We start from the raw sequence: 57,671 nt of genomic DNA, 5'->3' as shown, positions 1-57,671 counted from the left end.
AGGTACGGTATTGAGGTGTCCCCCCCTCTAGTTAAAAAAGACGATCGGGGTTGGTATCTAGAATTAATGCTGCATTATTACCTAAGCGTTGGTAAACAGTTTTTAGCCGAACGAGATTTACGCCGTGCTAAGGCTCAATTAGAGTCAGGTAAAGGAGCTATTTTTCAACCCAGCTTTAATGATTCTCAACTAACGGCTAAGGTCAGGATCTTAGAAATCTTGGGGATCGAGAAGCTGTTTGACCCCGAAGCTAAATTTTGCGCTAGTTCTGAATTATTGGTTCAAATGGCAGAGCTAGCTAAACGAAATGCTTGGGAGATAAAAACTGTACTGGGTGTAACTATTAGCCAGAAAGATACGCCGATAGCCATTGCTCAGAAATTATTGAGGTTGTTGGGATTGAAAATGACGTATCTGGGTAGGTTTGGCAGTCGTCAAGCTAGGGAAAGGTATTACGGTAATGTCGCGATCGATGATGAGAGAATAAAGGTATTTGAGGGTTGGTTATCTAAAGACAGCAGTAGAAACGAGATGGTTTAAATCAATGGTGTCCACCTGTTTTAATAATAATAATTAATCTTCGCAGACTGGCATTTCCTGTCTCGCGTCACTACCCTTGTTAAGGTGAGCGTTTGTACTAATAAAATACTTTGGTATTCAACGAAATAATAGGGTTTTACCCACTTGGGGTTTGATATTTTCTGGAAGAAAATATCAAATGTTTCAAAAAGTAATTTGTATTTTTTAAATCGAATTTGGCAGGGAAGATTATGGTCGTTGGTATTAATAAGTGAAGCGATTCCTGCGGAAAGCTTCGCTAACGCGCCTGTGATAATGGGTTGGTTACTCAATCTCCAAAATCTTGTTTTAATTTATCTAAAACTTCTAATGCCTTTTCGGATGAACCTCTGCTTGCTCTAATTCTAAATCTTGTTTCAAGATCGTATTCAGTTAAAGCCATTGTGGCTAATTCTTCCAGTAACTTATTAACACTAATATTTCTAGACTTAGCCAACTCTTTAAGTCTTTGATGCTTCTCGTCTGGAATTCTCAAATGTAATGAACCCATAATCAAATAATCTCCTTTGGCTGTTTAATTTGTAATTGTGGAAATTTTAACTGCGATCTAGAGAAATCTTTAATATTATGTGTGACGAGTATTTTTGCATTACCTGCAATGGCTAGTTCTATTAGATAGTTATCATCTTCATCAACTAGATTAGGTCTCCATAAATAATAAATTTTTACTAACTCACAAGTACTTAAAAATCCATCAAATAATATATTTATTTCTTCATTAGAACGTTTACATAATCCAAGAATGGATGGTCTATTAATAATATCTTCATACTCAGTAAACAGAGTGTAATTAATTAAAGGCTGAAATTCTCTTGAAAAACATAATTCTAGTAATTTCCGATTAGCACTGTACTCTTTACCGATTAATGCGCCAATCACAACATTGGTATCTACAACTATTCTAATACTCACTTTGTATTTAAAAAATACCCATAATGGTACTGTATATAATACCATTTATTTAACCTATCCCTTGGTTATATGAGTTAAGAGTGCCAAGCTGAAACAGGGGTACCCGCGCCACTTATCTAGGCATAATACCCCCGATAGTAAGACTTGACAGGCAATTTCTTTCCTCGTTAGATTTTCTTTGAATTGAGGAAACAAAAAAGATTGATATCTACCAAACTTTTTAAACATGGGAAACCCAAACTTAAGAGCTTTGAATCGTTCCTAGGTATTATGCAGACGCTTAACGCAGCTGAGATCTAGCGTTCGACAACAGAACTCGGCTGAGTCTTCGATTGAGCCATCAAACTATCCTTACTGGCTAAACCAGCAAATAAGCTTCGATCTGTTTTTATTGGTTTAATCGTCTCGGAGGAAATCTGCTCTCGATTTCTCGCAGTAACCATCACTAAAGCTGCTCTGAGAAAATCAAGATCCTCTCTTCTCATTCCTCCCAAACACTTAGGATCGCTTTGCCATTTCTGACCGTCATAAACCGCCTGCATCTTCAGTTGAGAGCTAGCAATATCTACTACCGACAAGGATTTAGTCTCGCCTTGGTAAGCGATGACGATTTCTCCGTCGGTAAATTTTCTTTTGCCTGGAGAATTATTTAAAATCTCACGTAAGATTGGCACTGCCTCTAGGGTTAAAGCATCCTGAATTCTCGAACTCGAAGTAATCTTAGGCGCAATAGACTCGACCAGAGATTGCTGCAATATAGGAGGCTTTAAAAGCCAGGGAACGGCTGACTTAATTCCTCCTCCGTCTCCACCGAGATGATTAGACTGCGATTCTCCCCTCGATTGGTCAGGTCGATCGCGATCCCCTCGTCTACTAATTGCTGAATTTGGCGGCGCAAAATCTCCGATGGTTTGAGCATATTCTCGCTCTCGGATGAAGACTGATTGTCCTTGGGTGATGGTGAGTTTGGATTCATAATGTTTTGCTAAGTTAGATGCGACAGAGAGTTTTTCACAGGCGCGATCGCTAATAATTACTTTATTAAATTTGGGTGTGGGTATTATGGAAAATTGAGTAATCTCAAGTTCGCTCAGTTTAGCTCTTAAGGCATATTCATCAACGTGATTTGGAACATTGACCGAATACAAAGCATCCGAACCGTTAATATCCTCACGAAAGGCAACTACGGCGAGTTGCGATGTACTTTGACCGACTAAAGCAGCCCGATACTTAAGAGTATCTAGATCTGGAGAATCAGCAAAATTAGCAATCAAAGAATTTACGTTATTGATTTCTCCTAGCTGGTTACGCCAAACCTTAATCGTATCAAGCAATTTGGCTGAGGTATTGGAATTAATCAAAGTCTCGCTAACCTGAGATTTGAGTTGGGCTGAATTGACTCCATCCAAGTTGGGAACGTTAATCATCGCCACAATATTACTCTTCGCTACAGGTGCAGGTTTAACTACAGGCACCGCTTGAGAAAACGCTTGAGACTGCATACCAACAATCGGCGGCGAACTAAGTTTTGCTCTAGATTCGGCGGTAAGATTAATTGCCTCTGGCAAAGGAATAACAGTTTTATCCTTACCTAAGTCAGAACTACCACCATCAATACCATGAGTTGCCAGATGAGCCGCATAAGCCTCTTTCTGCTTGGCAGCAACCGACCAAAGATTGATACTCCAACGGCCAACACCAGGAATCGCTGCATGAGGATTTTTACAGTTAAATGCCATCATCGACCCAGAAGGAATCGAAAAATTAACCAGTTCTGCCTGAGCATCCTGCTCTTTAACCCAGCCCATACCAGGATAGGCTTGCTTCATCTGCCACTGAGTTTCTTGACCCTCTACAGTCTCAAGAGAAATAGTTCGAGCTTCAAAATCAGCGTAAGAATCATCGCGATGCAAATTGATTCCCGCACTCTGCTCGTCCCCAGAATAAGTAATTAAAGCCATATCTGCATCAGGGTAAATACGCTTACAAAACTCCCAAAGTCGAGCATTCCAAGTACCAGAGGATTCAAACTGCTTGTCTTTGAGATTCCACTGAGTACCCAGCCAGAAATTTTGACGGCATGCGGCGTATTGAGAAACATCAGTATTTAATTCTTGCTTCATCCCTTCTAAATGCTCTAATAAAGCAGTCTGAGTTGGCTTATCTAAAACACCAATCTGCTGAATTGATTTAGCAATCGTGGCTTGAGAAGATAGAAGATTTGCCTGGGGCGGTCTGTTATCAACAATTTCAGTTAAAGATGCATTAAGAACGATCTCTTTTCCGTCTTCAAAATCATAAATTTTGCCATTAACAAAATCCCCCAAAGGTTCATAGGTCATACCCCATACTTCATTATTCGCTGCTACTTTGGAGGCAAACAGCTTAGGCAAAACTTCAGGTGCATGTTTCTCAACCTCAGCCCATTGAGCCTGATAATTAGGGTCGGCAATCATCTGGTTCGTAATTCTTTGCTGCTTACCAACGCGAAAAAGAATTTCTCGGTTAGTTTTATTGTCATAAGCGATCGCCAAATCTCCCTCTTTAAACCCCCAGGCTTTGTAAGGTTCAAAATTTCTGGTAGTATGTACCCTGCCATGCCCACGCATAGCGTCAAAGCAAGTATTTACGGATAAAGGATTAGATCTACCTTCGAGCATTAAAGGATAAGACATCGAAACCTTTTTACCGACTATGTTTAATGCAGGAGATTGAATAGAAGCAGCGCGAGGAAGCGTTGCGCGGGTTCCCCGCGTTGAGCTTACCGAGTAAGAAGCGCGAGAACGCTCAACGCTTGTCGCCTCAACATAGTTGCGACCCGAATCAGCAAGTTTGTAACCCTGAGACTCTAGATACCGTTGAACCAATAAATCCGTACCTTTGGCAGAACCTACCACAATTTTTGCCTTGGCTGCGATCGCCTTATCGATTAAAGGTCGATATTGATTGTCAAATACCTCAGCCAAGCGTTCTGGAGTTGTACGCCAAGGACCATTGCCCGAAATCATCACTACATCATTAGCAGTATAGCTGCCAGTATTGGCGCGATCGCCCCAAGCTTGTAAATATTTTTCCGTAGAGGATTTGCCGTCAAAATTTACAGGCATTCCGATAAACTGAGTTGCAACGTCAGCCATAGCTAGATCTTTAACCATATGAGTAGCTAAAGCAGCATTTTTAGGTTGGATATTTGCTAGAGGATTAGATTTAGCCTCTTTATTATTAACTAAGCGATCTGTTGGTTGAACTTCTATCGCAGGAGTAGAAATCTGCTTTTTATGACCAGATTTTAGAGTAATAATTTTTTTCGGGAAACTCTCCTGAGATTTGGTTTCCATTAATTGAGTCTGCTTCATTCCAGCAGCAATAATGCCCACTAGAGGCGTATCTTTACCCTGCCCCGTCCAAAATTCATTGCCCTCAAGCTGATGAGAACAGGTATAAAGCCACTTATAGCCACCGCGCGAGCGAATACCATCAACAATTTGCGGATGCTGAGATAATTTAGCAAACATTAGCTCTTTGACTAATCCATAAGTTTTGGACTGAGGAATATTATCTCGATTCACAATCTCACTATAGGCATGTTGTACCGAAGGATATTTAATACCTTCATAGCTAACTGGATGCTCAAGATCTGGGTTTTGATAATCGTACGGATTATTTAAGCTCAAACCAAATTTATCCGCACCACCTATTACTATTGGTGGTGCAATATTTTTATCCAACTTCTCAGGCAATGGTATCGTTACCTCTGGTCGATTGACCAGTAATTTACTGGCTATAGATGCATTACTATCAGCATAAACTACTACAGGCGTAATGCCCGAATCAATCAAGCGTTTGGCATTCTCACGATGAAATTCATAGTTCGGTTGTCCTAGAACAGACTTAAGTTCTTCGCCAAACCTAGCATCAGTAGCCGCCTGGACGTGCTGATAAACCAGTTCTCCTTCTGCTGTAATTATGCCAGAGGTTAACTGCTTGAGTTGAATATGATTCTCACTCCTAAAAGCAGCTTGAAGAATTTGTTGGTCTGATAAACCAGGATCGAGTTTTAAATTTTGCTGTAGCCATAGATAATCAAAGCGATCTAGCTTAATTTGATTAATCTGTGACTCAGTTGGTGTAAAATTAATCACCTCAAGTAATTTGCTCGATACTGTAGTCATTAAACCTTTTCCACCAGCTTGGCTATAGATCGAAGGTAAAAATAGTCTTTCACTACCAGAAGGTTGAGCCTCAAATTCAACTACATCTGGATAGTTATTTTTCAGTTGAGTTTGATAGGCAACTGCTGCATTAAGATCTGACGGTGCAGAAAGATCGTAAATCTCTTGGAGATTAAACTCCTGCTTAAGTTGAGCTATTTCGACCATCTTCATCGCCTTAATCGGCTTAGAATACACGGTAAAGCCTTTAACAGTCTCCAATTCAATTGAAGGAGCGCCATCGCTAATTTGAGAAATATCCCTAAAGCGAGGAGCATCATCAGCAATGGATTGAGCAGAACTCTCATCCACCACCAGATCCAAGCTCAAAGCCGATTCAATTTCTCCTGCATCATTTAAATAGTCCCTCGAACGAATTACCCCAAAGTTTTGATACTGCTGCTGGCGAGCTAGAAAATAGTCAGTAGTAGGGTTGACTTCCTTTACCTCGATTTTAGCCGTCTCTAATTTAGCTACAGCAGGATCGTCTTGATAACTAATTGATTCAGGCTCGATCTTCAAGGTAAGCACCGACAGGCGGGAATTGACCTTGGCTTTGAAAATCTGACGATCTAAACCCATTGCCTTAAGTTGGTCAAGTGATTTACGATGAGAACCTTGGTTGCCGTAGTTAAATTCGCCAATAGCGACCCGTTTACCCTGACGATAAGCATAAAGCTGCATCTGAGGTCGATTAGTTTTAAAACTAACCTGGGCAGATACCTGCTTATCTAAAACAGGTTGCTGGAAACTCTTACTCAAGTTTGTCAGTTCGAGAGTTTTCCCGTTAGTCGCCACTGCCTTGATTTTTTGATAATATCCCTTACCCACCGTAGTCAAAGTCAGATCTAATGCCTGCCCCTCAACAAGAAGCTGGTTATCCTCAAGATAAGCCACACTTTCTTGCTTAAGATTGCCCACAATTTCCCCATCAATTTTGATTACAGGAGTTTTTGAAGGCGATCCCATCGCTGTTTCTAACTCTAATTCTTCATCGCGAAACACCGTACCAGCAGTCTCAAACTTGGACATGCCCCCTACCGTAAGCTGTTCCCCATCAGGTAAAGTTATATCAGCCACTGATGGTGCTAGATATTCAGCCTGTACCATCGCCCTCGCTCCCGGTCTTAGTTGAAAAGAATCAGGGGAGATTATCCCAAGCTCAATCAATTCCCCAACTTCATTAACCCGCATCACTACAGGTTGCCCAGCCTCATTAACAGCAATTTGAATCTGCATGGAGTTAGCAATCTCACTGCCATTCAAGTTGCCAACTTTAATCTCTTGAAACTGCATAGACTCAATCTGAGTGGCAAGCTCTGAACCAAAAATTTGAAACATCAGTCCCAAACGATTGGACTGGCTAGTAGAATTGGTTAAATAGTTATAGGTAGCCGCTGCATAATTATTTACCTGTTCATCAGGAATCCGAGCGCGAAACTCCCAGGCTAATCGATAAGCTCGTTGAGAATAAGAATCAGCCAAATGAACTGCCGAGCTTGAAGTAAAATCAAGATCAGATATATTATCAAGCTCTAGTTCAGCTAAGAGATCGAGGTCTAGTCTTTTAACACAGGCGTTACAAACAGTTCCAAGTGACTGCCAATCCTGCCCTATGCTATAAAGAGCTACAAGCTGATGAGGACTATCGGCTTTAGTGTTTGGCTCAAATTTAATTTTGACATTTCCTTGAGTAAACTCTTTACTCAAAGAAGCAACGCTATGATCGCAAGCCATGATATTTGTGATTTCAAAACTTCTGCCCGAACCATCGTTAAAAATCATTGATGGACCTTGATCGATACGTGATTTTTGCCGAATAGTTGAAGATAGAGAAGTTAGTTTGTCGTATTCATTGCTAAGTGAGGCAACTTCTTGATTAATAAATTCATCCTCAACGTTAGGAAATAACCCCTGTATTTGTTTATAGGAAGTGAATGGTGCCTGATAAGCCACCAAGTTTTGATTGACGTTTTGCACCAATAAAGATCTATTAGTCACAGAATCTTTAACCTGGGGAATCTGAGATAGATAAGTCTCGTTATCTGAAAGAGCTTTTTTCAGACCATCATCGAGAATGCGAAAGCGCCCTGCGATACCCTCTACCAAATCCCGATCGATCGGACGTTGGCTTTTGAACGTATCAACGGCAATTTGGTTCTGTTGAGCTACCGCATCAGTAAGGTTTAATAAAAGTCCTTTCCAGGTATCAAATAGACGTTGCGCTACTATAGGTTCTACTTCACCACCGCCATAGACCTGAAGCAGTGCCCTATCTAAACCATAAGCATCAAACTGCCGCACCAAAGCTTCATCAATTAATCTTTCCCCCGTACTAGAAATATTGTAATAGCGAAAAGTTGAAGGCAGATTAGCAGCTTCTGCCGCTTTAATCTCCGCTGCGGTGGGATTTGCCATCATATAGTAAAAGCTAGGAGCAAGCTGCTTGATGTGAGCAAGCTGCTGTTCGCTCGTGCCAGAGCGCTGTACTCGATCTGCCGCTACAGCTAAACTCTGTAAATTTTCAGCTAGATTCGCTGTTTTCCCTAAGATATAGGGATCTGCCTTATCTGCTAAAAGCCAGGATAATTCCTGTCCCGTTACCTCGATCTTGTCTAGTTTGGCGGTATAGCTGTCAGAACCATTAATCCGCGCCTCAATTCCCGCATAAATTGCTGGATACTGCTGCTGGGAGAGAATAGCAATATTATCCCCATCAAAATCTCCTTTGATAATGGCGGTAAAGCTATTCTGGCGAATTTGTTCTAGATGAGGTAGCTCACTCTGATTATTATTAATCAAAGCGTTATAGCCTTCACGCCAAAAATTTAATCGAAGAGCCAATTCTTCTCGCTGCTCCCCTACAACTTCAGCCAGAACAACATCTTTGTAGTCATTGCTATTAAAAGGATTAAGTCTATTAATGGCCTGAGTATCAATTCCCGCAGTAGCAAGCTTATCTGTATTTTGAGAAATAAACGAACGAGTTTGATATAGTAACTGTTCATAAGCTTGAGGAGAACAAATAATCGCCCCTTTTAACGGCATCCCAGCATCATTATTGATATCGTCAATCAGCTTATTTTCAACTAAGGCAATATCCTGTAACTTAATAATCGGCGATCTTATTGCTGCTACTTTAGCCCCATCAGGCAAACCAGGCACACAAATCTGATTGTTGGTCAGTTGACTGGAACAAAAAATCATCCCACCATTGGCTTTAACAAAAGATAGCTGGGCTGCTTTTCTCGCCCGTGATGCATAAAATTTTTCTTTATCTTGAGCAAAAATAGGACTATTAATTAACTGCTGATGTCCCGATTCATAGTCTTTTCTAAAGGTAATATATTTCCAATCACCGCACTGCTCCCAGCGATCGGGGTCAAAATCAATTCGCTCATCGGGGTTGTCAGGATTAGGCATGAAAACAGGCTCAAGAGACTTCATGAACTCTTGGTTGAGACTATCAGAATTGGCAAAAATCTCGTTTAGTTCCTCTATTGCTACCGCTTGCTGTTTCAAAACAGAGGTAAAGCTATCTCCATCTAGCTTTTCTAAGACCGAACGCAGAGTTATCTTAGTTTCTCTTGACTTATTGTGATGGGACAAATGAACTTTTGATGTATGAATTCCTGGCGGCAAATTCTGACTTGACACCCCCTTTAATGAAGAAGTTGGCACAATTAGGTCAAGACCTTCAAATTCACGGCGATCGCTCAAAGCAAATTTTTCTAAAGTGTTGTTGAGTGACGGAGCTAAAGTTCCTTTGGCAAACCAGCCATTAGCAGGATCGGCCGAAATCATCCGATACTGCATTAAGTTTAGGGGCGAACCAATCGCCGTTGCCAGTTCCAGGCTCATCTTGCCGTGAGAATCGCCTAAAATCTGAGCAGCAATTTCACCCGATATGCCCTCAACTCCTGAAATTCCCCGCTTGTCATCAACTACCCAAATCTTTAAATCCTTGGTATGAGCTGAAACGTTCTCATTGGTTAAATATCGCTGATATGGATAATCCTTGACTAAATCTAAATAAGGCTGGAGCAGTTCCTTATATTCTGCTGGACCATAAACACCTCGACTACCTTTGGCTAAAAGCAGCACATTTTTATCTGGTTCTGGATGATTGTTGGCGACCATCCCTCCATCCATACCCATCTCAATCGTCGCCATCGACAGTCGCTCCTTGGCTGATTCTGGCAAAATAAATTCCAGCAAAGAATTCTCAACATCCTCTGTCAATACAGATTGAGGATCTTGAGGGTCAGTCAAAATATATTTTTGAGTGTAAAGATCGAAGAGTTTATATCGATAAGGTTGCCCAGGCATAAGCTTAAAAGTAAATCTAGTTAACGTGGACTCTTCTGGTGTAACCTACTCGTATTATATTTTTTTGTGACTTAGATCTTACTTCATGAAAAATATAAAAAGAAAATTAGCTACGTTTAATTCTTAATATTTGATTCATATAAGGTTTTTGATTATTTCCTGATATTGATCGAGCAAGAAAATCTCTATTCAAAGAGACTTTCTTTTTGTTTTCTTTACTAAAATCGCTGCCAATTTGATTGAATCTTTGTAATTTATCCGTAATAATAATTAAGTAATTATCCAGAGATCTATGCAAAAATTTAAACAACTTTTTACTAGTGAACCCATTGAACAGATCCTAAACTGGAGCTTTTCAATTCTCTGCGCAATCTTTTCAATAATATTTTTCATTCTGACGATTACTAACGTTTATATCGCAATATCTCAGGCGATTATCTTTGCAATTTCTGGAGTTCTTTTTTGTCCCAAGGTTAAAACTCCTTTAGCGGTAAAAGTAGTACTAGGAATACTTTTAGTATTTGCCACATAGTTAACTTTTTTTCTAGGATTTAAATCTGCGTTTTTTTCTCGCCTTCTCTGCTTGAGCAACTTTTAAATTTCTCTTTTCGCGAGCAGCATCATAGGTAAATAGTCCTGCTTTAGCCAAATAGCTCTCACGGTATTTACGAGCCACCATTCCTTGAACCGAACTTGAAGTCCAGGCTCGATCTGTTGGCAAATTAGCAAAATTTTTCAGAGGTTCGAGATAGCGATGCGACCCCGCGTTATGCGTAGCGGTATCCTTTAGGACGCCGTCAGGCGCAAGGGAACGCGCATCAAGATAGCGATCGCAACCAAGCTTACTCAACACCAAAGCAATTAAGCGACAGCAGCTTTCAGGATGCCGTACCACCTGATATTCGCTAAAGCGAATCACAATCCAACCGAGCTTACACAAATAGTTATTGCGATTGCGGTCTTTATCATCATCCTGACAGTGATGAGGTGCTTTGGACTTACCCTCATAGGGTTCATCAATCTCAATGTCGATCGCATAACCCCCAGGAACGATCAAGCTAAAATCTGTCGTATAGCCAATTGCATCGTTAAGAGCAAAATAATCGCTATTCAGTTCGCAATCAGCAAAATATCGCTGGAGATAGGTAAAAAAATAAGCCTCACTAACTCCTTTTTGAGCCTCGGTCTTGGCAATACCGCGATTTACCTTTAACTTAGGAGTGGAAGTTTTGGATTTATTTCTCTCTCTTGATGAAAGTTTTAGTCGAGGATTTACTTTTAGATGATTATCGCGAAGTAAGTCAGGAAGCTGCTGATAATAATCTTGATTAGCTGCTAAGTTATCCTGCCAGTATTTTCGAGCTAGTTCTTGTCGATCGTCTTGCTGGGCTTGTTCTAAATAGTTCGCTCCGTAATTTAGAGCCAAAATTAAGCCAGTTTTTAAACACAGCAAAATTATCCCTGGCATCAAATCAATTACCTCTGCCCCTGCCAACAGTTCTCCAATCAACAATACGCTAACTGTCCCCGTGAAAAACCAGCCCAAATAGCGAATAACGCTAACCGCTTCTTTGAGCTTAACTAGCTTGATTTTGCTTCTAACAGGAGGATTAAACTTAGGTTGAGTCGCTAATTTTTGAGGAAACCTCGGCAGCGAACTACGTCCGTGCTGAAGTTTATTGACAGCAGGCTTATTCGGTGTAGCCTTAGCCTCTAAATTCGCTTTAACCCCATCAGGTAAAAAAATCAGTGGATAAGTAGGCAAAAAAGACATTTATACAAGCCAAATACAGTACCCTTTAAATATCTAATAGGTAGCTCAAATCAACTGTGATATCGTCCAATCAATTAGTCCGTACCAAAGCCATATCGATCTAAAATTTCAAAAAACTTCTGGCGGTCATAACTAAGCAAATTTCCCAAATTATTCTCCCTCAAACGATAACTTCCACGATCGAATAAGCCACAGCAAAGCTGTGTGTTATCATGGCGGGACAGATAATAAATCCCGTCAACCTGCTGAGGATGAGAATAAATCGCTTCACACCAAAGACGAGGCAAGCGGTACTCCCGACCTGAAGATAATTCCGAATCAACTCCCAATTTAGCTAGTCCTGCACCATAAAGCTGTAGCAGTTTCAAAGGGCGATCGCTTTCGATGGCAAATAAAGAACGAGTTTTAATCATATCGCGAGAAACAAACCTCTGACCTAAATTGCGACCAAAAGTTTCAATAAAGGCAGCTTCTATAGTTTTACCCAAATATAAAACCCCTAACTGACCTTTAATATCAAATCGCCCGCATCCGCTAGCATCATAGTAAATTGCTGAAGCATAACCCGCTGGATTAAGCCGATAAAATAAACCACTTTCTAAAGTAACAGGTAACACCTGTCGCTCGAAATCAAGTGGCGGCTCTGGATGAGAATTAGCCAATCTGAACTCCGTAAACTTTTGCCATCACTAACACTGCTTCTAATTGATTGGACTGCAACAGTTCCACAGGACTTTTTTCTGCCAAACGAGGATCGGGAGTTACTAAAAATCGTAGCTTATCCCAATCAGGAACTAAACCCTGATTTAATACCAAAAGAACTCGATCGAGTCCTGGTAAAATCCCATCTCGGTCAAACTGCCAAGCAGGATATATATATTCTTTGTTACCAAAGCTCAAGCCTAGTAGCTTCTTACCTCTACGTTTTTTCGATACCATCTGAGGAGTAATCTTAAGGTACTCTGCTACCACATCACTAGTCCAAGGCAGTCCCTGATACTTCAACATTTGCTCTCTCGCTTTTAAACCTCTAAGCTTGGCTTTTAATTCCAGATCGGGTTCAATAGTTGCGGCAAACATATCTGATGTCAACAGTTCATCTACCAAGGCAGATATAGAATCGTTTCCACCTTTAATTAACTTAGTTTTACTGCCTTTACTAGCTCCTACTACGGGACGAAAACCTTTAGCTCTCACATCTCGAAGATATCGGACAAAAATCGCCACATCCCTAGACTCCTCTGGCGATAAGCTATCAAGCAATTCTGATTCTGTCATGGCTAATAATTTAAATTATTAGCCATATTCTAACAAGTTTTTTATATGGATCAACTAGAGAAACCTTGACTAAAAACGCTGTTCTGGAGGATCGACAAACAAAACGCAAAAACCCTTGGTAGCTTTACGATTGCCAAAGTTAAGCGACACCTTCAACGCCTGAGCATCCTCTTTACAAGCTTTGCCAAGATAACCACTGTTATATTCACCAATACGTCGAAGCTGTTTGCCCTCGTTGCTTTGGGCCCAATCTAGTGCTTCAAGCTGCTCGACAGTTAATTTCCCAGATCCCACTAAAGCACGGGTAGATAGCTTGTTAAAATGCAGCGTACCAAACACTCCCAAACCAAAAGATAAAACCAGCATTCCAAAGGCTGGACCAATAGTTTTGGCGATCGCATTGACGTTGCCGTAAAACTTACGCTCAGATACATTATTTATAATCTTCTCAGCACCAGCCGCAACCAAAGCCAAGTATTCGGCATTAGCCAGATCGAATCGCTGTTGAGTATCCGCATCCTCACCAAAATATTCCTTAAATAAAGACTCCAATTCATCCAAAAACTCTTCCCCAAAAGAAATAAGCGAAAGAGGGAGATTGACCATCAGTTGCTCAAGCTCGGAAATGCACAATAGCAGCAAAAAAATCGGGTCATCTGCCTTAATCTTGTATTGCAGCATGATGGTTAGAATTTTGCTGGTATAAATCGTCGATTTATCTTTGAGCAAATGCTCTAGCATATTTAACCCGTCTTTATAGGAAGCTGGAATATTTAGTTGCTGCTGCTCAATTGCTTCTGGTACATCACCTGGAATATCATCTACCTCTTGATGTCTACTCATTGTGTCGCCTCTTGCTGAGAAATATTGAGCGCAATAAATGCCCGATCAAATCTTTCAAAAGAGAGATCTAAAAGCTTTTTGACGGCTTGACGTGCAACGATATTTAATTCTTTGCTGTCTTTAGCAGCAGCAAATGTTAAGTTATGATCGAGAATAATCTTATATCTAGTAGGAGAAAAGGCTGGTAAATCTAGACAAATAATCGAATCTGCTTGTAAGATTTCCCTTAGATTTTTATGCTGCTGAATAATTCTCTCCCAATTTTCTTCTAAGCCATAGTTTTTGACAAAAACATGTTGAAAAGTTTCACAGTTTTTAAATTTATTAACATATTTAATAAATTCATCAATACTAGAGTGTTCGCCATTTGAAACAAACCAATTGATAATTTTTGTATTATTTTCTTTTGCCAGATCGATTAAACCATTATCAGTAATCCAGGGATTAAATAGATGCTTAATATTGCTAGGAAGATTACAAATTACATTTTGCGCCAGTGCTGATTCAAAGATTTCATCAACTTCATCTTGATTGTATTTATTATCAGTGAACTGCAAAAAATATTCATCATTTGTCTTGTCTCCCTTTTTCTTTTTAGCATATATATCAGGAGCATAAACTTTCCCTACATCAAGGCTTCCTGCATCCAAATCATATAGTTTGTATGTCCAAGTTTTGTAGAGATAATATTCAATTAACATTTTAATAAAAAATGTTTTTCCTACTCCACCTTTTTGTCCGTTGCCAAAATGTAAAATCATAATTCTAATAAATAAATAAAAAATTTAAGTAGATAAAACCTCGATTGCGAGACGGCGCGGTCTTGGGGCGGCGGCTTTTGGGACAGAATCTTCTGACCCAAAACGCGCCTTCTTTGCCCAAGTGGAGCGATATCCGAAGGTGTATACCATATGCGAAGCGGTATCCTAAAGGACAAGGGTACAATGTCCTTTAGGACTGTCGAGAGGGATGGTCGGGTTTCCCGACCATCCCTCTCGGTCAAATTCCACCATCGCTAAAGTCATCATCAACAAAATCATCACCCCCACCAGAAAAATTAGCCGTAGCTAACCCAATAGCATCAGCCTCTTGCTTAACTTGAAATAAATTCTGGGGTTCACCGCTTTGATCGTCCAAATCTAGAGCATTAAGAGTGGGTTTTACCTCCAGGAGGAACTGACGATAAAGCTTAAGCTGCTTTTCTAAATCATAAATGGCGTTATAAAGCTCCCATTCCTGCTGGGGAGTTAAGGATTGACCTGATTGTAAATACGCTTCTGGCAGGAAAAAACTCACCAATCCTCGTTCAATTTGCGATCGCTTGCTGTGGGAAGATTTATTGAAGTAATCCAGGATAACCGCAAAAGACGAATCAGCTTCAATCAGCCAATCACAGGTAAATTTCTTAGAACTCATCAATCTACTCCCGCACGGACGTATCGAGCTGCCGAGGTTTCCTTATCCGAAGGTGTATCCTTTAGGACGGCAGTCTCGTCCTCCACAGCCAAAGCTTTTGTATATAGACCATAGCCAGACTGCCGATTACAGATAAATTCCAAAAAACACCAGCAGTCGATAAAGCGAAAATCTAAACCTGACTGTTCTTTTTCAGCCACAGCACTTTTCAACAGTTCAGGTGGCACAACAGCACCAGCATTCCACGAGATTCGCTCTACGCGATCTTTAAAGTATTCTGCTAGAGGTTCTTTGAGATATTCTGTCGTCCCACCGTAGAAAATAAGATCGTCTAGGCAATCTGCTCCTACTAGCTTGAACCAGTTAATAAGCTGACTCCAATACATTGTCTGGCTTTTAGCAATTGATTCACTAAAAGCCTCTTCTCGGCGCTCTTTACCAATTTTAGCCAGATATTTTCTGATTATCCGAGAATTGATCTCATATCCAGCCCTAGCAACAATAGTGGCAAGTTCAACCTCATCGACGGTAGAACCAATAAGCTCTTTTGTTCTTTGAATAAGAGAATGAAAACCCAAATTACTGGTAATGCGATCGCCATCGCTAATGGTGCCATCGGTGCAGATTAATAAATTGGAGTTGCGAAACCCAATACCTAAAATTCCAGCACTTCGTTGAGCAAGATGAGATTTCTCGTCTTGCTTATAGTTCAAAAATACTCCCCCACCTTCAGGCTTAATTACGAGATTGCCAAAAAGTCTAACGCTCATCTTCCCTGTCGGAGTAGAGAAACCTTTTAAAGCTGGAACAAGTAAATCTATCAGTTCCTGTCGATCGAGCGCCGAACATTCTCCTGCTGGTAGAAGAACCCCCAGGCGAACATAGAAACTCGAACCTAAATTTAGCTTTTGCTGAAGAACCCATAAAAGAGCAAGAATTTTCGGCACTGCCAAATCGGTTTTGGATAGAGCAAGATTTATTTGCGAAGAAAAATTATCTCTAGCAAATTTGCCCACAGCATAGGATAATCCATCTTTAACTCCAACCCACACCATTGATTCAGGGTTGGCATCACCCCAAAACCCCGATTGGACATCTTTTAGTATTGCTTGAGGAATCTCACTGACTTCACTAGCCAAAGCTAACAAACAGTATTGACCGTCAGCAGTAGCTGCCGCAACTTTAGTCAGAGATCCGCCAAGATCGACACTTATAACTAAATCTGGTACTTCAGGTTTACCCATCGCCACAAATATAAATAGATTATGTACTCAATTTAATTTGTGTAATGACATATATGTGTGATCCTAATGCGATTAGCTATACGTTTTCTGTATTTTATGTGTTTTCTATTTGGAATGACTATACTTCCCAACGAAGTTCATTTTTATCACTGTTTCTGGTTGCTAGAACCAAACTACAAACCCCATAGTCAAGCTGCTAAACTGTTTCCCCAAATTCAAGTAGCCAACCAGCAAGTACCAGAAAACCATCTGCCACTTAATTTCCAACATCCATATTTTCATTAAAACAAGAACAGGTCTAGGACTGACCATCACAAGAATTGGTACTTGGTAATTAATTCTCCAGCAGCATTAGAGTCAGGCAGGATTTGCCTGTTTTGCCTTTGATTTTCTAAATCACGCTTGAGCATTTCAGTTTTAAACTGTTCCAACCGTAGTTCTAGGTCGCTTTTATAAGCATTCAACTCGGTCTGATGCAGAAGCAACAAATGCTTTAGTCCGATCGGCAATCAAAGATATCTTGTCTGCATTATTATCTGCTTCAACAGATTTATTCGAGTCCATAACTACTGCTCCATCAATTCTTGTAAAGTACTGTTTGCCTGCTCAAGCATCATCGGTAACTCTTGATCGCGATCGCTAACAATCGGTAGATAAATCCCAATCGTCCGACCATTATTAGTAACGGCAATTGGTTCTTGAGCATTCAAATGCTCTGATAGCTTGGCTTAATTAACGGCGACCACTACTCATTCACTCGCGACGAAATCTAATCGCCAAAAAAATCAAATCAAAGAAATAAGAAATGCTTCGCATCTTAAATAAAAATAATCAATCTTAGGATTAAAACCATGTCACAACTAACAGCAACTCAAGTATCTGAAACTACTAAAGCGCAGACTCTAAATCAGTTTTCCCTCACTGGGAGACTTGGTGCAGATGCTGAAGTCTTCCACTTTGAAAGTGGTTGTGTAGTCAAAGTAACTATAGCAGTCAATGAACCCAAGCAACAAAAAGCAAGCTGGTATGCCGCAACTATCTGGAATCCCAGTGAAAAGCAAATCAATCGCCTAGTCAAAGGAACTAAAATTACCCTAACTGGTGAAATGAGACTTGACACCTGGACAGATAAAGTCACAGGAGAACAGCACAGCAAGCTAAAGCTACACGTTAATGACCGCTTTGCTATGGAGTTCCATACACTCCAGACCAAATCTGCACCAAAACCTGTTACTGCACCAGTAGCATCTGAAATAGTCCAAGCAGAAGTAGTATCCGACCAAGATTGGGATCAAATTGCTTTCTAGCAAGAACATACAAGAGAGTGTACCTAAAGAGGTATGCTCTCATTTTTTGCACCAAACGACTAATCCAAAGCAAGAAATGCTTCGCATCTTAAATAAAAATAGTCAAATTAGAATTAAAACTATGTCACACGTAACTGGTACAGCTACTATCCAAGTAAATCAAATTGAACTAGTTCAAGAAGATAAATACCAGGTAGCTAGAGGAAAAGCTATATTCGGTGGTCAAGCCATCAACATCGAAGCCTACGGCAAAGCAGCTCAAGAATTGAATGCCAACCAAGGAAGCCCGATCACCGCAGAGTGCAAAATCTTCGGCGGCAGCAACCAACCTCGCTTAAAAGTAGAAAGAGTCATCAGTGCAGCAGCACCCGAAGTAGGCACAATCAGCCCTGAAACTGTAGCTCAACTCAAAAAGGTCTTGACTCTCAAACCCAAAGCAACCAAACCTGTATTAGCTGATGCCTTAGCCGCAGCTAATGCCCTATTAGAAGGTTAAAACTAAAACCCATATAAAAGAATGCCTATTGCTAGGCATTCTTTTTTTTCTACTAGGCAGCCCGAACTAAGGATGGTTGCAATGTCTCAATTTCAAGCTCAATAGCTACTACTAGCTGTTGGAGATAATCGATATCAGATTTAGCTTTGACGATCGCCTCAGCAGTCTTTTGCGGATCTTCACCTAAAGATACCTTTGGTGCGGATACCTTACCTGTTGTCTGCTCGATTGCCTGCTGTACTTGTTTCTGTAGCTTCTTTCTTTCTTGGGGTTCTTCAGGTAAAGGTTCGAAAACGATTCTGGCTAATTCCTGCTCAAGCTGTTCCCGTTGAGCCATGATTTCTAATTCTTTTTCCGTGGGATTTTCAGGATCTTTAATCGTCTGTCCCACCTTAGCCGCATTGCGTTTAGATACCAACTGATTATTCAAAAGTTTATCAAGGGCAGGAACTGCTTTGGCAGCCCGATTAGCAGCCCGTTCGCTGGCTTTATTAGAATCGCTCAACCCCTTCGGTTTCTTGGGTGAAAGCTTGGCATCAACTTTTGGTTGTTCTTTGAGGTCGTTGCGCTCTCCCTGTTTGGCGGCAAAGACCAAACCACGGAACTGACGCTGAACTTGAGCATTTAAACCCAACAGCACGTCCATCTCATCGATCTTGCAGTTCAAACCCCCCCGATCAAAAGATAAAGTAACAAAGCTATGAAGCTTATCAGCAGGACTTTCTCCCGGCAAATCTAGATACTCCCATAGAGCTTCGTCCATGAATTTTCCCAAGTTGGATGCGATCGCGCCTAAGTCGGTTTTACCATCTTTGATGGCTTTTTTTAACTTGATTCTGATATCGTCGGCAGTGTTAGTAGACATGATTATAGTTAGATATAAAATATTTTTCTAACTATGTCTGGGTTATATGCGGTGAAGCTGTGATTTAGATCTACTTTGGTAAACTTCTTACGCTCGACAGTAGAAGTTCAATTCCTCAAGATACCCGCAGGGTATTGGCTAAAAATTATCAAAAAAATCAGCGAACACAAATGCGTCTCATTAAAAGACGCATTATTTTTATCAAATAAAAATTCACTATAAAATCGGAGCAGTAAGGAAAACTTTTTCCTCAAGCTTAAAATAAGCAACTAATTTGACAATGTAACCAGTATTTACCAGGACATCACTCGATTTGATCTTATGTATTTCCCAGAATTTACGTGATCGCTTTGGCTACGCGGAGCGTAATCGCTCATAACAAAGCTGATTTCCAATACTAGATAACTTCTATTGACGAGCAGAAGAAGTTCTCATCAATTGAACCAATAGTCAGGCGATCGCTATCTCTACCAAATAAAATCATCTAAATTCAATATCTTGAATAATTAATCAAGTTAAATTTTAAAATTAAAACGTCAGATACTAATTTCGGCGATTAACTCAAAATGGGTAAGATTCCCAAATTGACCCCGAACTATCCTTAATTATTCAGGAACAATCCTGGCTCGATCGCCGAGTTTACCCCGGCAGTTTTTTTGACCCTTTTCTCGTCCTAAATAGCTAATTAACGAGTTAACTACGGAGTTTTGGCGGGGGATTTAGGAATAGCCAGCAGTGCTAAAAAATGTACCTATTTTTCGCTATCGCTCAAAACAGAACGTTTTATACAGCACCGACTGGCAAAGGGGCGATCGCGCCCCTCTTGACTCCCACTCAAAATCAAGTCATGTTGAACAAAAAATCAAAGATGCAGCCAGATAATTTAATTAATTACTTTCTTAAAGAAACCAAGCTTGTAAAATAAATCCAGATCCAGATTCAAATCACAGCAAACAAACAGCAAAAGGAATTATAGATAGAGGAAATATTCGCATCTATTAGATCGATGGCCCATCGTCAAGCCAAAAACAGTAAGGGAATTTATAAAGCCCAATTACGCAATATTCAGTGCAAGTTCCTTGTTAACCAGCATGAAAAATCGCTGATCGAAGCCGAGAGTGCTAATAGAGATACAATCCAAAGCGAATATCTGCGGGATCTAATCCTAGAGGCACCCCATAGAACAGCCAAGGCTCAAAACACTTCTGGCTACAGCCTAATGGAAACTGTAGTTACATTAGGGCGCAGACTCAATATTCTGACCAAGACAATTCATGAAAGCTGTCTGAGAAATGAAACCATAGTAATAGATACCAGTCAGCAGCAAATCCTCATCGACATCAATCAATGTCTGGAATTTGTAGCGGCTAGAGCCAACCAAATTGCAGTACAAATGCATGACTTTAGAAACATTCAGGTAAAGTTTTTAGTAACCCCCACAGAACTCGAAGAAATTGAAGCCAAGCTCAAGCAAAAAAAACTCAAGCTCAGTAAATATATGCGTCAGCAGATTACTGGCTATAGGGAAGAAAAACATAAATCAAAAGCGATAGAAATGAGCCGACAGCTATCGCGCTTGGATAACAATATCAACCAGCTATATAGCGCCATTGTCACTGAGGAGCGTTCTCATCGTCTGATAATAATTGAGCCACAGACAAAATTTGCTATGGCTCATCTACGGGATACCATCAATCAAATTCAAGAGCAGCTACGACCTGCATAGAAACTATGATTGGCGCAATTACAACGGGAACTAGCTTTAGAAAGCTATTTAATTATCTATTCAAAGAAGACAAACAGCCAAAAATTATTGGCGGTAACTACTATGGTGAGTCTACCGAACAGATAATCAATGGCTTTGAACGAGTAGCCAGCCAGCGTCCTTCTACTCAAAAGCCCGTTAAGCACTTCGTCATTTCCTTTGCCCCTCAAGATGGAAAACTAGATCTAAAAACCAAATATATCATTGCAGCTAAAACCGTTGCCCAGATGGGTTACAAAATGAATCAATGGGTAGCGGTATCTCACGAGCGCGATGACCCTGACCACTACGAAGCTCACAACCACGACCATCTACATATTGCCATAAACATGATTACCTATACTGGTCAGCGCGTCGCCGATAGCTTTGACAAGCGACGCATGATGAAGGTGCTGCGAGAGTTGGAAGTAGACCATAACTTAACTGAAGTGAAAAGCAGCTATGAGCGAGTGCGTCGTCGTCCCAAACAGGGAAGATACCGAGAGTTTGAAGCAGTCTATTACAAATATCTCGACAAGGTAAAACAGTTTGTCATCAATCCCGTTGCCAATCTTTTACCTACACCTCCTGGGGAGCCAGAAATCCAAAGGCTAGAAACCCTAATTCTTGCTGCCAGTGACGATCGGCCAACCATGAGTGAATTTCTAGCTCGAATGCAGCGTGAAGGTTATCGAGTCGAAGAATATCAGGGTAAAATCAGCAAACGTACGGGTAAACCACGCAAAAGATTTAAATATCACCTTAAAAGTACCAATAAGCCTATCTACAAGATTAATGGTGGCTCAAGAGCGCAGCTATTAAAACGAATAGACTATGACCCAGCAAGAGACGATCTTAATATCATTAAAGCTACCCATGAAGTACCAATAATCGTGCCTGGATTTAAACCAGTTACAGAAGCACAAATGGCAAAGTATCGCTATGGCTGGTTAACTAAAGCCAAACAGGAGAAGTTAAAGCAAGTTCAAGAAAATTTAGCGGTAGAAGCAACACCTAAACCGCCATCGGTAAAAGAGCAAAAAGTCAATAAGAATAAGGGATTAGAACTCTAGTTATTAATGCCAGAAGGACTGTTGTAGCCGAAACTTTGCAATAGAGCAATAATCGAGCTTTTAGCCGAGGGATTAAGCTGAAAGCTTCGTTCGCCAAAAAGAAGCTGCTTGACTCATAAGAGCAAAACCTAGAATGTGCCTAGACTTATCACGAAAAAAGTATTTACATGTTGATTAAGATCAATACTTCTATAAAACTTAGATCCAGGTTTAAGCAATAGTAAAAAGCTAATTTGGAAAGAAATTATTTTAACTTATCTAAAATTAGCTCTAATGAAAAGTAAAAGTTTTAAACAAAAAATATTTGCCAAATTAAATACCCTAGAGATGATTGTCATTGCAGTTGGTGCAGTAGTAATTTCCTTAAGAATCGAAGGTGTCCTGACTCAAAATATAATCAGTGCGGGAATACTTCTAATCGCTATTGTTGCTGTAGGTGCTACTAGTAATAAACTATTTAAACTACAAGAGTATACTCGTTTTCTACAAAAAGAAGGAGCATTAAAGATTTTAGGCGTTGGTCTATTTTTAACGCTAATTGCTTCTTCCATTATCAGTCCCGACCCAGCGCATGCAGTTCTGTTTAAAGCTGAAAAAGCAATTACTACTGCTATCACAACAAACGTAGATCCAGAAGTCGCAGGTACTTTGAACAAGGTAATAGTAAGTCTTTTATGGGTTGGAAGAGTCGTTCTACTTGGGATCTTAATAAACATGGGTATGAAAATTAACGAAGGACGTGGACAAGATAAATCTTGGAAAGAACTACTACAAGATCCAGTCATATTTATAATTTCTATCGGAGTGATCAACCAGATTGCCACATTTTTAACCGTTGGTGCTGCTGGACCTTAAAACTCATCAATTTAAAGCTAATAGAAAAAAAACCAGTCAATGCTCAACCCACTCGAACCAATCAAATCCAACCAGTCCCTCAATAAAACTCCCAAAAAGGGCAACCTTGTTAGCGAAGAACTAGCAGGACCTTTGATCGCCATTATCGCGATCGCATTCTTGGCAGGTTTATTTGGCGCACCTATAAGTTGGTGTGTTGGCTTTGTTTTATGGAGTGGTTTTGGCTGGCTTTTATTTGCTGGAAGAAAACCCTACATCCAAATAGCAAAACTAACTAAGAAACCACCAAAGTGGACGACCGCCAGAATTAAATACGAACCCCGTGAAAATATACCTTTAAAGAAAAATGACCACTACTAAAAAAAAACTAAGATCGAGAAGAATAGAGTTGTTGCTTTTGAGCATATAGAACATACTTTAAAACACTTCACTGAAGCGATCAGCTTTGAATTAGAAAGTAACCCCGTTGGCGGCTTTTTACTACGCAAAGGAGATGCGGACTTTAAAATAGTCTTCGGTCTACGCTGCAATGGATTGAGCAACATCATACCTCTAAACGAACTCGCAAAAAACTATAATCCTTTGGTGTTAGGAATGGTTGATTTTCCAGCAGGAGAGAGAATGACCCTCCACCAACAGGTGTTCGTTAAAGGAGAAAAAAGAGAAGCAGAACTATTTGAACTAGCAGCAAAAGCTCCCAGTCAAGAAATCGAATGCTTGATCAAATCTGAGATTAAATCCCATCAAGAACTAAGCCGAAAAAATCTCAGAAAGGAAATTGACCTCGATATTTATGTGACCTACAGCATATCTAGTGAAGGTGCAAAGCGAAATGACGGGATGGAAAAGATACTGCAAAAGCTAGAAAAATCCTGGCTAGGCTTTGTCGGCGAAAAAGAACAGCACGACAACGCCAATTTACAACGTATCCTTACCGATGCCTTTTACCAAGGATATGAAACCTGGTATAACTTTCTCACCCAAAAACTAGGACTAGATGTAGTTCCCCACAATAGCGAAACAATCTGGGAAAAATTAACCAATCGCTTGACCGAACAAAAAATTGCTATTCCTCAAGTAATTCACGTTACGTCTGATGGCTTAGAATTAACCAGAAACTCCGAGCTTAACCCAATCTCGCGCATCTTTCTCAATTCCCCTGTACCCATCAGCAGCGATAAATATATCCAAAGCCAAGGAAAGTATATCGGCGTATCTAGTCTAGAAGAAAAAGCTGACGGATGGGACAACGGCAGAGATCAAATGCAGACCATCTGGAAAGTATTGTCTAAAGCTGAAGTTTTTGATACTGAAGTATTTGTGCAGATTACCAAAGGAGATATTGCCGAAGTAAGAGAAAATATGAGGCGAGTAGCCCAACAGGGAATAGCTGAAGCTGAAGAATCAGCAGAAAGAGGAAAAGTTGATTTTGCCTCAGCTAGCAAGGTTAAAAAAGCCATGGAAGCAGGAGAAAGTCTATACGATGACAAGGTTCCCTTTAAAACGGCAGTTGTATTTCTTTATCATCGTGATAGTCCTCTAGAGCTAAGTCGTGCCTACAAATTCTTGTATCAGCAGTTTCGCTCACCATTAGAGCTAACGAATGAAAATGTCTATCCCTACGACCATTGGATCGATACCCTGCCAATTAGCTGGAAACCATTACTGGGAGAATATAATCGCCCCAATAAATACAATAACTACGAACTACCAGCAATATTACCCCTAGTTCAGCCTTTTTCTCCCGATCGCCAAGGACTAGAATTTTTAACAATGGATGGTGGCATACCGATTAATTTCGATCTTTGGGATGATTTACAGCACTTGCTGATGATCGCCACGAGCAGAGCGGGAAAAGGAATTCTACTTACATACGTATTCAATCATCACATAGCCCGAAACGTTCCCCTCTCCATCATTGATTATCCCAAAGAAGACGGTAGCGGAACCTATAGCGACTATGTAGATTTTCTCGGTCCCAAACTAGCCAGCTACTTTAGTCCAGAAAAAGAGAAGATTAATATCTTTGAAATTCCAGATCTCAGCCGCTTTAATAGCCGACCAGACTTGCGAGAAACTCGCTTTAACGCCTTTTTGGAAGGATTAATCGAAATCTTAGAAGTAATGGTAGCAGGATGCAACCCACGACCTGATGTTGATGTCAGTACCGTAAAGTCTCTAATCTTAATGGCAGTTAAGCAATTTTATTCACCAAATAATCAGAAAATCTATAATCGCTTTCAAGCTGCCTATAAAGAAGGATTTGGCAGTGCCGCTTGGGAACGTACCCCAACTCTTCATGATTTTCGCGCTAGTTTGGGCTTTGAAATGCTAGGTCTTACCGACCCTTCACCAGAGCAAATCAGCACCATGAAATTTATTAAGCTACGCCTAGACTATTGGCTCAGTAGCAAAATCGGCAAGGCTATATCAGCACCCAGCACGATTCAAACCAATACTCTAGTAAATGTATATGCCTTAACTAAACTCAATGACGAGGACGATGCTTCAGTCTTAACTTTAGCAATCAATCAAGAAGCCGAGCGCAAATCAATGTCTCACGAAATATCGGTGATTGCCATTGATGAAGTCTCAATTCAAATCAAGCTAGAAGCAGTTGCCAAAATGGTATCGCGCAAATGTGCCTCTGGTCTAAAATCGGGAATCCAAATTATCATGGCAGGACAAAACCTCGATAGTCTTAATCAGAGCAAATACAAAGCCGATATTCTTACTAACGTCAAGCACAAAATGATTGGTGTAATTGCCAAACCAGCCATTGATGCCATTGTCCAGACATTAAAATACGACCCCGAACTAATCGAAGCTAACGCTTCTAAAAAATTTGCCCCAATCAAAAGTCAATTAGCTACCAACTGGCTATTAGACCAAGCAGGCACAATCAATCAGGTAAGATTTTTTGCCAATCCCATTACTCTTGCCGCAGCCGTAAATAATCCCAAAGAGGTAAATCGTCGCCATGAAATCATAGCCCAATATGCCAAAGAGGGAAAAATTCGCGGCATCTATGAATATGGCGAAGAAATAAGAAAAAAACTATCGGGCAATTAAATAATCAAGCTTCGATGAAGACGATTTCAAATCACAGCGATCGCATTTGATAGCAAATAGATTGATGAAAAATCCTTTCATCAATATGTTAAAACATTTATCACATAAATTAGCGATCGCATTGTTGTTGTTAGCCACAGCAAAAGCGCCAGCAAAAGCTGGTTCAGTCGGCGATATCTTTAACTCAATTAATAAAGAAATCAATAAAGTAAATCAGTTTTTTGATGGCTTAGTTAAAGAAGTAGAAGGACTAAAAAATGGAGTTGGCACCATTATCTCAAAGGCTAAAGGACAGCTAGGACTGCCAGATTTAAAAGAGGTTGAAACATCAGTTGAAGCAGAGCTAACCAAAACAGGTGAGCTTGCTCAATTAGATGCCACACAAACATATATTGAAGCTGAAACCATTAAAACCCACGCTGATTCTATCCTGGGTGCAGAGGGGCAGGAAAACGCCAAAAATGTGCAGGTTGCAGTAAACGATGCAGCCCAAGCCGTCGCTGCACTTGAAGTTCAAGCTAGCAAACGAGGCATTACTCAAGAAGTAATGAAGGATATTGCTGCCCAGCAAACTCAGCTTGCTGCCCAAAATTCAGCTTTAAATGAATCTCTTTTAGGACTCAAGCAAACCACTGCCTACAATAACCGAGCCATAGCCAAACAGATTCAGCAGCAGCAAAAAGTTGAAGCACAAAAAACTCAGGAAAGACAAGAGATTAACAACACAGAACTTGGTGCTATTAGCGTTCTCAAAAGTAATCTATTTGCCAAAACTCACTGCACTAACGGTCAAAAAACTGTGTTTGTCGATAAAAACGGCAACCCAGCAACGGTGGCTAAAGATGCAATTAAAAAATGTATTTAAGGAAATAAATGAATATCTATACTTGGCTATATATTCCAGCATTTTTTTGGAGCGGCGACTCAGGACAGGATTTTCTTAACGATACTCGCGGCGCGCAAAAGCTCTTTGGCGACAGCATGGACTTTCAGTGGCAGCAGTATATTGGCTCTGGCGCTCACCCAATCTGGCTAATCATGGCCCGTGCGGGAATGGCAATAGCCTTACTCGCTTTGTTCTATTTTATCTACGAGTTATTTCAAAAATACGACAAAAATAGCTTTCACCCAAGCGATCTAAAAGAGCTAATTATCCCATTTATAGTTGTCATGTTTTTAAGCAAGAATGCGGCATTAACAGGACAGCTAGCAATTGGCATGCGAGGAATCGGCAAAAACATTAACTATCAGCTAACTCAAGATTTCGGCGCATACGTAAAGGTGGCTAAAGACTATAACGCTGACAATAGCAATCTTACCAATGATGAAGTCCGCAAGGAAATGGATAAAGCCGCCGAAGCCTGTAAGGATATCTACGGTCAAAATCCACAGTATGAAGAATGCATGATTTCAGAGTTGGAAAAAAATAAGGCCGCCGCCGAAGCTGCTGGACAAACTGGACTGGGAACATTAATCGGCAATGTAATAAAAAGTGCTGTTAACAAAACCTACGATCTGGCTACCTATACCGCTTCTAGCGTCATACTCGCCGACGATCGAATAAAGCTATTTGCAGCAGCAGTTTCTTTTGTAATGGGCGCTGATATGGCTCTGTTTATCACAGCTCTATATGGCCCAATGGCGGTGGCAACATCACTGTTACCAGCCGGGTCAAAATCTTTTATAGCTTGGGTTAGTGCTTTCTGGACAATCAATATTACTACCATTGCCTACACCATCATGGTCAGCCTATTGGTATCCGTGATTGACAGTGGCAGGGGCATCGAATCCTATATCTTTGCTCAATTAATAGGCTGGGGACTGCCTACTTTAGCCATAGCCTTTGGCGCAGGAGGAGGCTTCACCCTCTACTCAAGCTTTATTGCCATAGGCGTAGGAGCAAGTGGCGGATTCTCGACCAGCAAAATGATTAGCGCAATCAAACCTTCATTCGGAAAATAAATAAAACCAATGGCTACTACAACTACCACTAAACTCGATACCAAAACAACTGGAAAAGGAAAATTAGGACTGCTCGTATTAGGAGTTGGCTTAATTTCTTTATTAAACCTCGCCACTACCTTTACCTTTGGCATGGCTAAATCAAGCGGCAGTTCGCAAACAATGATCCAGCTAGCTAATGGAGAAACAGTTACTGCCAAAAAAGTCAGCAATAGCAAACGTACTCCAGAAGTAATCAAGAACTTTAGCGAAAAAATTCTGACGGGAATTTATACCAATGACGGTTATCTTCCCCGTACCAGTATTGAAGAAGCAAACAATCCCCAAAAAGACGAAGGAATTGATATTGAAGGAACTAATAAGAAAGTTCCTACAGGAGCCTGGTACATGAGCATGGGCTTAGAACCACAGCTAAGAAAAGAAGTTCTCCAAGAACTAGCCAAAGCTACGCCTCAATCTACCTTTAAGCAAGAAAGATCTCTAGTATTTGTTCCTAATTACATTGGCGAACCCATTGCAGACCCCGATAAACCAGGCTACTGGACTGTCAATTTAGTTTCCACCCTGATTGCTTTTGAAGGCAAAGATCGGCTAGGAGATGTAATTCCCAACAACAAAAAGCTTTATATTCGAGCCGTCAAAGCACCAAAATATGAAGAATTTTCTAACCCCGTGGCTCAGATCGTAGCCGATGTAAGACAGTCAGGCTTAGAAATTTATCATATAGGCGATCTATCTCGCGAAGAACTAGAAAAATCCGCAATTAAATAATTTATCAACAATTTATTTTTATTTTTACCAACTATGAATAGTCAATTTACTTCCAACATAGATGAACTCCTCGGACTTAATAATCAACAGTCAGAAACAAATAGCTCAGAAAACGATCTAGATCTAATCGAAAACACAGCCTCAGCATCAGAGGATACAGCAGAAAAAGGTTGGGCTGATGATGTTAAAAAGCGCTTGATATTTGCTGCAATAATATGTGCCGTTCCCGTAACTGTATTTATGGTCTTCTATGGTACAGCACTAGATCTCAAACAAGCATTTAGCAAAAAATCTCAAGAACCTGAAGCTATATCTGTAGAAAAACTTGAAACAGAAGATCCGCTCCTGGCTGAAAACGAAAATCTTAAAGGAACAATCGCTATAGGAGAGCAAAGACAGGCTTTAGAAAGCATCGATCGGCGTCAGGCAGATACTGAAATCAAGTTAGAAGCCACAGAAAGTCTAGAACTACCTGTAGTGACTGATACACCAGCCCCACAGCCAATTTTCCAACCAGCCCCACCCACTATCAAAAGAAGTTACGACCCGCCAACTAGATCGATCTCCTCAACCAGATTCACTGCGCCAACAGTGTCAAAAGCAGCCAAGTCTGAAATCAAATATGACACCATGGCAATTTGGACACAGCTATCCCAAGCAGGTAGTTATGGCAATGGTGCTATTAACAAGAGTAATTTAGCCACCAAGCCAGTGGTTTCCATCAAAGATCGTCTGACTAATCCCAGCCAAAAACTACCGCCAATCGTAGCTTCTGCTAATTCAACCCAAGCAGAATTAACTACGAATGAAGCAAAGTTTCTAGAAGCTTTACAAAACTCAAAAGCCCCAGCGACAAAAGTTACCCCTCAAAACTCTGGTAGCAAAATTGCCATGGCTCAACAAATTGAAGCTCGACTAATTACAGCAATTAACTGGATTGGCAACGAACAAGACCGCAAACAAAGAAGCTTTATCAAATTAAGCGAACCGTTACTTAATAATGCTGGAGAAATCCAAGTCCCCGAAGGTACGGTGCTGGTTTATGAAATTAGTGGAGTAGATGGCGGGATTATTTTAGGAGATGCTGTAGCAATTATCCAAGATGAACAAGAAATTAAACTACCACCAAATGCTTTGAGCATCCTCAATCATAAAGGAGATCTTTTAACTGCCAACTATAAAGAAGTAAAAAATGGTTCGGGAAATTCCAACCTACTCGATTTTGCTTATGGAGCAGCAAAACAAACAGCCGACCTAATTACAGCGCCCGACTCATCTTTTTCACAGATATCAGGTTACGGTCAAACTCAAAGCAGCAACTATGACAACAAAAACTATCCAGGTGCTATCGTGTCTGGCGGTTTAGAACAGCTACTAGAAGGCAAAGCGAGTGAGTTGAACCGTAGACGAGGTGTTGCACCAATCTCTAACTTTTGGCAGCTAAAGCAAGATTCCAAGGTGATGATTCAAGTCAATTATCCATTTGCAATTTAATTTATTAAATCTATTAATTTATTACCGAGTAAAGTCATGAATAAAAATCTATTAATCTTTCTGAGGCTAACCGCCAGCATTATTCTGGCAACCATAGCACCCCAAATGGCAAATGCTCAAACCAGTTCCACTCCTAAAGTAGTTGGGCTAGGATTTGATGCTGGTACCACAATCACCTGGAGCGATAGTAATGAAGTGATTCAGCAAATGTGGCTTGATAATCCCACCTTTGCCACTATCGATGTCTATGGCTGCGTTACTGGCTGGAATAGCTGTACTACTTCAGATGCTCAGATCATCCATCTCAAACGCAACGAAGATCTCAAGCTAGAAAAAATTCCCTATGCCAATGAGACTTTGCTCACGGTCATAACCAAAGATATGGAAACAGGTAAAACCAGCCTACATTTTTACAATATCAAGAAATATAGTCGTACAGCCAATACTTTAATAGTAGCCGCCAAGACGACCCCAGAACCTACTGTCGCGATCGCCCAAGTAATCCCCGAACAAAAATTTGGTTTGGCTCCTGATGAATTGGCTCAAAAAATTGATGCAGCAGTAGCCCAAGCCCAAGAAGAACAAATATTAGAGCGCAATACTAAGTCTAGTCTGGTTCGCTTGAGCAGCTTACTAAAGCTTGGGATGGCTGAACCCCAGGCTTTAGCCATGAGTGGAGTATCTGAAGCATTAGTAAAACAAATCATCTTAAACCAATAAAACAATGGAAAACTTCTACCGCCTGTGGATAACCAAATATTTACCGATCGCTCAAAAATTTTACCTATTTTGGACTGGCTTCATGTTAACAATTGCAGCATCAGGATGGTTAAGTCATGCTGTCTAAACTTACTTGTCTATCGCTGGCGATATTGTTATCTATCTGGGCAAGTCCTGCCCAGGCACTTATTCCTTTGCCAGATGAAAATGGACAATATACAACAGATGCTGCGGGAAATCTAATCGTTAACCCCGACTTTAGCCTAAGTAATTTACCCAGATTCAACACTAGCGGAAGCTTCCAGGCAGACCAAACCACCATCAATTTATTGGGCTACGATCCGAGTCGTACCTGGAGTGCTGGCGATCGCCCAGTAGATGTCATGCTGTATGGCGATCTTACAGCCTATGGACTTAGCGGTATGACCCTAGAACAAATCAATGGGTCACTTAACCAGGAAATTCCTCTGAGTGAATTAAAACTCCTAGAGAAAATGTCCCTAAACGATCTAGTGAAAGTTGTTCCCAGGCTAAAAACCAGGTCTGTCAAAGAAGTTAAACCCATTGCCGATATCCTGCCAAGAGAACTACAAAATATCGATATTGCCAGAGTACTTGATGATGATATATCTGGTCTGGCTAAAGAATTAAGACGCAATAACATCGACCAGCTAAAAGAACTACTTAAAGAGCAGCTACTAGATAATCAACAGCTTACAGTCATTGGGATATCCGAAGGAATAGACATAACCACCGAAGGTATTATCAACGATCTAAAGCTAGAAAATCCATTACTAACAATCAATCCAACCGCCATCGCCGATCGAGCAAAAGCTCAAATAGACCAGCAGCTAACCCAAGCCGAAGCCCAATTAAGAACCGAAATCGACGAGCAAATTAAAAATTTCTATAAGCAACCTCAAGAGGAAGTTAATACTTATATCCAACAAACCATAGCCAAACATCAACAGCAAATTGAACAAATAGTTGAAAGCTCAAAAGCTCAAATTACCCAAAGCATCAAAAGCCAAATAGCTGAGGAATTAAATTTAACCCAGCTAGACATCATCGATCAAAAGCTAGCAAGCTATAAGGAAGCTGTCACTGGTTTTGTCACCGATACAACCACAAATATTACCCAAGAACTCAGCAAAACAGTAGAAATTGAATTTGCCAAAACAGAAGAACTAGCCAAAAAAATCCCTGATGAATTGGGAGATTTGACCCTAGATCGACTCAATCTTAGTAGCTATACCATAAACGATATTCCAGGAATCGAAAAAACTCCAATTAATAAATTTAAAAACTATCAAAATAAAGCAATCAGCAGTGTTCCTGGAATTGCCGAACTACCAGCAGGGAGATATCCTCAAATGCCGACCTTTGGTGGAGGATTGGGACGAATAGATTTGGTGTTCTCCCAAGCAGAACAGTTTGCCGAGCGCGCAATTTCAGGCAGCGCCAAAGAAGGATTTATTAATACCTACTGCTATGCCAGCAGCAGCGAAAATGGCGGTTGCGCCCATATCGAACTCACTGGCAGTATAAACTCTGGACTCCAATGGGTGTCGGGAGATAGTCAAAAAGTTAGAGGTGGTAAAGGCTTTTTGGCAGGATATAAAGGCGGCAAAGAACCAACTGGAAGACTTCCATTTATTGAAAGCCCGTTCAAGATGGTGCTACGCAACAACAACGAACTAACCGATACTACCCAGCTATATTTAGCAATGCAGTTCTGCGTCACCGTTCCCTTTGGCGGCAAAGCCTGCACCCCACACAACGTCGTAGAGATTCCCCTGATGGACTACAGAGTTGGCGACTGGATCTATTTAGGAATCAGTTTATAGGTGAACAAGCCATGAACTATTTAGTCAAAGAAGGATTGATCCATCAGGCGATAATCGCTCAGTTACCATCAATAAGTATTCCCAAGAAGGAGAATTTACTTACCTGGGCAAATGGCACAAATATTCTCATTGCTTTGGGGATATTTGGTATCGTTCTGTTAAACTTAGCTCCCGATCGAAAAGCAAATAAGCTGGCTAATTCTGAGTGGGGAGGATCGGCTGAAATTGCCATGGCGAGGAAAAAAGCCAAGAAGCAAATCGCCAATCCTACTCGCAATAGCGTCTCTCTTTATATAAATCTCGACCCTGACGTTAGAAAAAAACGTGACGCTAACTGGGAAAAAATGGGCTGGAAAAACCCCGTCAAGGTTACTCCAGCAAAACAAGAAAAAGGTGAACCCAAACCCAAGAGCGATCGAGATATGGCGACGTTTTATATTCCTGATGCCCAAAGAGGGGTATTTATTGGCGGTTCGGCTGGTTCGGGAAAAACTTTCTCAGCAGCAGATCCTCTAGCTCGTTCGGCAGTAGATCAAGGCTTTCCCATTGCTCTTTATGATTTCAAATACCCAGAACAATCATCTCGCCTTGCTGCCTATGCAGTTGCCAGAGGCTATCAGGTAGACATATTAGCTCCTGGATACCCTGAATCTTGTACCTGTAACCCCACCGAATTTATTCGCGATGAAGAGGACTCGATCGCCGCTGGGCAATTAGGCAAAACAATCAATGCCAACACAAATATTGGCGATAGTAAAAAAGATGAGTTTTTTGAAAGTGCAGGAAATGCCTTCATTGAAGGAGCGCTGCTACTAACTAAAGCAGTCCCAAAATTATTAGTAAAACTAGATGCCCAACGTTTTGGCGACGAATCAGGTAAGCCCAATGAACTAGCTAAAAGCTTTGACGATCTAATGACTACCCAAGCAATCATCGCCTTGCCCGATGTCGCTAAAAGACTAGCCCAAGCTAAAGAAGCCGGGATAATTTCAGCCTGGACGGGAATACCGTTTAATCAGGCAATATCTGTCAAAGATGCCGAGAAAACCATTGCTGGTATCGTCTCAACCGCCTCAGCAGTATTTAGAAACTTTATAAAAAAAGACTTTGTTGCTGCCTTGATCGGCAAATCCGATCTCCCTGAACGTATTGAAGGTAAAAGACTAATTATCTTTGGACTAGATAATATCAATCGAGAAGTAGTATCCCCAGTCCTTGCCTCAACAATGCACATGTTCCTTCGGAACAATATCTACGGCAAAGTTAAGCGCAAAGATCCCCTAATTACCCTACTTGATGAAGTTGCCACCATACGGTTGCCGTCTTTGGTTAACTTACTAGCAGAAGGTCGTGAAATGGGCTTTTGCGGCATCTTAGGAGTCCAACATCTGCCACAGCTAGAAAAAACTTACGGCAAAGAGGTGGCTAGAACCATCTTTGGTAACTGCGCCACCAAAATAATCTTCAACCCCCAAGAACTCGAAAGCGCCAAAACATTTAGCGAAATGCTAGGAGAAACTGAAATTACCACTAAATCGTCATCTATAAGCAGATCTAGAGCTAAAAGTGGCGGCAGCAGCACCAGCGGCAGCAATACTCAACAGCAGAAAAAACACCTATTTGAACCAGCTCAAATTATGAGAATGAAAACTGGACGCTGCATTATTCTCAATCCCAATTTTGAACGAGGAGAAGAAGCTTACATGCCCATCCTCAAAACAATGGAGATTCGCCAAGAAGAAATTGCCCATCAAGTATGGTCAACAGCCAATTGGGATTCAGTTGTAAAAAGCGTAATGAGCAAGCGCAAAAATCAGCAGTTAAACAATGCTGATGCTGATGAAGTCATGCGCCAAATGCTTATCGATCGCGACGAGCTTGCCAAAATAATTCTCCCTCTACAAACAGCCGAGGCGGCCTAAACGTTCTATCTCCTAAAAAACTATTAAAAAAAACTAAAAACAATGGAACAAATAAATTATCAAACTATAGATTATCCCGACTTTCCAGCAAACTACGTGCCAAACGTCGTGGAAATTCACGATCATGTCGGACTACTAGTGAAAATCGAGAATTTTCAGATTACGGTCAATAATTCTCGTCCAGAAAAATTTAAACCAGATATTTTGCTGTGGCTATTTGATGGAAACGACAGTCAACACGTCGCCTACGCTCACACAGAAAACATGGTATTAATCAATCGAATCGGGCAGCTTCATGCTCTATCAGACCTCAACGAAACTTTAGGAATAGGAGAATAGCCATGAGTATAACACCACAAGTAAATCCACAAGAAAGCAGCGAAGCTCAAAGAGCAGCGCAAAAATATACCAGTGATTCAATTCAAGAATCTATAAAGTCAAAGGCTGCTATGGCTGCGACTGTAGCAATGCTGCTCCAAATGTTGACCAAAGCAGCCTTAGAAGGAGTCAAAGGACTTCTGGATCAAAACAAGAGTCGTCAAAATCAAAAAAAAGATTCCCGATTGGAGCAATTAAGCGATTATCTGCCAAATGACAAAAAAATTACCCAACGCCTGGGAAATAAAACCAGAGGCATTAGTCGGATCTTTAAGGGAAAAACCAGTCGTGGACTGAGTAAAGCTGCCAGCAAAACGCGCTCACTCGGCAAGGCTGCCAAGCTTGGCAATACCCTAAGTAAAGTCAAAAATGTTGGACGAGCCGGTCGCTTTGCCAAAACATTAGGAATGGCTAAAAATGCTGAAATCGTTGCCAAAAGAGCAAAAACCGCCAATACTGCCTATAAAGCTGTAAAAGTTGCCAAGCTTGCTAATACTGGACGAATTTTAGCCACAGGCGGCGTAGCACTAGCTGGTGGACCAGTAGGTATTGCTGTTCTAGCTGGATCGGTAATCGCCCCGATTGCCATTGAAGCAGTCTGGAAAAACCGAGAAAAAATCTATGATGGTGGCAAAAAACTAGTAAACCACTCCAAAATCGCTACTGCTGATATTGGTGCCATGGTTAAAGGTAAAAATAGTAAACCAGGAGAAGTTGTTCCCGAACTGGCGGGAATGAAGGTGACTGGAGATGACAAGGATAAAACCACCCTATTAGAAGCTGACGATCAAGGAAAAATTTTAACCAATAAATTCGCTCCCGAACAAAAACTAGCCTTCTACCAAGAAAAGAATGGCGAAAAATCCATGCTCTTAGATGAAGCAGATCTTTATCCAAACCAAGCTACATCAATAGTTAATCCAGCAGGTGTAGGCTCGTCAAAAGCTGAAGTTAGCGGAACCTCAGTAGTAAGCAACACTCTTACCAGTCTGGCAGGAAATAATCCTGGAAATTCTGAGATTCAAAAACAGACAGCATTTTTAGGAAATAATCTCACTCAAGCCCAGGTAAATATACCCGCAAAAGCAAATGTTCAAGAATCCATAAAGCTAAATGAGGCTGGTAGCTCAATTATTAATCTATTTAACTCCGAGCTTCCTCCTAAAAAACGCAATCAAACCTTAGAAACCGAGGATTATTCGATCTCACGACGAGGAAATGATTATTTTCTCAAGGATAAATCTAGTAATCTACTGCTACAGGCAACTAACACGGGATTTGGCACAAAAATAAAATCTAGTAATTTAAATTCCGCCCAGAAAGAAGACCTTGGCTATCTCAAAGAAGATTTACGGCTAAATGAAGAAATCACTGGCGGTTTTATGCCAAAAATTCCCCAGGCTATAGGAAAAAATGAAATAGCTGCTAGTACTCCAGCCAAATCAGCACAGGAAGCCGCCGCAGCAAAACCACGATCGACATTCAGCCAATATTTACCCACAAAAGAACAAGAACCAGCATTAACTGGGAACAATAAGGTTAAAAGTAACAATATGGAAAGATAAAACCGTGGCTAAGATTGAAGAACAATTATTAAGTAACCGAACAATATTCCTCAATCTGTCCCTCAAAGAAAGAGCAATAGGACTAGACGATATCGTCAAAGACCTTAGCTCTTTTTTTGATTTGCCAATCAACTTTTGGAATCTGTCGAAATCCACCGCAAGCAAGGTAATCTTTCGCGAAAATACTGTAACAAATCATAAATATTTAGGAGACTATATAGATAAAGATTTAGAGCATTCCCCAACAGCTAACCGCAATATTTCAAGCCTCACTAAGAGGTTACAAGACCAGAAAACTTTAACAAGCTCTCCGACAAAAACATATACCGCCCAAAGCTTTGAAGATATCATCACTACCTTAACAAATGTCTCCGAAAGAAGTGATCGCGGTATATTTATCATCGAAAATATCAACCAGCTAATCAGTTCTAAAACCCTCGATGTATTTCAATTTGAGCAGATCAAAACCTGGATGATTAGATTGACACAAAAATCACGTCGGGAAAAAGATTTTTACCTAATTATTTTGGGTAGTTCCAATAGCGAATGGCAGTTTGAAGATATTGCCCCTACAGTCAGACTTCCCTATCTCTCTGCCGATGAAGTTGCCGACTTACTCAAAGAAAAATTTGCCAAACTCAAGCTCAAAGATAGCGACAAAAATCATCTAACCGACAAAGCAAAGCATATCCTAACAGGAATGACTGCCCCCGAACTAAATTGGGGAATCGAAAATATCACTAATTCCCTAAAAAACAATAATTCAGTTCAAAACTATATTGATGGACTACTTGAATATAAACAAAAAAAACTTAAAGATTTAGGATTGAGCTTTTTGCCACCCCCAGAAATAAACGAAGTTGGCGGTATGGATATACTAAAACAGTACATTGATAACCTTGAAATCGAGTTCGCTGCCGACCAGCAGAAATACAATATCCCCAGACCACAGGGATATGTCTTAGTAGGTGTACCAGGAGCCGGTAAGAGTTTAGTTGCCAAAGTACTGCAACAAAGACTAGCCATGCCAATGATCCATATTCCAGTAGAAAAAATTAAGGATCTTGGAGCTTCTTATTTAGCTCGAATCTTAGAATTATGCGAAGCAAACGCGCCAAACATAGTTTATATCGATGAACTTGATAAGGTGTTTCCAGGAAAAGATCTTGAAGGAAAATCAGCTACAACCCTTGGGGTCTTTTTAACCTGGCTTCAGGAAAAGCAAGCACAATGTTTTGTCCTCGCTACCCTCAATAGATTGGATACTTTACCACCTGAGTTGATTCGTAGTGGTCGATTTAGCGAAATATTTTATGTAGGTTTTCCTCAACCAATAGAGCGCCAAAAAATATTTCAAATCTATCTTAAAAAATATGACAGTCGTTATGAAAAAAATATCCTCACTAATATACAGTGGCGCGAATTAATTGACGAAAGTATCAAATACACTGGCTCAGAGATTGCTGCTGTGGTAGAGAAAAGCTATAAGACTAAATTTATCGAACGCATCAAGGCTCGTCGGAAACTTGAAGCCCAACTATATAAATATTTAGAAGCCTTAATTCCATTTATTCAATCAGGATACAGCAAACAAATCAGAGAGACTCCGCCGTCCTCAAGGATACCGCTCCGCATATGGAACGACGGAGCTTCCTCTGACTTCGTTAAACATCAAATCAACTTTTCCAATCTAGATGCCGAGATAAACAAGATTATGCAAGAACTACCACAACTTGCCGAGCAAATAGATGAATTATATGGACAATTGCTTGAAGCAAAAGAAACTGATAATCTATACAGTCAAGAAATATCACAACTAAATAAAAATTTAAACCAAATTATTAACCAGGGATATTCAGCGATCGCCCAAGAAAAGTCTCTAAGAACAATTAATCTAGATAACCTAGATGCTATAGTCTCACAAGCAATGGTCGATCTCCCAGAACAAGCCGAAAAAATTGATAAAATGTACTACTGCCTAACGAGAATTCAAGAGACAATTAGGAAGTTAGATAAACAGCCATTAATGATTGACTATGAAACTTTATTAGATTTCACAATCCAAGAAATCCCCTTATTTGAAAGAAATGTCGAAAAGGTCATGGCAATTGAAAACCGAGCTAGAAAGTTCTGCAAGCCTGTTTCAAGTAAGGATACTAGTAACCTAATCGAGAAAGAACCAACCTTCTGGCCAGAAATGAAGCCAAAAGAAGTTCTCCAAATTGTCAACTCCATCCGAGGCAAAGAAGCTCAACAGGATGAAGTTGAATATCAGCCCAAAGAAAAAATCGAGGAAGTTTTTAATCCCCAATCAGATGAATATCAAGCAGAAAATTACTGGGCATTTTGACAAAGATTTTAGCTCATTTCTTTAATTTTACTTTCTTCTAAAAAATCTAAACCAGATTTAGTAATTTCAAATGTGGGATATCTACTATCTTCTTGAGTGGGTAATTCATTAATATAACCGAGCTTTATTAACTCACCAGTCATATATAAAGCAGGATATTCACCATAACCTTTCAATTTTCCCATTCTTTGCTCTAAGCTATACCAGTTAGCTTTGCCTTTGCTTTTAGCGATAATCTCTAAGAAGTTGGGTGTTAATTTATATTCTAAAATGTTTGTCATTTAATCCTCTTCTAGATGAGTTGATAAATCATACATATCATTCTGAGATAATCCATAATCTTCTAATGTTGCGGTATGGTTGTCATTTTAGACCTATCTTGAAAATAGACAATTAAGTAAATGAAAACTCAGTTCATGGCATCTCTTACATGAATCAGACGATCGCTATAAGTTGATTTTGAGCATTCTTCAGCTGAGAAAAGCTTCAACCAAAAAGACAGAGGTTAATGTTATTTTCAACAAACGCTAAAAATTATTTGCCATTGTTGACAGATTACTCAGAGCAATGCGATGGCCTTACTACAATGACAACTGACCTTCACTAATTTTCTTGAGAACAACAACAAATAATAGCAACAAGCACGACAAACAGCTTAACATTTATTGTTTCTTTGATGTAGACAATAATAAATTGAGGCTGTTTTTATCTTACCGTAGAGGAGCGATCTCTCTCTTATATTGATCTATATCACACCGGTTTAAAAAATTAATGTCGAAGATTGAAGTGAAGTCCATAGTATCTGCGACGAAATTTCATCACCAATGAATATTTGATATCAAGATGAACTTGAAAGTTGGCATTAGCAAAGCTAATCGAGCGTTATGGGCTGACGCAGTAGGAAATGAAAATTATTAAGGGAGAGTATTTTTTGATGAGTCGCTTTGATCGGGAGGTAATTGCTTTTGCTAAAGATTTAGAAAAAAAAATTCAACATTTCAATTATAGAGAGCATGAAAGTTGTAATGACGAACACAGAGATGAATATGCTAGAGATTACGGTAGGGTTTTGTATTCCTCTTCTTTTCGTCGTTTGCAAGGCAAAATGCAATTGTTAGGCGTAGATTCTACCCATTTTTATAGAAATAGACTAACTCATAGCTTAGAAGTCGCCCAAATTGCTCGAAGTATAGCTTCTGACTTGAATTTAGAGCATCCAGTGATTGCTGAAACCTGTTCTCTAGCACACGATCTTGGAAATCCGCCTTTTGGTCATGCAGGAGAAGAAGTCTTAAATGATTTAGCTAAAGATATTGGTGGTTATGAGGGAAATGCTCAAACTTTTAGAATTCTTCGTTATTTAGAAAAAAAACACTCCTCTTATCCTGGACTTAATTTGACTTTAAGAACTCTTTTTGGAGTTACTAAATATTTTGACAAAAGAATAGATGGTGTTAAAAAGTTTTTATACGATGAAGATTATTATTTCTTGAAACAAGAGATTGCCAATAAAAAGCTTCCAGATATTCAAAAGAGTATTGATGCTCAAATAATGGATTTAGCTGATGAAATTGCTTATGCTGCTCACGATTTAGAAGATGCTCTTAGCTCTGGCTTTATTACATTAAGCGAAATGATGTATGAATTTAAAATTAATGAATCATTTAACGAAGCTAGTGAAATATTTAATGAAATAGCTACAGATGCGAGAGACGCTGCATGGGGAGCAAATAGGCTTGATACATCAGAAGAATATTCATTTATTTTGAGAAAAAAAATAACCTCAAATATTGTTCACAAATTAATAAGTGATATTGGCATTGTCGAATCTAAGACTGGAGCAAAAGAGCTTGGATACAAGAGCTTGAGTAAATTAGCAGAAGGACTTAAAAAGTTAGTATTTAAAGCACTCTTACGAAAAAATCACGTTCAACTTTATGAGAAGCAAGGAGAACGAATTATTAGAGGTCTTTTTGAAGTCTATACAGATCCAAAATTCAATAAAAATAGTTTATTATTACCTCCTGAATTAAGATCGATTATCAGTCAATCTCAAGAAGAAGATAAAGAGAGAACGCAAAAACGAGTAGTAATAGATTATCTTGCAGGAATGATGGATTCATTTGCAATGCAAGAATATAAAACGTATTTTGGCTCATCATCTTTAGAAGTAATTTATGATAGGAGAATTTGAAGAAATAAATTTTGACCGAAATGGGAACAAAATTACCTTGAAAAAGCGATCGCGTCTCCAACAAAAAACCCAGTCACGATTCTTCGCAACTAGGTGAAACTATTAATCTAGCGGTGCATCAAACCAAGAACTGACAGAAATACTAGACAATCATCCTTTCTTTACTGGTGTTTGTCCTGGTGGGAAACTGGAACGGATAATTAAGGAAGTTAGCAATTATTAAAGGGGATCAGTTTCACTGTTGTTTTAAAAAAAACATTAAAACAACATGAACTCTCATAAAATTAATCAAATCAACTTCATCTTCTCTGCAAGTGCTGCCGAACGAATTTTAAAGATACCTGCTTTAACGGTATCTTTAGTCAAAGTTAACGACAATATGACTGTTACGGTAAAAACCAAGCAGCAAGAGTATATATTGCCTACTCGCTTATTTACCGAAGACTTTGCTACAAGCAGACAAGAAAGAAGCAAAAATCTCAAACTGAATACAACTAAATACGGCAACGTATATCTAGTTTCCAATCTGGAAACTAACTCAAAGTATCCCGTGCGAGTAACTGACATTGGAGTTGAATGTAAATGCCGAGATTTCCAGAAACAGCAGGAGCAGTTCGGCAGCGGCTGCTGCAAGCATGGTTACAGAGTACTAAGAGAATTAGGTTATCAAAATCTTGGTGAATACCTGATAAAAAATAAAGTTGCAGCATAATGGCAAAAAATCCCTTTTTTGCCTGCAATCGACATAATCCATGTCCCTGCTGCGGTAATACTAAATATCGCTGCAAAAGCAAAATTACCACGTTCGATCTTCCCGGTGGAGAAGAAAAAATAGATATGCAGTATTTCTGCATGAATTATCGCGGAGATTTACCTGGATATAAATACTGTGGTGAAACTCATAATCTGCTGTGGGGTAAATATATAACCCAAGAACTTTCGGCAGAACTTTCAGTAATCTGGTCTGAATTCTTACATCAAAGTTCTAACAACCATCAGCTCAAAAAAGTTATAGCCAGGTCAAAGCCAAGATTAGTCAGACAAATCGAACAAGTTAATTATCAAAATCTACTTTCTATTGAAGAAAGAGATCTTGAAATATCTAAGCTACTTCAACAGCTAAAGCTAAAGGCAAAACACAAACAAGCTCTGTACCAAAGAGGCTTTAGCGATCGCCATCAGGTATATTATCAGTTTAAATCTTTAGACTACAAGCAAAAGCTAACCAATAAAGTTAGTCCTTGTTTGGCAGGAATATCCCCTGATGGCTTGTCTTTAGTAAATAAGTATAGCGGGTTACTAATCCCCATCCGCAATGAGCGACAGCAATATTTAGGCTGGCAAACTCGTTTGGATTTTGCTACTAATTTACGCTATCTCTGGGCAAAATCAGCAGAGTTTAGCGTTCATTTAAAAGAATACGAAGAAATTCCCCTTGGCTTCTACCTGCCCATTGATGAAATCAAATCTAGCTATATAGGTATCGTTGAAGGCGTGGGCTTCAAAGCAATTCATACTGCCAATAAACTCAACCAAGTAGTTATCGGTGCCAGTGGCGGGATGTTTGCCAGTTCTCCCCAACAGTTAAAAGTCTATCTTGATCGAGCAAGTCTGCTAACGAATAGCAATCGTGTCTTGTTCTATGCCGATGCTGGTGCAGTCCTCAATCGATTGGTATTAATCCAGTATCAAAAAGCTGCCGCTCTAATTATCGACTATGGCTATGAACTAAAGGTTGCCTGGTGGGGACAGATTACTAAATCTCAAGGAGATATCGACGAATACGATCGCGAATTTGAAATCATCTCCCTAGAGGAATTTTTCGCAATCGCCAAAAAGTTTGTTAAACCAAGCAAAAATAAATACATTAACCATGCAACTAATAATTAACACCTACAGCTTACAAACTGCTTTAATCATAGTTTGCAGCAATCTCAAAAGAAATCTTCAGCCATCAATCCTCAATAACGTTCTGCTTGAAGCCAGGAAAAACGAGTTAAAACTAACTACCTTTGATGGCAGTCAATTAGTTTGCTTGACCCTAGAAGCTCAAGTCTCAAAAGACGCACAAATAACCGTTTGTGCCTGGGACTTAAAAAACCTAGTAGAAAAAATTAAGAACAAAGCAATAGAGATTTTGCTGCACAAAGACCAGTTAATAATCAAAAGTGATTCTGTAACAATTTGCTTGAAGACTATCTCTGCTAATGAATTTATCACCCTGCCACAGCTAGAATCTAAATCTATTTCAATCAAATTGAAGCGGGAAAATTTACTAGCTGGAATCGAGCAAACCTTACACTGTGCTTCAAAAGAACTCTCAAAACAAATTCTAACTGGAATCAATCTCAAGCTAGTCAGAGAAAACAAACGCCAACTGCTCAAGTTCTGCGCCACAGACGCACATCAGCTAGCGGCTTTGGAAACGGAAGTAGATTTAGATAATACAGCAAAAGAATTTGAGTTGATAATTCAAAGCAAGACAATGAACCTGCTGAGTACTCTGCTCAAAGCCGATTACTCCAGCATAATAACTCTGACTTTCGACGAAACTTTGGTTGAGTTCTCAACGGACAAATTTGTCCTTACTTGTAACCAAATCTTAGGAAATTATCCTCAATACGAGAAGCTAATCCCTGACGAGTTTGAAATTCAGGCTATTGTCGATCGCCAGCAGATGATTAAAAACCTAACTCTAGTAAATAGCGTTGCCCAAGATAACTTAGTAAGTATCACCATCAGCCCAAGTCAACAGCAAATAAATATTCAGGCTCAAACACCTGGCATCGCCAACGGCAATCAAACTCAATCAGGATACTTGCTAGGAAATATTCAAGCTCAAACCATAACCTTGAACCATGATTATCTGCTCAAATCTTTAAAATCTCTACCAGGGAGTGAAGTTAAAATATTGATAAATCAGCCAAACCAACCCATTGAGATTCAGAACCTAGTTCCAGAGCCAGCCCAACATATAATCATGCCAGTTCAAGTAAGGAAATAACTCAAAATAAACCATGAAGAAAGCATAGAAATATGGGATCAACAATGCGAATTGATTGTCAATTACCCGACGCTTCCCTTCGGGAGAGCCTGGGCTTGCTAAACCCAGTTAGCGACTAAGAATTGCACTACAGCACGAGCTTAATCCTGATACGTACTGCCAGCCACTTCCCTCGGTTGGTCAACGACTGCACGGCGGAAGAAGGCTTCCGCCGTGCAGTTTATCTACAAGACTACTGGGAGTAGTCGCCTGAAGAAGGGACATTTTGGATTAAGTGCTGGAAGGGACACACAACTAGTTGGCTTTTTTGTGGCAAGCTTCCCATTTGCGAAGCTTATCCTTTAGGACAAAAAACGCGACGTCTATTATTAGGGGTTATACCTATGACAACAGAAAAGATACGAGTACCAGTTTTATCACCATCAGGTGAACCGTTAATGCCTACAACTAGCGTCCGAGCTAGAAAATGGATAGCTGCTGGCAAAGCAAAACCAGTATGGAACAACCTTAAGATTTTCTGTGTTCAACTACTTGTAGAACCAAGTGGTACTGAAACTCAAAAGATAGTAGTAGGTATAGATCCAGGCAAATTGTTTTCTGGCATAGCAGCAGTCAGTAGTAAAGCAGTTCTATTTACTGCTCATGTGCTGTTGCCATTCAAGCGAGTAATTGCTAGAAAACAAACTCAGAAAATACTACGTCGCGCTAGACGTGGCAGAAGAATTAATCATAATATTCCTTTTGTTAATAGAGCGCATAGAGAGAAGAGATTCGACAATCGCAGGGGCAGTAAGCTACCTCCAAGTATTCGAGCTAATCGCCAGTTGGAATTACGCATTGTCAAAGAGTTAGCCAAATTATTTCCTGTCGCTGAAATCGTATATGAATATGTCAAAGCAAAAGGCAATAAAGGTTTCTCGCCTGTAATGGTAGGTCAGAAGTGGATGCTAAAACAACTACCTACCATTGCATCAACTCATAGACTAGAAGGTTGGAAGACTAGCAACATTAGAAAACATCTAGGCTTGGCTAAAAACAAAGACGATAAATCTATCCAAGATGTATCTACCCATGCCAATGATGGTATAAGCCTCGCAGCTAGTAGATTTATTCAGTACAAGCCTTTTCGATCTGTTAATAGTCATGGTCATCACTGGGTTGGTTCAATCCAGTTAAGTAACGCACCATTCAAAGTAATATCTCGCCCTCAGTTATATCGAAGACAATTACACTTTGAAAACAAGAGCAAAGGAGGTATTAGAAAGCGAAAAGGTGGAACGGTTACGCCATTTGGTTTTAGAAGTGGAGATTTAGTGATTACAACCAAAGGCAAGAAAACTGTCAAAGGTTATATCGGCGGCTATTCAGAAGTAAATAAAGTAGTCAGTATTTATAACGTTAGTTGGAAACGACTAGGGCAATTTTCTGTGTCAAAAACAAATTTGTTAAGAAGGAGTAATGGACTATGTGTTGCTTAACCCTGCTGGCTCTCCTACATGCGGACAAGTAGATGCGGCTAAAGAGCAATCAACAAATCAATCCCGATCAAAGCAAGAACTTGATTAGCGGAAATTGCATTCGCAATTTGGCGATATTTTATCGCCACCTATGCAAACACCATTAACAAAAGACCAAGTAAACGATGCCGCCGAAAATTATCTCTACACGGATAATGCAGACATTCCCGCAGATGTAATCGCTGGGTTTATCGCCGAAGCAGCCGAAGAATATCTGGAAGACTTTACCACCAACCCTCAAGTGTCTCCCAGAATTGAGGCAAATATTAACCGAGCGATCGTTCTTTACCGTCAGGAGGAATCATAGAAAAGTCCTGGGAAGACTGTTGCTGGTTTGCTGGCGAATTAATTGCTGAAACCTTCTTTGAACCAGAATCTTATCCTCACGACTGTGACGCAGACATAAACCAAGCTACGTGGAATACCTGGCAACAAAATGACAATTTTGCCAAGATTTGTCCTCACTATCAAATACAAGAAAACTATTGCCATAAGACAAGTTCTGCGAACTTAGTCGGAAAATTATATCCGAACTAATAACTTATGCAGGCACAATATTCTAATCTAGTCCCTAGCAAAATCAACAGCTTGATTAATGCCGGGGCTTTAATTTATAAAAGTTTCCAGCGCCAAGAAAAAGTATCGGTCTATCAGTTAAAAACCATCATGACTGAAGCTTGCGGCGGTTCTGATGCTGATGGGTATTGGGTTTGGAAAGAAGCCTATGAAGCAGTAGAGATTGGTCTGGTCAACTACCTAATTAGCTATCAACGCCAAAATTCCCAAGTAAATTTAGAAGATTTAATTGGTCTAGAAAAACTCTATACGGCCCACAACAAACGCAGCGATAAATCAGAAAAACTACAGCAATTTTCTACTCCAGTCACTTTATCTTATCTTGCCAATCAAGCAGCTCAAATAAACAATCAGGATATTGTCCTCGAACCTTCTGCTGGAAACGGATTACTAGCAGTATTTGCCGCCATGAACTGCTATGAGTTGGTTCTCAATGAAATCGATCCCCTGCGAGCGGCAGCTTTAGATAATCTGTTTTGCGAAGCCAGAGTGTCCCAGCATAATGCCGAGCAGATTAACGATCGCTTAAATCCTGGGGTAAGACCCACGGTAGTGCTAATGAACCCGCCCTTTTCTAGCTATCTCAACCGTGATGTTAAAGGCTCTAGCGTAATATTTGAACATCTAAATAGCGCGTTAAACCGATTAGAACCTTACGGAAGATTAGTGATGATTTGCCAAGATTCTATCCGACCAAACAATCCGATTTGGCGCAGAAAATTTGACCAGCTACAGTCCAAAGCAACTGTGATCGCCTCAGTTGGTGTAGAGGGAAATATATATGCCAAGCAAGGCACTACCGTGGATACAAGAATTACAGTAATCGATAAAATTCCAGTCGCTAGCCCTCGGCAATTCATAGAAACCATGCCCTGCATGAATTTGACCGACTTAAGCCAAATAATAGCTCAAGTGCCACCTAGATCAAAGCAGTTAAAGATCGCAGCTAAAGCTGCTCCCATAGTAGAACAAGAAAGTCTATTCGATCTAAGTTCTGTTCCAAAAACGACCAATATAATTCCATTTCCCCGAACTGCAATAACTGTTCCCAAAGTAGAGGTGGAAGCTAAAACTGAAGCAAAAGTCAACTGGAGCGAAGTCGAACCAGTTAAATATATCCAAAATCACTGGAATAAAGAACTGAGCCAACCCCAAGGACTCTTTGCTCCCTACCAAATTGAGGGGATAAAACTGTCTGGTTGCCAAAGCCATCCTACAGATGCAGTAGAATCCATCGCCATGGCATCAATTCAGTCCCCAAGCTGTAGCTATCAGCCGCTGTTGCCCAAACAGATTATTGAACAGGGAATACTTTCAGATATTCAGCTTGAAACCATCATCAGAGCAGGAGAAGCCCATAGTAAACTACTCAATAAATGGGTCAAGATTGATGAAAATAATAAAGTGCGTCATTACCCATATGCCGAACCTGATGCTCGTCAAGAACGGCAAGGATATCTTTGTGGAGACGGTACTGGAATTGGCAAAGGTAGACAAATAGCAGGAGTAATTTTAGATAATTGGCTCCAGGGAAGAACTAAAGCAGTTTGGCTCTCAATATCCCCCAATTTAATCGAGGATGCCCGTCGAGACTGGCAGGATTTAGGCGGTAAATCAGAACAAATCATCTGCCAATCAAGCTTTAAACCAAACCAAAAGATCGATCTAAATGAAGGCATCCTGTTCACAACATACCGCACCTTAGCTAGACCAGAAACCACCAAAAATCAGTCACGCCTAAAGCAAATTATCGACTGGCTTGGAGAAGATTTTGCTGGGATCATTGCCTTTGATGAGTGTCACGCCATGGCAGGAGCTTTGCCCACTAAAGGTACTAGAGGGACGCAAAAAGCTAGTCTTCAGGGATTAGCAGGACTGAGGATTCAGCATCAGCTACCCAATGCCAGAATTATGTACGTCAGTGCCACAGGAGCCAGTAAAATCCAAAACTTAGCCTATGCCGAACGTTTAGGTCTATGGGGGACTCAAAACAGTGCTTTTAGCGATCGCAAAGTATTTATCGAGAAAATCGGCAATAGCGGTATTGCCGCCATGGAGATAATCTCACGAGAACTTAAAGCTCAAGGACTATATCTAGCCAGATCTCTTAGCTACCAAGGAATTGAATATCAAACCCTCGAACATAAACTAACACCAGAACAGGTTGAAATTTATAACCAATATGCCAAAGCTTTTGAAATCATTCACAACAATATAAGCGAAGCACTTAGCTGTACTTGCACTAATGAAGAAAGCTCTTTAACTGCTGCCCAAGGCACAGCTTACTCAGCTTTTGAATCAATCAAGCAAAGATTTTTCAATCAGCTATTGATCTCCATGAGCAGTCCCAGTTTAATTGCCGCAATAGAGGCAGATATAGCCGCAGGATTTGCGCCAATTCTTCAGATTACGTCAACTAATGAAGCTATGCTGCAAAGAACTTTAGAGGCAATCCCAGTTGAGGAGTGGAACGATCTTAAAATCGATATTTCCCCTAGATCTTACATCCTAGACTTTCTCAACAACAGCTTCCCAGTGTACCTAATGGAAACTATTGAACAAGACGGTCATACCTATACCAGCTATGCCAAAGACGCTCAAGATAATAAAATCCTCAATCAAGAGGCTGTGATGCTCAAAGAAGCATTAATTATCAAGATTATGGAGCTACCAACCATCCATTCAGCTTTAGATCAAATAATCTTCTACTTCGGCTACGAAAATATAGCAGAAATAACTGGTCGCTCATTAAGGCTAGAAAAATATGAGGATAATGAACAAACTAAAATTCGCGCCAAAAAGCGAGATCAAAATGCCAATATCGCTGATGCTGAGAAGTTCCAAAATGATGAAGTACAAATTCTCACATTCTCCAAGTCAGGAGGAACGGGACGCTCTTATCATGCCTCACTAAAAATTCCCAATCAGCGTCTGCGCAAGCACTATCTAGTCGAGTCTGGCTGGAACGCAACTGATGCAATTCAAGGCTTTGGGCGCTCTCACCGCTCTCACCAGGCGCAGCCTCCAGTCTATATTCTGGTAACAACTGATGTTAAAGGACAAAAGCGATTTACCAGTTCGATAGCTCAAAGACTGGCAACTCTTGGAGCCATCACCAAAGGTCAAGCAGAAACAGGCAATAACGGTCTATTTAAAGCAGAAGACAGCTTAAATAATGAATACGCTCAAGCTGCATTATCAACCTTGATTAGCCAAATCAGACTTGGAGCATTGCCTGAGTGTAGCCTAGAAACTTTAGAAGCCAAAACTGGACTACATTTGCAGTATGAAGGAGCCTTACTGCCTACTCCTCCAATGAATCGTTTTCTCAATCGTTTACTGGCACTTGAAGTAGATCTACAAAATTATCTGTTTGAACATCTCGATCGCCGCATCAAAGAAAATATCGCAGAAGCAAAAGAATCAGGCCACTATCAAACTGGAGTAGAAACAATCAATGCCCACAGCATTCAAGTAGTAGAGAAATCAGATCTCTGGCAAGATTCTGAATCAAAAGCCAAAACTGTCGCCAACCGAGTAATTCAAGAAAATATTATTGAATATACCAGCTTCCAGCAGGCTCTGGTTGAAGTAACACAACATTCTACCGCACAGCTAGTTTTTAATGAAAGATCGAATAACGTTGCTTATGCGGTTCCTATTTGGAGTGAAACCTGTGCCAAAACTGGCAAAAGCATCGAGCAGATCCATCTTAAGCGTCCAGACTCTGTATCTAAACAGGAATTAGCAAAATTTCAACAATCAAACTGGAAACCGATTACAGAAGCAGAGTTTTCACGTCTATGGCAGTTAAGACTAAATGAGCTACCAAAATACAGTACCACTAGCTACTACATCATTAGCGGCTTGTTGCTACCAATCTGGGATCGCTTACAGGGAGATTTAAAAGTTAGACGCATTGTTACCGATGATGGCGAAGCGATTCTCGGTCGCGTAATTTCAGATTACTCAATAGAGAATGTCTTTAAAGAGTTTAATCAAGAAATTGAAACTACACCCGAAACAATCTACCAGCGAGTTATCGGCGGACAGGCTGCTAAAGTTACAGATATATTAAGACTCAGGCTTTCTAAAGTAATGGGTAGCGAACGTATTGAAGTGATGGGCTGGAATGATTCAGTTTATCAGCAGTTAATAGCCATAGGCTGCACTAGCGAACGCATCTCCTGGCAGCAAAGAGTATTTATCCCAATAGAGAAAGCTATTGCTCTAATCGAGAAAATCGTCAATAATTGCTGAGGAATATAGATGAGATAGAAGACCTCTTGCCTGCGGCATTCGCCCTAAAGCAAGAGGTCTTTTACTTGTGAAAATTATTAACAACAGAAAAGCGATCGCCAAAATTATTTCCCATAATCCTTGGGATAGCCAAGGTAAATCCTGGGACGTAAATGAAGCGATTAACGCTTTAAATACTGGAGAAATTTTAGCTCTAACTAAAGAAAACAATCGCTATTTCCTCCACTTAAAAAACGAAGCTAATACCAAAATAGCACTATCAAACCACGCATCAAACCCATGAACCAGATTAAAAGCATCCAATTATTCAATTCCACTCAGTCTTTACCTTCACAGAACTTAGCTATTTAATTCACCATGGAGTTACACCACCTTATTAACGCTACTACAGCCGAAATTCAATATCTTTACCTGCGAGATAATATTCCTTGGATAGTTGGCTGTAGTTGGGGAAAAGACAGTAGCTGTACCCTACAGCTAATTTGGCAAGCGATCGCCAAGCTTTCTCCCGAACAAAGACATAAGAACATTAATGTGATTACTACCGATACAGGAGTAGAAAATCCCATTATCGCTAATTTCTGCCGTCAATCTATTCAGCAGTTAAATGCAGGAGCAGAAAAATATCTAATGCCTTTTAAGGCACATCTGCTCAAGCCAACAATCGATAATTCATTTTGGGTTTTGAGCATTGGTAAAGGATATGCCAGACCAACTTACCGACATCGCTGGTGTACTCCCAGGCTCAAGATCGATCCAAGCGATCGCTTTATCAAACAGCACGTTTCTCAATACGGTGAATCAATCCTCACTTTGGGCGTGAGAAAAGATGAGTCTATCAAGCGTAAAACCTCAATAGAAAAGCATCAAGCTTCTGCCCTAGAGCAAAATCTCTCCCCTAGTAGTTCCTTACTTAACTGCACCATCTATACTCCCATTGCAGATTGGACAACCAATCAAGTTTGGCAATATCTATTGCAGGTAGAGAATCCGTGGGGCGGCAGTAATCAACAGCTTTTTCAAATCTATCGTGGGGCTACTAATAGCGCAGAATGCCCTTTAGTCGTTGAAGAAAATACCACAAGCTGCGGAAAATCTAGGTTTGGCTGTTACGTTTGCACTGTAGCAAGTTCCGAGCATAGCTTGACTTCAATGATTGAAAACTCTGAGAAAAATGAATGGCTAGAGCCTTTGCTGGAGTTAAGAGAAATCCTAGCTAATAGCAACAATAGCGATCGCCATCTGAGATTAACCACAAAAGGCGTTCAATTTCACTTTAACAAAGTCAATTCTCAGATCAATCTCGAACCCACTCCAGGAAAATACCATCAAAACTTTCGGACTGCCTTATTAACCAGACTTCTTCAAGCTCAAAAACAAATTAAAACCAATGCCCCCAAACAGTACCGAGATTTTGAATTGATTAGCCTGGAGGAACTGTCGCAGATTCGCTATTTATGGCTAACTTATCATCATGAAATTGAAGATATTCTGCCAAAAATCTATCAGTCTGTAATGGAAAAAGAATACTCCGAACTCGCCCCCGAACGTTTGGTTAATAAGCTTGACAATGATTTTTGGCAGACTGCAAAAGAAATTGTCGATGAACCAGAAGCCAAGCTAATCGCATCACTACTTAATGTCGAAGCCAAACACCAAGCCATAAATCAGCGACAGGGAATTTATCAAGCTTTAAACCAGCAAATTAAGCAGCAAAAAATAAGTCAAGAATCAGAAATTTATCTTGGCTATAAAAGTAAACAGGCTAAAAATATCGATAAAGCAGCTTCTACTATATGCCCTAAAGGACTAGCTCCGCGTCGCGAAGCGGTATACCACAAGGGTACAATGTCCTTTAGGATTGCCTTTCTCAAACTAACCAATCGCCCAATACCCAAGAATAAAATTCTCAGATTCCAATAATGTTCGTAACTCAAGCAGGAGCAAGTATCGCATTAAAGCTGGTTGAACTCTGCCAAATAACCGACAAAGCAGAAGTCTACGATCGAGTTGCCATGCTGCTCCAAGAAATCATCAAGTATCAGCAAGATTACTATCAACTATTTCATTCAATCCGTTGGAACCGCAGTCGCAAAAAGGTTAAAGCAGAAACTGAGTCAAAACTAATAGCGATCGCCCAATGCTCTTACGAGAAAATCAACTTAGCAGGTCAACTGCTAAATTTATATGCGGATACAGAACAGGTTCGAGATCTAAATTCTTTTAATCTTTTAATTCAGCAAATTCAGGAACTTAAGATGCTGATAGAAATCCATCATCTTGGCGAACAAGTGACACTAATCTCTTATGAGTCTGAAACTAGATTTACTGGCTGTATTCATTAGTCACAAGTTAAGAAAATCAGAACCAAGTCAAGAAAACGAAAGAATCGTGTAAAACTCATAGAGAATAGGTAATTGAAGAATTTAATTTCTCCATGAGTAAAACCAAAAGGCTGAATCGAGACCACGCCAAAAAAACTCAACGACCAATGGTGGAAGATCGAGTTATTGCCGAACATTTAACCGCTCTGCTAACTCCAGTAATCACATCGCAGTCGGGTTTTTTCCGAGAATTGGGACTTAGAGATAGGATTCTGACACTTCCGTTGATGGTGGCTGCGGTTTTGACTTTATTATGGCGAGATGTTCCTGGGGTAAGCGAATTAGGTCGATTACTCGAAACCGAAGGATTTTTATGGTGTAATCCCACCAAAGTGAGTCAACAAGCCTTATCTCAAAGATTTTTGACTTTTCCTGCCGTTTTATTCGAGAGAATCTTTCATGAAATTTTACCTCGTCTGAAAGCCAGATGGTCAGCCCGTCACAATCGACCATTACCCGAAAGTGTTCAATTTACTTTGTCTAAGTTTGAGAACATTTGGGTAGCAGACGGTTCAACTTTAGAGGCTTTATTTTGCAAACTTAAAAGTTTAGAAGAGGTGAAAACTGGCACATTAGCTGGAAAGATGGGAGTCGCGATTGATTTGGTTACAAGATTGCCTATGGCAATTTGGTTTGCGGAAAACCCCCGTGCTTCAGATACCCGTTTTGAAGACAATTTGTTAGAACTAGTTTCAGCCAAGACCTTGTTGTTACTAGATCGGGGATTTTATCATTTTCTGTTTTGGCAACAATTAATCGATAAAGAAATTCACTTTATTACTCGCAGAAAGATTAATGCTGCTATTCAATATCAACAAGTTTTTACCAATGGCTATGATTTACGAGATCGTCTGGTTAAAATAGGTTCGGGAACCAAAAAAACTCCCATTGTTACTCTTCGTTTAATTGAAGTCAGGGTTGGTACAGTTTGGCGTTCTTATTTAACTTCAGTGCTTGAGCCTGAAATCTTACCTCCCTATGTTGTCATCGATTTGTATCAAAAACGTTGGCGAATTGAAGATGCTTTTAATACTGTCAAACGACTTTTAGGGTTAAGTTATCTTTGGACTGGTTCAATTAATGGCATTAAACTACAAATCTGGGCGACTTGGCTATTCTACGCCGTTTTAGTAGATTTAGGAGATGCTGTAGCTGATGAAATTTCTCTTCCTTTGGATCGTATTTCCTTAGAAATGATTTATCGTGGTCTTTATTATTTTCATGGTGCTTCCTGTCGGGGAGAGGCTTCTGACCTCGTTAAATATTTTGCTAATCCTGATATTCAGAAGTGTTTAGGGATTGTTAAAAGAAAGCGAAAACCAAAGCCAAAGCTCATAGTTGCTCCTTTTCCTGACAAACAGAGAGGTTCTGACCAATTTTTCTTTCAATTTCCTCCTAAATCACCTTTGATAACTAGCTTACAAGCTTAACTTGTGACCAATGGGCTGTATTCCTGGGTTAGAGAACTATTAATCCGATTAAACTAAATTGGGTCGGGATATCCCGACCTAATTTATAACCAATAGATTAAGCTTCTAAAAGTTGATTTAGACTTTTGAGTAGTGACTCGATTTTGCGACGATTTTTAGGATTATGCCATAGTTCTTTCTTACGAGAGAGTTTGCTGTAAGTTTGCTTGACATTGGTTACTAGTTCGTCAGTAGGTAAATCTTTAAGGTCGTATTGCTTTTTGCCTTGAATTTCCGAGACTTGAACTTTAATTTCAGCATGAGAAAGATTCTGTTCTATAGCCTCTTGTAGTAAAGAATCTCGACATGTTTCGTCTTTAATCCTGGCAATTAAAATCCCTTTAGTATAATCTAGACTTCCTCTTTCGATTGCCGACAATATAGCTTCAGGAAGCTTGAGTATACGCAGGCGATCCTTGACAAATGTTGACAAAGATAAGTTTTTGAGTGAAGCAAAAGTCAACTCGACTTGTTCTTGAAAATCGGTCGGAACATCCCGACCTTTTACCATTTTGTAAAGAAGGGAAGTTACATCATCTTTTTCTAATTGAGTATCCAAGCAAATTAGTTGGAGAATTGCCCAAGTTTCTTCTATGGGGTTAAGATCTTCTCGATTACTATTTTCCTCAATGGCAATAGCTAAAGAGGCGCGATCGCTCAAGTCCCTAACCTTTACCTCAATTGTTGATAAACCCAGTAATTTTGCAGCTCTATATCTACGCTCACCAGCTACTAGTTCATATGGGTAATCTTTTCCTTTCACTGGTCTTACTGTGATACTCGTTAGCATCTCGTGTTCTTGAAATGAATCTGCAAGCTCCTGAATCTTTACAGGGTCGAAATAGCGTCTGGGATTTAAATCTGATAGTCCAATTTGGTCGAGATACAATGTGTTCTCAACAATTTCTGGACTCTCAAAATCAGCCAAGGTTGCTTTGTTTTTTCTAGGCATCAGCAAAAAATTCCTTAAATAAACTTTCGTATTCTTGAGCTACTAATTTAGAAGCAGCATCTGTTTGGCGAAATGCGGTAGATAGTACCAAGGGAGAATCGCGAATTAACTTGAGTCTTCTAATCTTGGTATCGAGAAGATTTACTTTGTGCTTGTTGAAATAGGCTTGAGCATCACCTGCTGCATTTGACCTTAGATCGACCAAACTTAGAAAAAATGCTGCATGAAGGTTTTTTCTGAGCTTTAGCTTGCGATGAACTATGTTAATCATTTTGATCCCGTCTTTCAAGTCGAGTGCCGAAGGCTGAACGGGGGTTAGCATAAAATCACAGTAATCTAGAACTTCTCTCACTATTTCTGATGCCCCAGGAAGATCTATTACTACGTAATCGGCATCGATACTTTCTGCCAAAGCATACAGTTCATCTGGGTCTTTTTCCTGATAATAGGAGATCTCTAGTTCATCTAACCAGTCATGCACCCCTGTTTGAAAAGATGCATTTATGAACACAACCTCGCTCCCTTTTACCTTCTGAAGCCAGTCAGCAAGATGAACCGCAGTGGTTGTTTTACCAACACCACCTTTGGTATTACCTACAGCGATTATTTTTTTCATCTATTTTCAACCGCTAAAAACTTAGCTCATATTAACTCGATCGATGTCAAATTGCGATAAATTATAATTTATTTGGCAAGATAGGGTGCTTCGCACTTGTTGATTAAACATGAGCGTTACCATTAAGCCGCCCTTAAACATCCACTCCTGGGACAAAACTCCATTTGCTGCTGCCTTAAGCCTGTTTACCCAATCAGCTAGAAAAAGTGGGGTTTTAACTCAAGATTATCCTCTAGAATTTCGTGGTAAAACTTTTCCCTGCGCTGGAACTGCCTATCAGCACTTTAATGAAAATTTAGACGAGGATGAAGCTTTTGAACTATTGATTGAAGTGATGAGTACAAAGCTTAAACAGTATCCTAAATTGACCGAAACAATTACCCTTAGCGGCGGTATTGATTGGCTCAAGACTTGTTTTCACAGACCAGATTCTTGCAATAAATTTTGGCAGGGTACAGGCTATCGCTCAGGCTATATCACCGCTTTAATTAATGCCTATCGGGAGGTAGCCCAGCCGCCAGAAAAGATAGTATCGATCAAAGACGAGCAGCTTATTGAAGATCGTAATGACGATCGCCAAAAATTAAGCAACCGAGTTTTCTACAATCCAATATCTTTTGAACTGTATATCTTATTCAATAACAAAATTAAGGCAAGAGAATGGGGAATTCACCTGATTAAAGAGCTTTATGTTGGCGAAGGTTTCACCATTCAAGACAGCAGCGATCGAGATATGAAGTTTGAACTAGTGGTGCCAATGGTAGATAAAACGGCTGCAACTACTTTAGTAGAACTGGCAAATTTTGCCTGTCGTCCTCACGGTAACAATGCCCAAAATCCCATCTAATAAAATTTGGTAGTGCTCTAGATGTAATGATAGAGGAGTAGAATTTCTTACAGTTACCCTTCCATGCCATCCTGTCCAATTTGTGTATCTTGCCAAACAGTTAAAAATGGTCGCATCCATAATGGTAAACAGCGATTCAAATGCCAAGATTGCGGACGGCAGTTCGTCAGCCAACCAACAAAAAAGGTGATTGACCTGGCGACTCGATCCCTAGTCGACCGTTTGCTCTTAGAACGGATTTCGCTGGCTGGCATCGCTCGTGCCACCCGAGTGTCTGAACAGTGGCTGCAAACCTATGTCAATGATAAATATGCAAAGGTGCCCCGCCAGGTGCAAGTCGCACCCAAAAAAAGGGGAAACTAACAATTCAGTGTGATGAATTATGGTCGTTTGTGGATCATAAAGGCAACAAGCAATGGGTTTGGTTGGCACTGGATGCAGACACTCGTGAAATTGTGGGTGTTTATATTGGTGCGCGAGATGAAGCAGCAGCCCGCCAGTTATGGTCGTCTTTGCCTGCGGTCTATCGCCAATGCGCCATTGTTTACACTGACTTTTGGGCAGCGTATGGGGCAGTGCTACCGAGCAAACGACATCGAGCGGTTGGAAAAGAAACGGGTAAGACCAGCTACGTTGAGCGATTCAACAATACGTTGCGTCAACGAGTATCTCGTTTGGTGCGAAAAACCTTGTCCTTTTCAAAATCATTAGAGAATCACATTGGTGCGATTTGGTATTTTATTCATTACTACAATGAATCATTACTTGCTCACGGGGTGACAAGAGGTTCGAAAGCAAGATAAACGGTTGAATGTAGCGGTTAGATGGTAATAAAAAGGGGTCAA

49 protein-coding genes and 1 pseudogene (1 of these 50 running past the window's edge) are annotated in these 57,671 nt (G+C 40.2%); 34 read left to right on the top strand and 16 right to left on the bottom strand.

Annotation, left to right across the window (positions count from 1 at the left end; translation table 11 throughout):
* Positions 1-540 carry the end of a plasmid replication protein, CyRepA1 family gene (locus C7B62_RS05055; RefSeq protein WP_158260630.1) on the top strand. The gene continues 2,505 nt to the left of window position 1, outside the view, so 540 of the gene's 3,045 nt are visible here — the last part of the coding sequence; the start codon falls outside the window, past its left edge; the stop codon is at positions 538-540.
* Between the two features lie 307 nt (positions 541-847).
* Here the strand turns inward: C7B62_RS05055 and C7B62_RS05050 are convergent, their stop codons facing one another.
* The 11 genes and pseudogenes from C7B62_RS05050 to C7B62_RS04995 all read right to left on the bottom strand — a co-directional run bounded on the left by C7B62_RS05050 (position 848) and on the right by C7B62_RS04995 (position 16,592).
* Positions 848-1,069: a toxin-antitoxin system HicB family antitoxin gene (locus C7B62_RS05050; protein ID WP_106233531.1), complete on the bottom strand. Its 222-nt coding sequence runs from the start codon at positions 1,067-1,069 to the stop codon at positions 848-850.
* Positions 1,070-1,071: 2 nt separating this feature from the next.
* The gene (locus C7B62_RS05045) at positions 1,072-1,536 is read right to left on the bottom strand and encodes a putative toxin-antitoxin system toxin component, PIN family (protein ID WP_199194071.1); all 465 of its coding nucleotides are present in this window, start codon (positions 1,534-1,536) and stop codon (positions 1,072-1,074) included.
* Between the two features lie 126 nt (positions 1,537-1,662).
* Positions 1,663-1,776, bottom strand: a pseudogene (locus C7B62_RS27065) (RNA-guided endonuclease TnpB family protein); the annotation flags it as partial.
* 11 nt (positions 1,777-1,787) lie between these two features.
* A complete protein-coding gene (locus tag C7B62_RS05040) occupies positions 1,788-10,031 on the bottom strand; it encodes a hypothetical protein (protein WP_106233530.1) in 8,244 nt (2,747 codons plus the stop codon).
* A 544-nt stretch (positions 10,032-10,575) separates the two neighbouring features.
* The gene (locus tag C7B62_RS05025) at positions 10,576-11,805 is read right to left on the bottom strand and encodes a DUF559 domain-containing protein (protein ID WP_106233527.1); all 1,230 of its coding nucleotides are present in this window, start codon (positions 11,803-11,805) and stop codon (positions 10,576-10,578) included.
* A gap of 74 nt (positions 11,806-11,879) precedes the next feature.
* Positions 11,880-12,467 carry an RES family NAD+ phosphorylase gene (locus tag C7B62_RS05020; RefSeq protein WP_106233526.1) on the bottom strand — a complete coding sequence of 196 codons (588 nt, stop codon included), beginning with the start codon at positions 12,465-12,467 and terminating at the stop codon, positions 11,880-11,882.
* Entirely contained in the window at positions 12,460-13,083 is a 624-nt protein-coding gene (locus tag C7B62_RS05015) for a hypothetical protein (protein ID WP_106233525.1), read from the bottom strand. Before C7B62_RS05015 ends, C7B62_RS05020 begins: the two co-directional genes overlap by 8 nt.
* Before the next feature lie 69 nt (positions 13,084-13,152).
* Entirely contained in the window at positions 13,153-13,926 is a 774-nt protein-coding gene (locus tag C7B62_RS05010) for a DUF6753 family protein (RefSeq protein ID WP_106233524.1), read from the bottom strand.
* Positions 13,923-14,687: a hypothetical protein gene (locus C7B62_RS05005; protein ID WP_106233523.1), complete on the bottom strand. Its 765-nt coding sequence runs from the start codon at positions 14,685-14,687 to the stop codon at positions 13,923-13,925. Before C7B62_RS05005 ends, C7B62_RS05010 begins: the two co-directional genes overlap by 4 nt.
* Before the next feature lie 238 nt (positions 14,688-14,925).
* Entirely contained in the window at positions 14,926-15,342 is a 417-nt protein-coding gene (locus C7B62_RS05000; protein WP_106233522.1) for a hypothetical protein, read from the bottom strand.
* Complete coding sequence (locus C7B62_RS04995) at positions 15,342-16,592, bottom strand: ParM/StbA family protein (protein WP_146132046.1); 1,251 nt, start codon at positions 16,590-16,592, stop codon at positions 15,342-15,344. Before C7B62_RS04995 ends, C7B62_RS05000 begins: the two co-directional genes overlap by 1 nt.
* A 108-nt stretch (positions 16,593-16,700) precedes the next feature.
* Here C7B62_RS04995 and C7B62_RS25595 point away from each other — a divergent pair, with 108 nt between their 5' ends.
* Positions 16,701-16,871 carry a hypothetical protein gene (locus C7B62_RS25595; RefSeq protein WP_158260629.1) on the top strand — a complete coding sequence of 57 codons (171 nt, stop codon included), beginning with the start codon at positions 16,701-16,703 and terminating at the stop codon, positions 16,869-16,871.
* Between the two features lie 281 nt (positions 16,872-17,152).
* On the opposite strand, the gene C7B62_RS25590 is transcribed toward C7B62_RS25595, so the two are convergent.
* Positions 17,153-17,296, bottom strand: coding sequence for a hypothetical protein (locus C7B62_RS25590; protein ID WP_158260628.1), 144 nt, complete (start codon positions 17,294-17,296; stop codon positions 17,153-17,155).
* Between the two features lie 141 nt (positions 17,297-17,437).
* Between C7B62_RS25590 and C7B62_RS04990 the strand changes: the two genes are divergently transcribed.
* A complete protein-coding gene (locus tag C7B62_RS04990) occupies positions 17,438-17,893 on the top strand; it encodes a single-stranded DNA-binding protein (protein ID WP_106233520.1) in 456 nt (151 codons plus the stop codon).
* Between the two features lie 121 nt (positions 17,894-18,014).
* On the top strand, positions 18,015-18,389 hold the full coding sequence (locus tag C7B62_RS04985; protein ID WP_146132045.1) for a hypothetical protein: 375 nt from the start codon (positions 18,015-18,017) through the stop codon (positions 18,387-18,389).
* 52 nt (positions 18,390-18,441) lie between these two features.
* Here C7B62_RS04985 and C7B62_RS04980 read toward each other — a convergent pair whose 3' ends face one another.
* The gene (locus tag C7B62_RS04980) at positions 18,442-19,254 is read right to left on the bottom strand and encodes a hypothetical protein (protein WP_106233518.1); all 813 of its coding nucleotides are present in this window, start codon (positions 19,252-19,254) and stop codon (positions 18,442-18,444) included.
* A gap of 735 nt (positions 19,255-19,989) precedes the next feature.
* Here C7B62_RS04980 and C7B62_RS04975 point away from each other — a divergent pair.
* The 17 genes from C7B62_RS04975 (at position 19,990) to C7B62_RS04900 (ending at position 39,007) form a co-directional block, all read left to right on the top strand.
* Entirely contained in the window at positions 19,990-20,136 is a 147-nt protein-coding gene (locus tag C7B62_RS04975) for a hypothetical protein (protein ID WP_158260627.1), read from the top strand.
* Between the two features lie 124 nt (positions 20,137-20,260).
* Positions 20,261-20,980 carry a hypothetical protein gene (locus C7B62_RS04970; protein ID WP_106233516.1) on the top strand — a complete coding sequence of 240 codons (720 nt, stop codon included), beginning with the start codon at positions 20,261-20,263 and terminating at the stop codon, positions 20,978-20,980.
* A gap of 5 nt (positions 20,981-20,985) precedes the next feature.
* The gene (locus C7B62_RS04965) at positions 20,986-22,071 is read left to right on the top strand and encodes a relaxase/mobilization nuclease domain-containing protein (RefSeq protein WP_106233515.1); all 1,086 of its coding nucleotides are present in this window, start codon (positions 20,986-20,988) and stop codon (positions 22,069-22,071) included.
* Positions 22,072-22,344: 273 nt separating this feature from the next.
* Positions 22,345-22,926: a hypothetical protein gene (locus tag C7B62_RS04960; protein WP_106233514.1), complete on the top strand. Its 582-nt coding sequence runs from the start codon at positions 22,345-22,347 to the stop codon at positions 22,924-22,926.
* Between the two features lie 39 nt (positions 22,927-22,965).
* Complete coding sequence (locus C7B62_RS04955) at positions 22,966-23,286, top strand: hypothetical protein (RefSeq protein WP_106233513.1); 321 nt, start codon at positions 22,966-22,968, stop codon at positions 23,284-23,286.
* Between the two features lie 234 nt (positions 23,287-23,520).
* On the top strand, positions 23,521-25,998 hold the full coding sequence (locus C7B62_RS04950; RefSeq protein ID WP_106233512.1) for a hypothetical protein: 2,478 nt from the start codon (positions 23,521-23,523) through the stop codon (positions 25,996-25,998).
* An 85-nt stretch (positions 25,999-26,083) separates the two neighbouring features.
* Complete coding sequence (locus C7B62_RS04945) at positions 26,084-26,863, top strand: hypothetical protein (RefSeq protein WP_158260626.1); 780 nt, start codon at positions 26,084-26,086, stop codon at positions 26,861-26,863.
* A 116-nt stretch (positions 26,864-26,979) separates the two neighbouring features.
* The gene (locus C7B62_RS04940) at positions 26,980-27,960 is read left to right on the top strand and encodes a hypothetical protein (RefSeq protein WP_146132044.1); all 981 of its coding nucleotides are present in this window, start codon (positions 26,980-26,982) and stop codon (positions 27,958-27,960) included.
* Positions 27,961-27,969: 9 nt separating this feature from the next.
* Positions 27,970-28,731: a hypothetical protein gene (locus tag C7B62_RS04935; RefSeq protein WP_106233509.1), complete on the top strand. Its 762-nt coding sequence runs from the start codon at positions 27,970-27,972 to the stop codon at positions 28,729-28,731.
* Between the two features lie 33 nt (positions 28,732-28,764).
* Positions 28,765-30,225 carry a hypothetical protein gene (locus C7B62_RS04930; RefSeq protein ID WP_106233508.1) on the top strand — a complete coding sequence of 487 codons (1,461 nt, stop codon included), beginning with the start codon at positions 28,765-28,767 and terminating at the stop codon, positions 30,223-30,225.
* A gap of 36 nt (positions 30,226-30,261) precedes the next feature.
* Entirely contained in the window at positions 30,262-30,945 is a 684-nt protein-coding gene (locus C7B62_RS04925; RefSeq protein WP_106233507.1) for a hypothetical protein, read from the top strand.
* A gap of 4 nt (positions 30,946-30,949) precedes the next feature.
* Positions 30,950-31,072: a hypothetical protein gene (locus C7B62_RS26800; RefSeq protein WP_255413987.1), complete on the top strand. Its 123-nt coding sequence runs from the start codon at positions 30,950-30,952 to the stop codon at positions 31,070-31,072.
* Positions 31,062-32,792 carry a hypothetical protein gene (locus C7B62_RS04920; protein ID WP_106233506.1) on the top strand — a complete coding sequence of 577 codons (1,731 nt, stop codon included), beginning with the start codon at positions 31,062-31,064 and terminating at the stop codon, positions 32,790-32,792. The genes C7B62_RS26800 and C7B62_RS04920 overlap by 11 nt, the downstream gene beginning before the upstream one ends.
* A gap of 11 nt (positions 32,793-32,803) precedes the next feature.
* Positions 32,804-34,714, top strand: coding sequence for a type IV secretory system conjugative DNA transfer family protein (locus C7B62_RS04915; RefSeq protein ID WP_106233505.1), 1,911 nt, complete (start codon positions 32,804-32,806; stop codon positions 34,712-34,714).
* A 42-nt stretch (positions 34,715-34,756) separates the two neighbouring features.
* Positions 34,757-35,053, top strand: a complete 297-nt coding sequence (locus C7B62_RS04910) for a hypothetical protein (RefSeq protein ID WP_106233504.1) — start codon at positions 34,757-34,759, stop codon at positions 35,051-35,053.
* A 2-nt stretch (positions 35,054-35,055) separates the two neighbouring features.
* A complete protein-coding gene (locus tag C7B62_RS04905) occupies positions 35,056-36,657 on the top strand; it encodes a hypothetical protein (RefSeq protein WP_106233503.1) in 1,602 nt (533 codons plus the stop codon).
* A 4-nt stretch (positions 36,658-36,661) separates the two neighbouring features.
* The gene (locus C7B62_RS04900) at positions 36,662-39,007 is read left to right on the top strand and encodes an AAA family ATPase (protein WP_106233502.1); all 2,346 of its coding nucleotides are present in this window, start codon (positions 36,662-36,664) and stop codon (positions 39,005-39,007) included.
* Between the two features lie 8 nt (positions 39,008-39,015).
* Here the strand turns inward: C7B62_RS04900 and C7B62_RS04895 are convergent, their stop codons facing one another.
* Positions 39,016-39,288: a hypothetical protein gene (locus C7B62_RS04895; RefSeq protein ID WP_106233501.1), complete on the bottom strand. Its 273-nt coding sequence runs from the start codon at positions 39,286-39,288 to the stop codon at positions 39,016-39,018.
* A gap of 623 nt (positions 39,289-39,911) precedes the next feature.
* Between C7B62_RS04895 and dgt the strand changes: the two genes are divergently transcribed.
* The 11 genes from dgt (at position 39,912) to C7B62_RS04840 (ending at position 54,372) form a co-directional block, all read left to right on the top strand.
* A complete protein-coding gene (gene dgt, locus C7B62_RS04890) occupies positions 39,912-41,201 on the top strand; it encodes a dGTP triphosphohydrolase (protein ID WP_199194070.1) in 1,290 nt (429 codons plus the stop codon).
* 268 nt (positions 41,202-41,469) lie between these two features.
* Complete coding sequence (locus tag C7B62_RS04885) at positions 41,470-41,913, top strand: hypothetical protein (RefSeq protein WP_106233500.1); 444 nt, start codon at positions 41,470-41,472, stop codon at positions 41,911-41,913.
* Positions 41,913-43,091: a hypothetical protein gene (locus C7B62_RS04880; RefSeq protein WP_106233499.1), complete on the top strand. Its 1,179-nt coding sequence runs from the start codon at positions 41,913-41,915 to the stop codon at positions 43,089-43,091. Before C7B62_RS04885 ends, C7B62_RS04880 begins: the two co-directional genes overlap by 1 nt.
* Positions 43,075-44,205 (top strand): DNA polymerase III subunit beta, encoded by a 1,131-nt coding sequence (gene dnaN / locus C7B62_RS04875; RefSeq protein ID WP_106233498.1) that lies wholly within the window; start codon positions 43,075-43,077, stop codon positions 44,203-44,205. The genes C7B62_RS04880 and dnaN overlap by 17 nt, the downstream gene beginning before the upstream one ends.
* A gap of 383 nt (positions 44,206-44,588) precedes the next feature.
* Entirely contained in the window at positions 44,589-45,683 is a 1,095-nt protein-coding gene (locus C7B62_RS04870; protein WP_106233497.1) for an RRXRR domain-containing protein, read from the top strand.
* A gap of 130 nt (positions 45,684-45,813) precedes the next feature.
* Positions 45,814-46,029: a hypothetical protein gene (locus C7B62_RS04865; protein WP_106233496.1), complete on the top strand. Its 216-nt coding sequence runs from the start codon at positions 45,814-45,816 to the stop codon at positions 46,027-46,029.
* A 236-nt stretch (positions 46,030-46,265) separates the two neighbouring features.
* Positions 46,266-50,558: a strawberry notch-like NTP hydrolase domain-containing protein gene (locus tag C7B62_RS04860; RefSeq protein ID WP_106233495.1), complete on the top strand. Its 4,293-nt coding sequence runs from the start codon at positions 46,266-46,268 to the stop codon at positions 50,556-50,558.
* A gap of 67 nt (positions 50,559-50,625) precedes the next feature.
* Positions 50,626-50,841: a hypothetical protein gene (locus C7B62_RS04855; RefSeq protein WP_106233494.1), complete on the top strand. Its 216-nt coding sequence runs from the start codon at positions 50,626-50,628 to the stop codon at positions 50,839-50,841.
* Positions 50,842-50,915: 74 nt separating this feature from the next.
* A complete protein-coding gene (gene dndC / locus C7B62_RS04850) occupies positions 50,916-52,481 on the top strand; it encodes a DNA phosphorothioation system sulfurtransferase DndC (protein ID WP_106233493.1) in 1,566 nt (521 codons plus the stop codon).
* The gene (locus tag C7B62_RS04845; RefSeq protein ID WP_106233492.1) at positions 52,481-52,903 is read left to right on the top strand and encodes a hypothetical protein; all 423 of its coding nucleotides are present in this window, start codon (positions 52,481-52,483) and stop codon (positions 52,901-52,903) included. The genes dndC and C7B62_RS04845 overlap by 1 nt, the downstream gene beginning before the upstream one ends.
* Positions 52,904-53,049: 146 nt before the next feature.
* Entirely contained in the window at positions 53,050-54,372 is a 1,323-nt protein-coding gene (locus C7B62_RS04840; protein WP_106233538.1) for an IS4 family transposase, read from the top strand.
* A 97-nt stretch (positions 54,373-54,469) separates the two neighbouring features.
* Here the strand turns inward: C7B62_RS04840 and C7B62_RS04835 are convergent, their stop codons facing one another.
* Both C7B62_RS04835 and C7B62_RS04830 read right to left on the bottom strand, forming a co-directional pair.
* Positions 54,470-55,363, bottom strand: a complete 894-nt coding sequence (locus tag C7B62_RS04835; protein WP_106233491.1) for a ParB/RepB/Spo0J family partition protein — start codon at positions 55,361-55,363, stop codon at positions 54,470-54,472.
* Positions 55,356-55,979, bottom strand: a complete 624-nt coding sequence (locus C7B62_RS04830) for a ParA family protein (RefSeq protein ID WP_106233490.1) — start codon at positions 55,977-55,979, stop codon at positions 55,356-55,358. The genes C7B62_RS04835 and C7B62_RS04830 overlap by 8 nt, the downstream gene beginning before the upstream one ends.
* A 109-nt stretch (positions 55,980-56,088) precedes the next feature.
* On the opposite strand from C7B62_RS04830, the gene C7B62_RS04825 reads away from it, so the two are divergent.
* Positions 56,089-56,826: a hypothetical protein gene (locus tag C7B62_RS04825; RefSeq protein WP_106233489.1), complete on the top strand. Its 738-nt coding sequence runs from the start codon at positions 56,089-56,091 to the stop codon at positions 56,824-56,826.
* A gap of 63 nt (positions 56,827-56,889) precedes the next feature.
* A protein-coding gene (locus C7B62_RS04820; RefSeq protein ID WP_199194069.1) for an IS1 family transposase occupies positions 56,890-57,629 on the top strand; the annotation gives its coding sequence in 2 pieces (ribosomal slippage) (positions 56,890-57,175 and positions 57,175-57,629; 741 coding nt in all).
* Positions 57,630-57,671 lie beyond the last annotated feature (42 nt).

Source organism: Pleurocapsa sp. CCALA 161 (genome assembly GCF_003003995.1).
GTDB lineage: Bacteria > Cyanobacteriota > Cyanobacteriia > Cyanobacteriales > Xenococcaceae > Waterburya.
The sequence above is the reverse complement of the archived record's forward strand: the minus strand, read 5'-3'. Positions and strand labels throughout refer to the sequence as shown.

What these genes read in the sequence shown, in the direction of transcription:
- C7B62_RS05050 (WP_106233531.1), bottom strand. Translation starts at nt 1,069, where the DNA reads ATGGGTTCATTACATTTGAGAATTCCAGACGAGAAGCATCAAAGACTT.
- C7B62_RS05045 (WP_199194071.1), bottom strand. Translation starts at nt 1,536, where the DNA reads ATGGTATTATATACAGTACCATTATGGGTATTTTTTAAATACAAAGTG.
- C7B62_RS05040 (WP_106233530.1), bottom strand. Translation starts at nt 10,031, where the DNA reads ATGCCTGGGCAACCTTATCGATATAAACTCTTCGATCTTTACACTCAA.
- C7B62_RS05025 (WP_106233527.1), bottom strand. Translation starts at nt 11,805, where the DNA reads ATGTCTTTTTTGCCTACTTATCCACTGATTTTTTTACCTGATGGGGTT.
- C7B62_RS05015 (WP_106233525.1), bottom strand. Translation starts at nt 13,083, where the DNA reads ATGACAGAATCAGAATTGCTTGATAGCTTATCGCCAGAGGAGTCTAGG.
- C7B62_RS05010 (WP_106233524.1), bottom strand. Translation starts at nt 13,926, where the DNA reads ATGAGTAGACATCAAGAGGTAGATGATATTCCAGGTGATGTACCAGAA.
- C7B62_RS05005 (WP_106233523.1), bottom strand. Translation starts at nt 14,687, where the DNA reads ATGATTTTACATTTTGGCAACGGACAAAAAGGTGGAGTAGGAAAAACA.
- C7B62_RS05000 (WP_106233522.1), bottom strand. Translation starts at nt 15,342, where the DNA reads ATGAGTTCTAAGAAATTTACCTGTGATTGGCTGATTGAAGCTGATTCG.
- C7B62_RS25595 (WP_158260629.1), top strand. Translation starts at nt 16,701, where the DNA reads ATGACTATACTTCCCAACGAAGTTCATTTTTATCACTGTTTCTGGTTG.
- C7B62_RS04990 (WP_106233520.1), top strand. Translation starts at nt 17,438, where the DNA reads ATGTCACAACTAACAGCAACTCAAGTATCTGAAACTACTAAAGCGCAG.
- C7B62_RS04985 (WP_146132045.1), top strand. Translation starts at nt 18,015, where the DNA reads ATGTCACACGTAACTGGTACAGCTACTATCCAAGTAAATCAAATTGAA.
- C7B62_RS04980 (WP_106233518.1), bottom strand. Translation starts at nt 19,254, where the DNA reads ATGTCTACTAACACTGCCGACGATATCAGAATCAAGTTAAAAAAAGCC.
- C7B62_RS04970 (WP_106233516.1), top strand. Translation starts at nt 20,261, where the DNA reads ATGGCCCATCGTCAAGCCAAAAACAGTAAGGGAATTTATAAAGCCCAA.
- C7B62_RS04965 (WP_106233515.1), top strand. Translation starts at nt 20,986, where the DNA reads ATGATTGGCGCAATTACAACGGGAACTAGCTTTAGAAAGCTATTTAAT.
- C7B62_RS04960 (WP_106233514.1), top strand. Translation starts at nt 22,345, where the DNA reads ATGAAAAGTAAAAGTTTTAAACAAAAAATATTTGCCAAATTAAATACC.
- C7B62_RS04955 (WP_106233513.1), top strand. Translation starts at nt 22,966, where the DNA reads ATGCTCAACCCACTCGAACCAATCAAATCCAACCAGTCCCTCAATAAA.
- C7B62_RS04950 (WP_106233512.1), top strand. Translation starts at nt 23,521, where the DNA reads ATGGTTGATTTTCCAGCAGGAGAGAGAATGACCCTCCACCAACAGGTG.
- C7B62_RS04945 (WP_158260626.1), top strand. Translation starts at nt 26,084, where the DNA reads ATGTTAAAACATTTATCACATAAATTAGCGATCGCATTGTTGTTGTTA.
- C7B62_RS04940 (WP_146132044.1), top strand. Translation starts at nt 26,980, where the DNA reads ATGGACTTTCAGTGGCAGCAGTATATTGGCTCTGGCGCTCACCCAATC.
- C7B62_RS04935 (WP_106233509.1), top strand. Translation starts at nt 27,970, where the DNA reads ATGGCTACTACAACTACCACTAAACTCGATACCAAAACAACTGGAAAA.
- C7B62_RS04930 (WP_106233508.1), top strand. Translation starts at nt 28,765, where the DNA reads ATGAATAGTCAATTTACTTCCAACATAGATGAACTCCTCGGACTTAAT.
- C7B62_RS04925 (WP_106233507.1), top strand. Translation starts at nt 30,262, where the DNA reads ATGAATAAAAATCTATTAATCTTTCTGAGGCTAACCGCCAGCATTATT.
- C7B62_RS26800 (WP_255413987.1), top strand. Translation starts at nt 30,950, where the DNA reads ATGGAAAACTTCTACCGCCTGTGGATAACCAAATATTTACCGATCGCT.
- C7B62_RS04920 (WP_106233506.1), top strand. Translation starts at nt 31,062, where the DNA reads ATGCTGTCTAAACTTACTTGTCTATCGCTGGCGATATTGTTATCTATC.
- C7B62_RS04915 (WP_106233505.1), top strand. Translation starts at nt 32,804, where the DNA reads ATGAACTATTTAGTCAAAGAAGGATTGATCCATCAGGCGATAATCGCT.
- C7B62_RS04910 (WP_106233504.1), top strand. Translation starts at nt 34,757, where the DNA reads ATGGAACAAATAAATTATCAAACTATAGATTATCCCGACTTTCCAGCA.
- C7B62_RS04905 (WP_106233503.1), top strand. Translation starts at nt 35,056, where the DNA reads ATGAGTATAACACCACAAGTAAATCCACAAGAAAGCAGCGAAGCTCAA.
- C7B62_RS04895 (WP_106233501.1), bottom strand. Translation starts at nt 39,288, where the DNA reads ATGACAAACATTTTAGAATATAAATTAACACCCAACTTCTTAGAGATT.
- dgt (WP_199194070.1), top strand. Translation starts at nt 39,912, where the DNA reads ATGAAAATTATTAAGGGAGAGTATTTTTTGATGAGTCGCTTTGATCGG.
- C7B62_RS04885 (WP_106233500.1), top strand. Translation starts at nt 41,470, where the DNA reads ATGAACTCTCATAAAATTAATCAAATCAACTTCATCTTCTCTGCAAGT.
- C7B62_RS04880 (WP_106233499.1), top strand. Translation starts at nt 41,913, where the DNA reads ATGGCAAAAAATCCCTTTTTTGCCTGCAATCGACATAATCCATGTCCC.
- dnaN (WP_106233498.1), top strand. Translation starts at nt 43,075, where the DNA reads ATGCAACTAATAATTAACACCTACAGCTTACAAACTGCTTTAATCATA.
- C7B62_RS04870 (WP_106233497.1), top strand. Translation starts at nt 44,589, where the DNA reads ATGACAACAGAAAAGATACGAGTACCAGTTTTATCACCATCAGGTGAA.
- C7B62_RS04865 (WP_106233496.1), top strand. Translation starts at nt 45,814, where the DNA reads ATGCAAACACCATTAACAAAAGACCAAGTAAACGATGCCGCCGAAAAT.
- C7B62_RS04860 (WP_106233495.1), top strand. Translation starts at nt 46,266, where the DNA reads ATGCAGGCACAATATTCTAATCTAGTCCCTAGCAAAATCAACAGCTTG.
- dndC (WP_106233493.1), top strand. Translation starts at nt 50,916, where the DNA reads ATGGAGTTACACCACCTTATTAACGCTACTACAGCCGAAATTCAATAT.
- C7B62_RS04845 (WP_106233492.1), top strand. Translation starts at nt 52,481, where the DNA reads ATGTTCGTAACTCAAGCAGGAGCAAGTATCGCATTAAAGCTGGTTGAA.
- C7B62_RS04840 (WP_106233538.1), top strand. Translation starts at nt 53,050, where the DNA reads ATGGTGGAAGATCGAGTTATTGCCGAACATTTAACCGCTCTGCTAACT.
- C7B62_RS04835 (WP_106233491.1), bottom strand. Translation starts at nt 55,363, where the DNA reads ATGCCTAGAAAAAACAAAGCAACCTTGGCTGATTTTGAGAGTCCAGAA.
- C7B62_RS04830 (WP_106233490.1), bottom strand. Translation starts at nt 55,979, where the DNA reads ATGAAAAAAATAATCGCTGTAGGTAATACCAAAGGTGGTGTTGGTAAA.
- C7B62_RS04825 (WP_106233489.1), top strand. Translation starts at nt 56,089, where the DNA reads ATGAGCGTTACCATTAAGCCGCCCTTAAACATCCACTCCTGGGACAAA.